38 protein-coding genes and 1 pseudogene are annotated in these 48,066 nt (G+C 56.3%); 36 read left to right on the top strand and 3 right to left on the bottom strand.

Translation table 11 applies throughout. The annotated features are described in order from the left end of the window. From QZL71_RS07845 to glmS, 5 genes and pseudogenes are all read left to right on the top strand, one after another. A pseudogene (locus tag QZL71_RS07845) lies at positions 1-299 on the top strand (RNA-binding protein S1); the annotation flags it as partial. Positions 300-404: 105 nt separating this feature from the next. Continuing rightward, positions 405-1,610 (top strand): THUMP domain-containing class I SAM-dependent RNA methyltransferase, encoded by a 1,206-nt coding sequence (locus QZL71_RS07840; RefSeq protein WP_294648425.1) that lies wholly within the window; start codon positions 405-407, stop codon positions 1,608-1,610. Between the two features lie 269 nt (positions 1,611-1,879). After that, the gene (locus QZL71_RS07835) at positions 1,880-2,749 is read left to right on the top strand and encodes a DUF5685 family protein (RefSeq protein WP_154258704.1); all 870 of its coding nucleotides are present in this window, start codon (positions 1,880-1,882) and stop codon (positions 2,747-2,749) included. Next, positions 2,746-3,303 carry a hypothetical protein gene (locus QZL71_RS07830; protein WP_294648424.1) on the top strand — a complete coding sequence of 186 codons (558 nt, stop codon included), beginning with the start codon at positions 2,746-2,748 and terminating at the stop codon, positions 3,301-3,303. The genes QZL71_RS07835 and QZL71_RS07830 overlap by 4 nt, the downstream gene beginning before the upstream one ends. 301 nt (positions 3,304-3,604) lie before the next feature. Then, positions 3,605-5,425 (top strand): glutamine--fructose-6-phosphate transaminase (isomerizing), encoded by a 1,821-nt coding sequence (glmS, locus tag QZL71_RS07825; protein WP_294648423.1) that lies wholly within the window; start codon positions 3,605-3,607, stop codon positions 5,423-5,425. A 354-nt stretch (positions 5,426-5,779) separates the two neighbouring features. On the opposite strand, the gene QZL71_RS07820 is transcribed toward glmS, so the two are convergent. Next, a complete protein-coding gene (locus QZL71_RS07820; protein WP_294648422.1) occupies positions 5,780-7,045 on the bottom strand; it encodes an AI-2E family transporter in 1,266 nt (421 codons plus the stop codon). 48 nt (positions 7,046-7,093) lie between these two features. Then, on the bottom strand, positions 7,094-8,440 hold the full coding sequence (locus tag QZL71_RS07815) for a butyryl-CoA:acetate CoA-transferase (protein WP_154258712.1): 1,347 nt from the start codon (positions 8,438-8,440) through the stop codon (positions 7,094-7,096). 513 nt (positions 8,441-8,953) lie between these two features. On the opposite strand from QZL71_RS07815, the gene coaD reads away from it, so the two are divergent. The 24 genes from coaD (at position 8,954) to QZL71_RS07695 (ending at position 39,912) form a co-directional block, all read left to right on the top strand. Then, the gene (coaD, locus tag QZL71_RS07810) at positions 8,954-9,460 is read left to right on the top strand and encodes a pantetheine-phosphate adenylyltransferase (protein ID WP_044953444.1); all 507 of its coding nucleotides are present in this window, start codon (positions 8,954-8,956) and stop codon (positions 9,458-9,460) included. An 80-nt stretch (positions 9,461-9,540) separates the two neighbouring features. Continuing rightward, positions 9,541-10,758: an acetyl-CoA C-acetyltransferase gene (locus QZL71_RS07805; RefSeq protein ID WP_005940168.1), complete on the top strand. Its 1,218-nt coding sequence runs from the start codon at positions 9,541-9,543 to the stop codon at positions 10,756-10,758. Positions 10,759-10,880: 122 nt separating this feature from the next. Further along, the gene (locus QZL71_RS07800; RefSeq protein ID WP_005940170.1) at positions 10,881-11,666 is read left to right on the top strand and encodes an enoyl-CoA hydratase-related protein; all 786 of its coding nucleotides are present in this window, start codon (positions 10,881-10,883) and stop codon (positions 11,664-11,666) included. Between the two features lie 42 nt (positions 11,667-11,708). Beyond that, complete coding sequence (locus tag QZL71_RS07795; protein ID WP_005940172.1) at positions 11,709-12,581, top strand: 3-hydroxyacyl-CoA dehydrogenase family protein; 873 nt, start codon at positions 11,709-11,711, stop codon at positions 12,579-12,581. Positions 12,582-12,685: 104 nt separating this feature from the next. After that, entirely contained in the window at positions 12,686-13,861 is a 1,176-nt protein-coding gene (locus QZL71_RS07790; protein ID WP_005940174.1) for an acyl-CoA dehydrogenase family protein, read from the top strand. 17 nt (positions 13,862-13,878) lie between these two features. Beyond that, positions 13,879-14,673, top strand: coding sequence for an acryloyl-CoA reductase electron transfer subunit gamma (acrB, locus tag QZL71_RS07785; RefSeq protein WP_005940175.1), 795 nt, complete (start codon positions 13,879-13,881; stop codon positions 14,671-14,673). Between the two features lie 21 nt (positions 14,674-14,694). Then, on the top strand, positions 14,695-15,789 hold the full coding sequence (gene acrA, locus QZL71_RS07780; protein ID WP_005940176.1) for an acryloyl-CoA reductase electron transfer subunit beta: 1,095 nt from the start codon (positions 14,695-14,697) through the stop codon (positions 15,787-15,789). 615 nt (positions 15,790-16,404) lie between these two features. Then, positions 16,405-17,343: a CAP domain-containing protein gene (locus QZL71_RS07775; RefSeq protein ID WP_294648421.1), complete on the top strand. Its 939-nt coding sequence runs from the start codon at positions 16,405-16,407 to the stop codon at positions 17,341-17,343. Positions 17,344-17,544: 201 nt separating this feature from the next. Beyond that, positions 17,545-18,165 (top strand): IMPACT family protein, encoded by a 621-nt coding sequence (locus QZL71_RS07770; RefSeq protein ID WP_120019711.1) that lies wholly within the window; start codon positions 17,545-17,547, stop codon positions 18,163-18,165. Positions 18,166-18,332: 167 nt separating this feature from the next. Next, positions 18,333-19,331, top strand: coding sequence for a deoxyguanosinetriphosphate triphosphohydrolase (locus QZL71_RS07765; protein ID WP_294648420.1), 999 nt, complete (start codon positions 18,333-18,335; stop codon positions 19,329-19,331). Positions 19,332-19,356: 25 nt separating this feature from the next. Beyond that, positions 19,357-21,132: a DNA primase gene (dnaG, locus tag QZL71_RS07760; RefSeq protein WP_294648419.1), complete on the top strand. Its 1,776-nt coding sequence runs from the start codon at positions 19,357-19,359 to the stop codon at positions 21,130-21,132. A 50-nt stretch (positions 21,133-21,182) separates the two neighbouring features. After that, positions 21,183-22,262, top strand: coding sequence for an RNA polymerase sigma factor RpoD (gene rpoD / locus QZL71_RS07755; protein ID WP_294648418.1), 1,080 nt, complete (start codon positions 21,183-21,185; stop codon positions 22,260-22,262). Positions 22,263-22,537: 275 nt separating this feature from the next. Beyond that, on the top strand, positions 22,538-22,756 hold the full coding sequence (locus QZL71_RS07750) for a hypothetical protein (RefSeq protein ID WP_005940196.1): 219 nt from the start codon (positions 22,538-22,540) through the stop codon (positions 22,754-22,756). Between the two features lie 51 nt (positions 22,757-22,807). Continuing rightward, on the top strand, positions 22,808-26,650 hold the full coding sequence (locus QZL71_RS07745; protein WP_294648417.1) for a DNA-directed RNA polymerase subunit beta: 3,843 nt from the start codon (positions 22,808-22,810) through the stop codon (positions 26,648-26,650). 128 nt (positions 26,651-26,778) lie between these two features. Further along, positions 26,779-30,351 (top strand): DNA-directed RNA polymerase subunit beta', encoded by a 3,573-nt coding sequence (gene rpoC, locus QZL71_RS07740; RefSeq protein WP_005940202.1) that lies wholly within the window; start codon positions 26,779-26,781, stop codon positions 30,349-30,351. Between the two features lie 288 nt (positions 30,352-30,639). Continuing rightward, a complete protein-coding gene (gene rpsL, locus QZL71_RS07735) occupies positions 30,640-31,068 on the top strand; it encodes a 30S ribosomal protein S12 (protein ID WP_005940205.1) in 429 nt (142 codons plus the stop codon). Between the two features lie 161 nt (positions 31,069-31,229). Continuing rightward, positions 31,230-31,700, top strand: a complete 471-nt coding sequence (rpsG, locus tag QZL71_RS07730) for a 30S ribosomal protein S7 (RefSeq protein ID WP_005930552.1) — start codon at positions 31,230-31,232, stop codon at positions 31,698-31,700. Positions 31,701-31,724: 24 nt separating this feature from the next. Continuing rightward, positions 31,725-33,851, top strand: coding sequence for an elongation factor G (gene fusA, locus QZL71_RS07725; RefSeq protein WP_082210838.1), 2,127 nt, complete (start codon positions 31,725-31,727; stop codon positions 33,849-33,851). Between the two features lie 175 nt (positions 33,852-34,026). Then, entirely contained in the window at positions 34,027-35,232 is a 1,206-nt protein-coding gene (gene tuf, locus QZL71_RS07720; protein WP_005940209.1) for an elongation factor Tu, read from the top strand. Positions 35,233-35,499: 267 nt separating this feature from the next. Next, a complete protein-coding gene (locus tag QZL71_RS07715; protein ID WP_120079525.1) occupies positions 35,500-36,132 on the top strand; it encodes a GyrI-like domain-containing protein in 633 nt (210 codons plus the stop codon). 102 nt (positions 36,133-36,234) lie between these two features. Then, the gene (guaA, locus tag QZL71_RS07710) at positions 36,235-37,785 is read left to right on the top strand and encodes a glutamine-hydrolyzing GMP synthase (RefSeq protein ID WP_044953447.1); all 1,551 of its coding nucleotides are present in this window, start codon (positions 36,235-36,237) and stop codon (positions 37,783-37,785) included. A 264-nt stretch (positions 37,786-38,049) separates the two neighbouring features. Beyond that, positions 38,050-38,310 carry a hypothetical protein gene (locus tag QZL71_RS07705; protein WP_294648416.1) on the top strand — a complete coding sequence of 87 codons (261 nt, stop codon included), beginning with the start codon at positions 38,050-38,052 and terminating at the stop codon, positions 38,308-38,310. 113 nt (positions 38,311-38,423) lie between these two features. Further along, positions 38,424-38,981, top strand: a complete 558-nt coding sequence (locus QZL71_RS07700) for a TetR/AcrR family transcriptional regulator (RefSeq protein WP_097781913.1) — start codon at positions 38,424-38,426, stop codon at positions 38,979-38,981. Positions 38,982-39,246: 265 nt separating this feature from the next. Continuing rightward, complete coding sequence (locus QZL71_RS07695; RefSeq protein ID WP_207698236.1) at positions 39,247-39,912, top strand: hypothetical protein; 666 nt, start codon at positions 39,247-39,249, stop codon at positions 39,910-39,912. A 185-nt stretch (positions 39,913-40,097) separates the two neighbouring features. Here the strand turns inward: QZL71_RS07695 and QZL71_RS07690 are convergent, their stop codons facing one another. Then, positions 40,098-42,053, bottom strand: coding sequence for a glycerophosphodiester phosphodiesterase family protein (locus QZL71_RS07690; protein ID WP_294648415.1), 1,956 nt, complete (start codon positions 42,051-42,053; stop codon positions 40,098-40,100). 365 nt (positions 42,054-42,418) lie between these two features. Here QZL71_RS07690 and QZL71_RS07685 point away from each other — a divergent pair, with 365 nt between their 5' ends. The 7 genes from QZL71_RS07685 to gmk form a co-directional block, all read left to right on the top strand. Beyond that, a complete protein-coding gene (locus tag QZL71_RS07685; protein WP_005940230.1) occupies positions 42,419-43,738 on the top strand; it encodes a carboxyl transferase domain-containing protein in 1,320 nt (439 codons plus the stop codon). Between the two features lie 49 nt (positions 43,739-43,787). Beyond that, a complete protein-coding gene (locus QZL71_RS07680) occupies positions 43,788-44,168 on the top strand; it encodes a biotin/lipoyl-containing protein (protein ID WP_005940233.1) in 381 nt (126 codons plus the stop codon). A 16-nt stretch (positions 44,169-44,184) separates the two neighbouring features. After that, positions 44,185-45,588, top strand: coding sequence for an oxaloacetate decarboxylase subunit alpha (locus QZL71_RS07675; protein ID WP_005940236.1), 1,404 nt, complete (start codon positions 44,185-44,187; stop codon positions 45,586-45,588). 185 nt (positions 45,589-45,773) lie between these two features. Then, complete coding sequence (locus QZL71_RS07670; RefSeq protein ID WP_118528073.1) at positions 45,774-46,115, top strand: transposase family protein; 342 nt, start codon at positions 45,774-45,776, stop codon at positions 46,113-46,115. A 231-nt stretch (positions 46,116-46,346) separates the two neighbouring features. Further along, positions 46,347-47,225: a YicC/YloC family endoribonuclease gene (locus QZL71_RS07665; RefSeq protein WP_097774851.1), complete on the top strand. Its 879-nt coding sequence runs from the start codon at positions 46,347-46,349 to the stop codon at positions 47,223-47,225. A gap of 22 nt (positions 47,226-47,247) precedes the next feature. Next, complete coding sequence (locus QZL71_RS07660; RefSeq protein ID WP_097777947.1) at positions 47,248-47,529, top strand: DUF370 domain-containing protein; 282 nt, start codon at positions 47,248-47,250, stop codon at positions 47,527-47,529. Continuing rightward, on the top strand, positions 47,516-48,066 hold a 551-nt coding region (gmk, locus tag QZL71_RS07655; protein WP_294648414.1), incomplete at its 3' end, for a guanylate kinase. The genes QZL71_RS07660 and gmk, both read left to right, overlap by 14 nt.

Below are 48,066 nucleotides of genomic sequence, written 5' to 3'. Positions count from 1 at the left end.
CAGGCGGTCCGCGCTCTGGTGGTCCCCGTCCGGGCGGCCCCCGCGAGGGTGGTCATTTTGGTGCAGGCCGCGGCGGCGCTGGCCGCCCCCCGCGTGAGGGCGGCAGAGGCCCTGCCCGCGACAGCGCACCCCGTGTATGGCAGCCCAAGGCTCCCGTCCGTTCCGATAACATGAGCTTTGAGGACATGATGAGCCGCTTCAAGAGCCAGAGCGAAGAGAAGATGGCCGATCTTGATCACGAGACCAATAACCGCCGCGGCGGTGGTTATGCGCCTCGCGGCCGCGGTGGCCGCCGCTGAGCGGAAAGGCCTGCGCTTTTCAAGCCTGATCAAAATAACGGAAACAGACCTGTCTCATTTGATCGGGCAGGTCTGTTTTTTCCGTAATAAAAGAAAGGAACCACAATGCCTGCAAAATTTGAACTGATCGCGCCCTGCTTTTTTGGGTGTGAATCCACTGCAAAATTTGAGCTGACCCGCATCGGCGCAGAGAATATCCGCGTGGACGATGGCCGTCTGAGCTTTGCCGGCGGCGCAGAGATGATCGCTGCTGCAAACCTTAATCTGCGCACGGTGGAGCGCGTGATGCTGCTGCTGGCCCGCTACAGGGCCGCCACCTTTGATGACCTGTTCGACGGCGTGTACGGTATCCCGTGGGAGGAGCTGCTGCCCGCAGACGCAGCCTTTCCGGTCACCGGCTCTTCGCTGAACAGCCAGCTGTCCAGTGTGCCTGCCTGCCAGAGCATCATCAAAAAAGCTGTGGTCAAGCGCCTGATGGCAAAGCACCACACCTCTGTGCTGCCGGAGACCGGCGCGGAGTACAAGATCCGCTTCATGCTGCGCAAGGATCAGTGTGAGATCATGCTGGACACCACCGGCGACGGCCTGCACAAGCGCGGCTACCGCCGCAACGCCATGGAGGCACCCATCCGCGAGACTTTGGCGGCTACCATTGCAGACCTTGGCCGTGTGCGCCGTGACAGTCTGGTGGAGGACCCCTTCTGCGGCAGCGGCACGCTGCTGATCGAAGCTGCTCAGAAAGCCATGAACATTGCCCCCGGTCTGAAGCGCCGCTTTGCCGCCGAGCGCTATGGCTTTGTGCCGGCAGCCATCTGGGCCGAGCAGCGTCAGAAGGCACTGGCCGAGGCCAAGCTGGATGTGGGCTTTGAAGCCTTTGGCTATGATATCGACCCTGCCGCTGTGGCTCTGGCCAACGCCAATGCAAAGCTGGCCGGTGTGGAAAAGCGCTGCCACTTTGAAGTGGCTGATGTGGCCGACTTTGCCGCAAAGCAGGAGGCCATCGTGCTGACGAATCCCCCGTATGGCGAGCGTATGAGCACCATTGAAGGTGCTGCAAAGCTGGCCCGCACGCTGGGCCGGCAGATGGAAGCACACCCCTGTGCAGGCGTGTATGCGATCACTGCCGATATGGATTTTGAGACCCACTACGGCAAGCGTGCCAACAAGCGCCGCAAGATGTACAACGGCATGATCCCCTGCCAGCTGTATATGTACTACAGCGCGCCCAAGTTTGAGCACACTGCAAAGCCGATGCCGAAGTCCGGCTTTGACGGCAAGCGCACTGCACCGAACCGCTTTAACAAGAAGTAATTGAAAAATGTTACCTGCCGCACCGGAGCTGTCCAGTGCGGCTTTTACATTGCAGCCGGTAATTACCGGAAAAAAACAAAGCAGGGCCTGAATTGGCAGGAGATGGAAATGGACGCAAATACAGGAAGTTTTACGCTGTGTTCCGCGCCATGTGCGGCAAAGATGAGACAAATTCATGCTCTTTTTACAAAGGATGGTTGAACCCGGGCTGAAAATGGATTATACTTACCTTATTATTCTGCGGTTCTTCCGAGGAGGAAAAGGTGCGTATGAAGGGTAGGATGCGGCCATATCTGCCGGAGCTCACCATCCGGGATTACAATATCTACCTGCGCTATCTGCGCGGGGTGCGACGTCAGCTGTACGAGGCGTACGGATTATATTCCTGCCATCTGCTGCGGAGCAACGGCGTGCTGTTTGCCATCCTTTCGGACAGTCTGGCCGGGCGGCAGGCCACTTGCCAGCGCAAGCGGGTCCCGGGCACACTGGCCTGGCGCAGGCTCATGTGCCAGACCCAGGGCATCCGGCTGGCCGCACAGGTGGAGGTGCTGCTGGGCTGGCACAACCTGCAGGACCGCAAATACAGCGAGCTGCGGCCGCTCAAGCGCCTGCGCCGTGCGGTGGACCGTCTGCTGCTGCGCCGCGCCTATGAGCGTGCCGTGCAGGAGAACCCGGCGCTGGAACGGCTGTTCGTGCAGGAGCGGGATCAGGCCGTGGTGCAGATGAACCTGAGCGCCAAGAACTACTCTCTTGCCGCTGAACCCATGAGCAACATTTACGGTGCACTGTATTCCACCCTTGCCACCGACGACCCCAGCCAGCGCAAGAGCATGCGCTACATCGGCAGCAGCATCGGCCGCATTTTTTACCTGCTGGATAAGGCTGAGCGCTTTGAGATGGACAAGAGCAGCGGCCGCTACAACGTGTTCGTAGTCAACGACCTGCGGGGACAGGCTGCGGCGGTGGAGAACGCCCGCCGTCAGGCACTGGCTGCCGCCAACGATCTGATCCGCGTGTACAGTATGCTGGACATCAAATTGAACCGCGGCCTGCTGGATAACATCATGCTGCTTGGTCTGCACCATGCGGTGGATCCGCTGGAAGCCGGTGCTGAGCGCGAAAACTGGGAGATCCCATGAAGCAAAACCATCAAAAAAGCTGGGCCATGGCTTACTGCGGCATTGTGGCGGCGCTGTGCGTCGCACTGATGCTGCTGGGAGCTGTGATCCCCATTGCCATGTTCATTGCGCCTGCAGTGGCAGGCTTCCTTGTTGCCACGGTGTGCGTGGAGTGCGGGATGCAGCTGGCCTTGACGGCCTATGCGGCAGTCAGCCTGCTGGCACTGCTGTTCGTGCCGGATAAGGAAGTAGCGCTGATCTTTGTGTTTTTGCTGGGGTATTACCCGCTGGCAAAGCCGAAGTTTGAGCGCATCCGCCCTGCGGTTCTGCGCATTGTCTGCAAGCTGCTGCTGTGCAACGGCACAGTGCTGGCCATGTACGGGCTGGTATTTCTGCTGGTGCCGGCAGGCAGCATTTCGCAGGAGCTGCGCACCACCGCGCTGGCTGTCTCGCTGGCAACGCTGGTCATGGGCAATGTTGCCTTTGTGCTGTACGACCGGGCAGTGCATAACATGCTCATGATGTACCGGCTGGTCTGGCGGCCGAAACTTCATAAAACTTTGGGCTGGCGCTGAGCCAGCCTTTGTGCTATAATGGGGCATCAGAAAGGGGAGAGCGCAGCACACAGGTAACGCAAAGCGCCGGGCCACGCGGGTGACAGCCGCGAGGGTGACGAGGAGAGGAATCATCGAAAGATTCGGCGGATGTTTCTCCGGCTGAGGGCTAGACCAGCCGCAGAGAAGGGCAAAAAACGGCAGCAATACCGCAACAGATCCCTTCAAAGAAAGCCATACAAGAACATAAACTGTACTAGGAAGCTGACTGGATATCACTGCGCCTTTTTGCGCGGGAACGGTCGGTATGGAGGTATTTTGTATGTGTGGCATTGTTGGTTATGTCGGTAAGCGCAGTGCGCAGGACGTGCTGCTGGATGGTCTGGAAAAGCTGGAGTATCGCGGGTACGACTCCGCCGGTGTGGCGCTTGCGCTGGACGGCGGCATCCGCGTGGTAAAAAGCAAAGGACGGCTCACCGCCCTGCGGGAAAAGCTGGCGGCGCAGCAGCTGGCACAAAGCTTCTGCGGCATCGGCCACACCCGCTGGGCTACCCATGGCGAGCCCAGCGATGTGAACAGCCACCCGCATTCGACCCCGCGTGTGAGCATTGTGCACAATGGCATCATTGAAAATTACGGCCTGCTCAAGGAGCGCTTGGCCGCAAAAGGCTATACCTTCCAGAGTGAGACGGACACCGAAGTGCTGGTAAAGTTGATCGACAGCTGCTATACCGGTGACCCGCTGCGTGCATTGCAGCAGGCGCTTGCCAAGGTGCGCGGCAGCTATGCGCTGGCCGTGCTGTTCCGGGATTACCCGGACACCATTTTTGCAGTCAAGCGGGAAAGCCCGCTGATCGTCGGCTGGGGCGAGGGCGAAAACTTTGTGGCTTCGGATATTCCGGCACTGCTCAAGTATACCCGGAAATACAGCGTGCTGGAAGAAGGGGATATGGCCGTCTGCACCACAGAGGGCATCCGCTTCTACAACGAATTTGGTGAGCCGGTGGAGCGCCAGCAGCTGACGGCGGACTGGGATATGGAAGCTGCCGAAAAGGGCGGCTATCCCCACTTTATGCTCAAGGAGATCAACGAGCAGCCTGCGGCCATTATGGCCACGGTCAGCCCCCGTGTAGAGGACGGACTGCCGGTGCTGCGCATCCCGGAGCTGACCGATGAAGTGCTGCGCGGTATTGGCCGGGTGCATCTGGTGGGCTGCGGTACGGCTATGCATGCCGGTATGGTGGGCAAATCTGCCATCGAAACGTTGGCCCGTGTGCCCGCCGAGGTGGACATTGCCAGCGAGTTCCGTTACCGGGACCCCATTCTGGAAAAAAACGATCTGGTCATCATCATCAGCCAGTCCGGCGAGACCAGCGACACGTTGGCAGCGCTCAAGCTGGCCAAGAGCCGCGGCGTGCCGGTGCTGGCCATCGTGAATGTGGTGGGCAGCTCCATTGCACGTGCCGCAGATTATGTAATGTACACCTACGCCGGGCCGGAGATCGCGGTAGCATCCACCAAGGCGTATATGGTGCAGATGTGCATGTTGTATCTGTTTGCACTGCGGCTGGCCTATGCGCGCGGACGGCTGAGCGAGGCAGAGACCCGCCGCTATACGGCCCAGCTGCTGCGCGCACCGGAGGTCATCAAGCCGCGCCTTGCAGATTGTGAGCAGATCAAGTACCTTGCCAGCCGCTATGTGAACACCCAGAGCTGCTTCTTCATTGGGCGCGGGTTCGACTATGCGCTCTCGCTGGAGGGCAGCCTGAAACTCAAGGAGATCAGCTATGTGCACTCGGATGCCTATGCAGCCGGTGAACTGAAACATGGTACCATCAGCCTGATCACCGATGGCGTGCCGGTGATCGCACTGGCCACCCAGAAACAGGTGTACGAAAAGACCATTTCCAATGCCAAGGAGACCCGCAGCCGCGGCGCAAGGGTGCTGCTGTTTACCACAAAGGATGCCGTGGTGCCGGAAGGCGTGGCAGATGCCGTGATCCGGCTGGATGAGTATGAGGATATCCTGATGCCGCTGCAGCTCATTGTGCCGTTACAGCTGTTTGCCTATTATATGGCTGTTCTGCGCGGCTGTGACGTGGATAAGCCGCGTAATCTGGCCAAGAGCGTGACCGTGGAGTGACGGCACAAAACGCAGCCAGAAAGCCCTGCACGAAACAGAAATAACAAAACAGGACCCGCTCTGAATCACTGAAGTGCATTCTGTCAAGTAGACAAAAAAATAATATAAGGTTTTTGTTCGCCGTTTCCACAAAGAGACGGCGAATTTTTTGTGCAGCTCGGTTCATGGCACCGACATGAGCCTGCATCGACATCTGGATGAACAGACGGTGCTGGTAACGGCGGTTGTTGCAGCAGTCAATCGTGAAGAGTGATTGTTCTTTCTTGACATGAAAATACCCCCAGAGTACGCAGAGTTTTTGTCTCTGTCTACTCTAGGGGTAGCGTATCACATGGAATGCCGGGGCATTGTGATTTATAGATTATTTGTTTCGACAGGAGGTGCTTCCGATGCAGACGTTTCTACCGGAACATCGTCCTCCGGGTCACCGAAGCTGTCGTGGTAAGTCTGCAGCAGGTCGATCTCCTTGTTGTGCTTCAGGCCGTGGATGACCAGCTTTTTGATCACATCATAGATGACTGCAAACAGCGGCACACCCACGATCATGCCCACAAAACCCCACAGACCGCCGAACAGCAGGATGGCGAACAGTACCCAGAAACTGGAAAGACCGGTGGTGTTGCCCAGGATCTTGGGGCCGATCACGTTTCCGTCCAGCTGCTGCAGCACCAGAACGAACAGGACGAACCACAGCGCCTTGATGGGGTTCTGAATGAGGATCAGCAGGGTGGCGGGCACGGCACCGATGAACGGGCCGAAGAAGGGGATCACATTGGTCACGCCGATGATCACGGAAACCAGAAGGGCACTGGGGAACTTGAAGATCAGGCAGCCGATATAGCACAGCACGCCGATGATGGCGGAATCCATGATCTTGCCGTTGATGAAGCCGCCGAACATCTTATCGGCATACTTCACTTCTTCCTTGATCAGCTCTGCCCAGCGGGGCTTGAAGATGCTGTAGAGCACCAGCTTGGCCTGCTGCACAAAGCGCTTGCGGCTGGCCAGCATATACACGGCCACGATGATGCCGATGATCAGGTTCTTGGCCATGGTCACTACGTTCAGCACACCCACTGCGGCACCGCTGACGATGTTCTGCATGGAGGGCAGGAGCCGGGTCTTGATCAGATCATCGATATTGGTGCTGATGGTGGCATAAGCAGAGTTGAGCATGTCCATGATCTGCTGGTTGTTCTCAATGAACTCCACATGATTCGCCCACTGCACGAACTTTGCGAGGTTGCGCTGCGCAGTGTAGTACAGGGTGGTCACGCTGGTAATGAGCTGCGGAATGATCATCATACACAAAGCGTAGATGAGGAGCAGACCGAACAGGATGGTCAGCGTAACGGACAGCACATTGACCAGACCATGCATCTTTTCCGGGATGAACCGGCGCAGAAAGCTCTCGATGGTGTTGCACACAGGCTTGAGCAGGTAGGCGATGACGGCACCGTAGATGAACGGCATCAGAATGCCGGTCAGCGTGGAGATGGCATCGCCAAAACCATCGAAGCGGTAGATCAGGAAAAAGAAGATAATGCTCAGGGAGATCGCTCCAAATCCTGCCAACATTCCGTAGAGATAGGGCTTGACGTGCGGCTTTTTGTCCATCATGTTAGACTCCATTTCAGCCGCGGACAGCAGGAATCTCCGCGGCACTTATCAGATTTTGTTGCTCCTGCGCCAGATGTGCATTTTTTCGGCTTCCTTGATCAGGTCTTCACGGAAGTCGGGATGTGCTACGCTGATCAGAGCTTCGGCCTTTTCCCAGGTGGTCAGGCCCTTCAGGTTCACGCAGCCGTACTCGGTGCACAGGTAGTGGATGTTGGCACGGGTATCGGTGACGATGCTGCCGTTTTCCAGAGTGGGACGGATGCGGCTCTCCAGCTGGCCGGTCTTCTTATTAAAGAAGGTAGAGGACAGGCAGATAAAGCTCTTGCCGCCCTTGGAAAGGTATGCGCCCAGAACGAAGTCCAGCTGACCGCCGGCACCGGAGATGTGCTTGAGGCCTGCAGTCTCGGCGTTCACCTGACCGAACAGGTCGATGTCCACAGCGTTGTTGATGGAAATAAAGTTATCCAGTGCGGAGATGCTGCGGATATCGTTGGTGTAGTCCACGGGTGCAGACATGCACTCCGGGTTATCGTTCAGGTAATCGTACATTTTCTGGGTGCCGGCACCGAAGGCGTAGACCTGACGGCCCTTGTCCAGCTGCTTGCGTGCACCGGTGATCTTGCCGGCCTTGGCGATATCCACAAAGGCATCCACATACATTTCGGTGTGCACGCCCAGATCCTTCAAATCGCTCTGTGCGATCAGGCTGCCGATGGCATTGGGCATACCGCCGATGCCCAGCTGCAGGCAGGCACCGTTGGGGATCTGCGGAACGATCAGGTTGGCAACCTTCAGATCCACTTCGGTAGCAGCACCGGGAGCGGCCATCTGGCCGATGGGCGGGTTCTCGCCTTCCACGATGCCGGTGACCTGAGAAATATGGATGCAGTTCTCCATGCCGCCAAGGCAGCGGGGCATGTTCTTGTTGACCTCAACGATGATCTTCTTGGCTTTTTCGCACACAGCACCCAGATGAGATGCACTGGGGCCGAAGTTGAAGTAGCCGTGCTCGTCCATGGGGGTCACCTGGAACACCGCCACATCCAGCGGATCCGGGCTTTCGCGGTAGTAGCGGGGCAGCTCGGAATAACGGATGGGGGAGTAGAAGGAGAAGCCCTGTGCAATGGCCTTGCGCTCAATGCCGCCCATATGCCAGCTGTTCCATGTCATGTGTGCAGCGGGATCGTCGATCTGGAAGATCGCGGGCACCCACATCAGGATGCCGCCGCGGAAGTTGACACCTTCCAGCTCAGGCAGACGCTTTGCGATCTCGGCATCCACCGCCACAGGGGTGTTCACAGCCCAGCCGTAATCCACCCAGTCACCGCTTTTGACCAGTGCGGCAGCCTGAGCGGCGGTCATTTTCTTCTGAGCATACAGTTCCGTAAAATCCATTATAAACCATCCTCTCCTATAATAACATAAAGGAATTGTAAATTTATCATTTACTCTTCCTGCACGGACAAATCTTTGCAGGATGTTTACCACCTGTTGGCAATTTGAACACAGCTCTGACACAGGCGGATGATATCCTGATAACCAGCAGAAGGCAGCTGTCGGACAGGGCAGCAGATCTGCACAACTTAGTTATAACATTAACAATGTGTAGAATCAATAGTTTATCGAGAAAATTTTGACCGACTGGCAATATGGACAAAATTCGAGGAGTTTTTGGACGATTGTTTGGTACTGGAAAACCAAAATCTTTGCAAAAGGACTTGATAAAATTTTGACGATATGGTTTACTTATAGCGTAGCAGGCAGCTGCGATGCAGCACGACATTGATTGTTTAAATTTTAACGATAAAACGTACAGCTTGCACAAAAATCTTGCACCCAAGACTGGAAAGTGCTATCATGGCAGAACCAAAACGCGCTTTTCACAGCGCTCAAGGAGGACACCAGACGATGGCAACAGCAGTTTATCCCGGTTCGTTCGATCCGGTCACAAAAGGGCATCTCGATATCATCAAGCGCGCAGCAAAGATCAACGATCATCTGATCGTGGCGGTGCTCAACAACAGCGCAAAGAATCCGCTGTTCACCGTGGAGGAACGCGTGGAGCTTCTAAAGGAATGCTGCAAAGGCATCCAGAATGTTTCGGTGGAGAGCTTCGACGGCCTGACCGTGGAGTTCGCCAAGAAACGGCACGCTTCGGTGATGGTGCGGGGCCTGCGGGCGGTGACGGATTTTGAAAACGAGATCCAGCTTGCGCAGACCAATCACGCACTGATGCCCGGCATCGAGACCATGTTTCTGGCAACGAGCATCAAGTGGAGCTACCTTTCTTCCACCATTGTAAAAGAGGCAGCTTACTACGGCAGCGACATCGGTAAGTTCGTCACACCCAATGTGGAAAAGGCGGTCAACGAAAAGTATGCGCTGATCCGGCAGAAAAAAGACCCCGAGACCTAATTTGTAAAAGCGCTTACGGGCGTTTTTGATAAAAATGGCTTACGAAAAGTAACACATACACAATTCAGGAGGCTATTCACATGAAAAAGATCGTTATCGCATCTGCATGCCGTACCGCTATTGGCAAATTCGGCGGCACTCTGGCAAACGTTCCCGCAGTTGAGCTTGGCTCCATCGTCATCAAGGAAGCTCTGAACCGTGCAAACGTCGCTCCCGAGCAGGTCGATCATGTCTACATGGGCTGCGTCATTCAGGCCGGTCTGGGCCAGAACGTCGCTCGTCAGGCTGCTCTGAAGGCTGGCCTGCCCATCGAGACCCCGGCTGTCACCGTCAACGTGGTGTGCGGCTCCGGTCTGAACTGCGTCAACATGGCTGCTCAGATGATCGAGGCTGGCGATGCTGACATCGTGGTCGCAGGCGGCATGGAGAACATGGACATGGCTCCCTTCGCACTGCAGAAGGCTCGTTACGGCTACCGCATGGGCGCACCCATGGGCAAGAGCGAGATCGTGGATACCATGGTCAACGATGCTCTGTGGGATGCCTGCGGCTTCAACAAGCACATGGGCATGACCGCTGAGAATGTCTGCACCAACGAGACTTATCAGAAGAAGTACGGCTACAGCCCCATCACCCGTGAGATGCTGGACGAGTTCTCATACAACAGCCAGCTGAAGGCTGACAAGGCTATCAAGGACGGCGCTTTCAAGGACGAGATCGTTCCCGTTGTGATCAAGGGCAAGAAGGGCGACACCGTGTTCGATACTGATGAAGGCCCCCGTCTGAGCGCTCCTGAAGTGCTGGCAAAGCTGAAGCCCGCTTTCACCAAGGACGGCATCGTGACCGCCGGCAACTCTTCCGCCATCAATGACGGCGCTGCTGCTCTGGTCATCATGAGCGAGGAGAAGGCCAAGGAGCTGGGCGTGAAGCCTCTGGCTACCTGGGTCGCCGGTGCTCTGGCAGGCGTTGAGCCCGAAGTCATGGGCCTGGGCCCCATCGCCGCTACCAAGAAGGTCATGGCAAAGACCGGCCTGACTGTTGCTGACATGGATCTGATCGAGGCCAACGAGGCATTTGCTGCTCAGTCTGTGGCTGTCAGTCAGGCTCTGAACTTTGATATGAGCAAGGTGAACGTCAACGGCGGCGCAATTGCTCTGGGCCACCCGGTCGGCGCTTCCGGCGCTCGTATCCTGGTCACCCTGCTGTATGCTATGAAGCATCGCGGTGCACACAAGGGCCTGGCTACCCTGTGCATCGGCGGCGGCATGGGCTGCGCTACCATCGTTGAGATGGACTAAGCTTCACCTCTTGGAATCCTGACTGAATGACAGACCCGGACAGGGAAGGGAACCGGAGAGCCTTTCCTCCGTCCGGGGGCTGTTTGTGATAATTGATAAGATTTGAATAGGAGGTTTTCACAATGGCATTTGTAAAAACCGAGGTGCAGGGCGCAGTTGAGATCATTACCATCGACCGCCCCAAGGCACTGAATGCCCTGAACCCCGAAGTTCTGGCAGACCTGAAGGCAGCTTTTGAGGCTGTGGATCAGGAGAATGTCCGCTGCATCGTTCTGACCGGCGAAGGCGACAAGAGCTTCGTGGCAGGCGCAGATATCGGTTCCATGAGCACCATGACCAAGGCAGAGGGCGAGGCCTTCGGCAAGCTGGGCAATGATGTGTTCCTGATGATCGAGAGCTTCCCCATCCCCGTTATTGCAGCCGTGAACGGCTTTGCACTGGGCGGCGGCAACGAGCTGGCTATGAGCTGCGACATCCGCATCTGCTCTGACAACGCTGTGTTTGGCCAGCCGGAAGTGGGTCTGGGCATCACCCCGGGCTTTGGCGGTACCCAGCGTCTGGCACGTCTGGTCGGCATGGGTATGGCAAAGCAGCTGGTCTACTCTGCACTGAACATCAAGGCAGATGAGGCTCTGCGCATTGGTCTGGTGAACGCTGTGTATCCTCAGGCTGAACTGATGGAGAACGTGCTGAAGCTGGCCGGCAAGATCGCAAAGAATGCACCCATCGCTGTACGCAACTGCAAGAAGGCAATCAACGGCGGCATCAGCCTGCCCATCGAGAAGGCTGTTGAGGTCGAGGAAAAGCTGTTCGGCAGCTGCTTCGAGACCCACGACCAGAAGGAAGGCATGGCCTGCTTCCTGAGCCGTGAGAAGCCGAAGCCCAAGGCAGTGTTCACCAACAACTAATCCATTACTACATAATTTTTGATATTAAAGGAGAGGTTTCCTATGAAGATCGGTGTTATCGGCGCTGGCACCATGGGCCAGGGCATCGCAAAGGCATTTGCACAGGTTGAGGGCAACACCGTTGCTCTGTGCGACATCAAGCAGGAGTGGGCCGAGAATGGTCTGGCAAAGATCAAGAAGGGCTACGAGAAGCTGGTTGCCAAGGGAAAGATGACGCAGGAAAAGGCAGACGCTATCGTTGCTGCCATCACCCCGGGCCTGAAGGAAGACCTGTGCGCTGACTGCGATCTGGTCGTTGAGGCTGCTTTTGAGGATATGAAGGTCAAGCAGACCACCTTCGGCGAACTGGATAAGATCTGCAAGCCCGAGTGCATCTTCGCTTCCAACACTTCTTCTCTGTCCATTACCGAGATCGGCAAGGGCGTTAGCCGTCCGCTGGTCGGCATGCACTTCTTCAACCCCGCAGACCGCATGAAGCTGATCGAGGTCATCGCAGGCTGCAACACTCCCGCTGAGACCGTTGAGAAGATCAAGGAGATCTCTGTTGCCATCGGCAAGCAGCCGGTTCAGGTCAACGAGGCTGCAGGCTTCGTCGTCAACCGCATCCTGATCCCCATGATCAACGAAGCTGCTTTCATCAAGATGGAAGGCGTTTCCGATATCGCCGGCATCGACACCGCTATGAAGCTGGGTGCCAACCACCCCATGGGTCCCCTGGAGCTGGGCGACTTCATCGGCCTGGATATCTGCCTGGCCATCATGGATGTGCTGTACAAGGAGACCGGCGACAGCAAGTATCGTGCCTGCCCGCTGATCCGTAAGATGGTCCGTGGCGGCAACCTGGGCTGCAAGAGCGGCAAGGGCTTCTACGTTTACAACGCAGACCGCACCAAGACCCCTGTTGACCAGCTGTAAATTCTGATAAACGTTTCTCCCGACCGTGGAAAAGCGGCCGGGAGGAATTTGTTTGCACCGGGCAATTCCGGTAAATGAAAAAGACCCGTTAGGAGGATATAGCGATGGATTTTACTCTGTCCAAGCAGCAGCAGATGGTACAGAAAATGTACCGCGAGTTTGCTGAGAACGAAGTCAAGCCCCTGGCAAAGAAGGTTGATGCGGAAGAGTACTTCCCCAAAGAGACCGTCGAAAAGATGGGCAAGCTCGGCATGATGGGCATTTATTTCCCGACTGAGGTCGGCGGTGCAGGCGGCGATGTGCTGTCCTACGTCATGGCAGTGGAAGAGCTGAGCAAGGTCTGCGGCACCACCGGTGTCATCGTCTCTGCTCACACCAGCCTGTGTGCTGCTCCTATTTATGAAAATGGTACTCCCGAGCAGAAGGCAAAGTATCTGCCGAAGCTGTGCAGCGGCGAGTGGCTGGGTGCTTTCGGCCTGACCGAGCCGGGTGCCGGCACCGATGCACAGGGTCAGCAGACCTTTGCAAAGCAGGACCCCGAGACCGGTGATTGGATCCTGAACGGTTCCAAGATCTTCATCACCAACGCCGGCTACGCAAACGTCTTTATCGTTATTGCTGTCACCGATATCGTGCCTGACAAGAAGGGCCGTCCCACCAAGCAGTGCTCCGCCTTTATCGTGGAGCGCACCGACCCGGGCTTCTCCGTCGGTAAGGCTGAGGACAAGATGGGCATCCGCGGTTCTTCCACCTGCGAGCTGATCTTTGAGGACTGCCGCATCCCTGCTGACCGTATGCTGGGTGTGCGTGGCCGCGGCTTCCAGCTGGCTATGGCTACTCTGGACGGTGGCCGTATCGGCATTGCTTCTCAGGCTCTGGGCATCGCCGAGGGCGCTCTGGAGGAGACCGTTGCTTACGTCAAGGAGCGCAAGCAGTTCGGCCGCAGCATTTCCGCATTCCAGAACACCCAGTTCGAGCTGGCTGAGATGAAGGCACGCGTTGAGGCTGCAAAGTATCTGGTCTACGCTGCTGCTCTGAAGAAGCAGGAAGCAATGGATGGCAAGAAGGTCCGTTACAGCGTTGAGGCTGCTCAGGCAAAGCTGATCGCAGCCCGCACCGCAAGCGATGTGACCCGCCGCTGCCTGCAGCTGTTCGGCGGTTACGGCTACACCCGTGACTATCCCATCGAGCGCATGATGCGTGATGCCAAGATCACTGAGATCTACGAGGGCACCAGCGAAGTGCAGATGATGGTCATTTCCGGCGCGCTGCTGAAGTAAGGGAGGCAAGAGTTACAATGAAAGCAATTGTTTGTGTAAAGCAGGTTCCTGATACCTCCGGCAAGGTGTCCGTCAAGCCCGATGGCACTCTGGACCGTGCTTCGATGGCTACCATCACCAACCCTGATGACCTGAACGCTCTGGAGGCTGCTCTGAAGCTCAAGGACGCTACCGGCTGCGAAGTCGTTGTTGTTACCATGGGTCCCCCGCCGGCAGAAGGCATGCTGCGTGAGCTGCTGGCCCGCGGTGCAGATAAGGCTGTTCTGGTTTCTGGCCGTGAGTTCGGCGGTTCCGATACCTTCGCAACCAGCCAGATCCTGGCTGCTGCCGTCAACAAGATCGGTGTTGGCCCCGAGGACGTTGTGTTCTGCGGCCGTCAGGCAATCGATGGCGATACCGCACAGGTCGGCCCGCAGATCGCTGAAAAGCTGCATCTGCCTCAGGTCACCTACGTGGCAGACATCCAGAAGGATGGCAACACCCTGACCGTGAAGCGTATGCTGGAAGACGGCTACATGATGGTCAAGGTGCAGACTCCCTGCCTGCTGACCTGCATCAAGGAGCTGAACCAGCCCCGTTACATGAGCGTGAACGGCATCTTCACCTGCTACGACAAGCCGATGGAAGTGTTTGATTACAACGCACTGAAGGACGATCCGCTGATCGAGGTTGATACCATCGGTCTGAAGGGTTCTCCGACGAACGTCTTTAAGTCCTTCACTCCTCCGCAGAAGGGCGCAGGCACCATGCTCAAGGGCGACGATACTGCCGCACAGCTGGCTGGTATCCTGGCCAAGAAGCACCTGATCTGATGAAAGGAGCATAGGATTACAATGGCTGATTTTAACGAATACAAGGGCGTATGGGTCTTCTGCGAGCAGCGCCAGGGCGCATTGATGCCCACTGATTTCGAGCTGGTGAGCGAGGCCCGCAAGCTGGCTGATGAGCTGGGCTGCGAGGTCACCGGTCTGCTGCTGGGCGACAACGTGGAAGGCATTGCCAAGGAGCTGGGCGGCTATGGTGCCGATAAGGTCATGGTCTGCGACAGCCCCCTGCTGAAGGATTACACCACCGATGCATACGCTAAGGTCGTGTGCGACATGGTCAACGAGTATAAGCCCGAAGTCCTGCTGATCGGTGCAACCAACATCGGCCGCGATCTGGGCCCCCGCTGCGCAGCTCGTCTGCACACCGGCCTGACCGCTGATGCTACCCATCTGGACATCGACACTGCAAAGTACATCGATTTCCTGAAGGAGAGCTCCACCATCGACCTGTCCAAGCAGAAGTTCGATATGGAAGACCGCAACCTGAAGATGACCCGTCCTGCATTCGGCGGCCATCTGATGGCTACCATCATCTGCCCCCGCTTCCGTCCGCAGATGTCCACCGTGCGTCCCGGCGTTATGAAGAAGGCTCCCTTCGATCAGGCCAAGGCTGATGCCTGCCAGATCGTGAAGCCCGCATTCGCTCTGGCTGCTGAGGACATCAAGACCGAGGTCCTGAGCGTTGAGAAGGCCGCTGAGAAGCTGGTCGATCTGATCGGCGCAGACGTGATCGTCTCTGTTGGCCGCGGCATCAGCAAGGATGTCAACAAGGGTATTGAGCTGGCTGAGCAGCTGGCTGCCGCTTTGGGCGGCGGCGTTGTGGGCGCTTCCCGTGCCGTCACCGATGCAGGCTGGATGACTGCTGACCATCAGGTTGGCCAGACCGGCAAGACCGTGCACCCCAAGATCTATGTTGCTCTGGGCATTTCCGGCGCTATCCAGCACACTGCTGGTATGCAGGACTCCGAGTGCATCATCGCTGTCAACAAGAACGAGGGTGCTCCCATCTTCGGCGTGGCTGACTACGGCATCGTGGGCGATCTGTTCAAGGTCGTGCCCGAGCTGATCAAGCAGATCGAGGCAGCAAAGGCTGCTCAGTGATCGACTGACGCGAGATCTTTTTATAGCATAGCCTGAATTGTGGGAGGGCGGCTCTTCGGAGCCGCTCTTCTTTTTATGTAAGGAATATGGCACAGCACAGATGGCCCTGAAAAGGCTGCCTGTGCTGTTTTTTGTTGCAGAAAGTACAGCCAAAGGCCGGCTGCAGCCCAGAAAAGGGCTGCGGGATGGGAGGGAAGTGGAACGGAAAAGCGCACACAAAAGTCTGTTACACTTTGAAATATGCATATAAGCGAATAAACATACAAAAAATGCATGAAAAGCACTGCAGAAAAGGTGTAGAAAAATAAAATGCAACACGTTAAGTGTGACGAAACAATCCTGAAAACGGTGAAGCGCAACACAGACGTAACAAATTTACGGTATCTTGGATGAACTTGTTGCACTTGTGAAACGATTTCAGAACGGGAAATTTTGACTTTTTTGCATTTTCTCTCAAAAAATCGACAGAAACCCCTTGACGATGAGATGTTCTTGTGATACTCTTGTTGCACAATAGTAACACATTTGAAACGGAAGAGTTGCAAACGTGTTGCAGTACGCGTTCGCATGAATGCAAAAAAGCTTTTATATACAAAAGCTTGCGGAGGATGTCTTATGAAACTCGAGATGCGTGCCCTGAAGAATATCGCAGCAGCAGCTATGACTCTGGCTGTGGTTTTTGGTGCTGCATCTCTCAAGCCCGTTACTGCAAACGCAGCTGAGGCTTCGGTTTCTGCCTCCATCGAAGAAGAAAATTCCTACATCAGCTTTCAGGACGAAGCTTATCAGAACGAGTTCCTGCGCCGCGTAAACAACGAGCGCGCAAAGGCTGGCCTGAAGCCCGTTCAGCTGGGCGACAGCAACCACAATAGTGCCGCTCAGGAGCGCGCTAAGGAACTGGCCTCTTCTTATTCCTACGTTCGTCCCAATGGCCAGCGCGATTTCACCATCTTCGCCGAGAATGGCATCGAAGATGTGTCGATTGGCGAGGACTACATGGCGGGCGTTTCCACCCCCGATGCAGCGGTAGATCAGTGGATGAACATTGATTTTACCCGTGAGCGCATCCTGAACGCAGACGCGACCACCATGAGCGTGGGCCACTACGAAGGTGGCGTTTACAACAACTACTGGGTGCTGATCTTCTCTTGCCCCGAAAACTCTTACACCAGCAACTACCGTCAGGAAGTTCTGAATCTGGTCAATGCCGAGCGTGCAAAGTACGGCCTGCAGCCCCTGGTCATGGGCGATGCAAAGCTCACCGCAGCTGCTCAGCAGCGCGCCGAAGAGATCGCAACCGTCAATTCTCACGTTCGTCCCAATGGTACCAAGTGGTACACTGTTCTCAGCGAGTACGGCGTGACGGATGCCGCTGCTGGCGAGAATGCCGCATGGGGCAGCGTTTCTCCTGAAGAAGTCGTGAATGCCTGGATGAACTCCGAAGGCCATCGCGCAAACATTCTGGATCCCGAAGCTCGTGCAATGGGTGTTGGCTACTACTACAACAGCTCCAGCACTTGGGGCCATCAGTGGATCCAGTTCTTTACCAAGTAATCATCGTAATCATATGCTTTCTTCAGAAAAATCGGCTGGGCCGCAGGGCTCAGCCGATTTTTTGCTGTGCTTTTTTCTGGCAGAGGACATGCGGGCAGCGGTACCGGGAGCTGGCCTTGACACAAAAACGTATGCGGCAGTGGTTGCACAACGGACGATTTATGTTATACTTGATTTGAATAACATGCAGGAGGAACCACAGTGGAGGATTACCGCACCATCCATGGCACGGCCACAGGAGAATACGAAGAAAAGAAGAGCCGCTTCATTGCGGCGTTGTCATTTGCGGACAGCGAGGAAGCTGCCGTTGCATTTCTGGAACAGGTGCGTGCGGCCAACCGCACCGCCCGCCACAATGTGTATGCCTACCGCCTGAGGGAAGGCAACCGGGAACGCTATTCAGATGATGGTGAACCGGCCAAGACGGCGGGCACACCAGCGCTGGAGGTGCTGCAGCACAGCGGCCTGACGGATCTGATCGTGGTGGTGACCCGTTACTTTGGCGGCGTGCTGCTGGGCACCGGCGGCTTGGTGCGTGCATACACCACGGCTACGGCCCGTGCACTGGAAAATGCCGAGGTGGTCACGGTGCGCAGCGTGGTGGAGCTGAGCGTGACGGTGGATTACTCCCTTTATGAGCGTGCATCGCTGCTGATCGATGCGGCGGGAGCAAAACAGGCCGCGCCGCAGTTCACGGATCGCGTGACCCTGTGCTGGCAGATGCCGGAACACACCGAAGGCCCGCTGCTGGAACAGCTGCGGGAGCTGACGCGCGGCAGCGCGCAGGTGACGGTATCCGACCCGTTCTACGCACCGTTCTGAACCCGGCAGCAGCAAAAATAAAAAAGCAAGCATTATTTTGCGAACCGACAGGCTTTTTCCCCCTTCGACAAAGCGGGTGTGCTACAATTGCCGCAGACGCAGCAATTGGAATCGGCTGTGCCGAAACAGAGAGGGGGAATGGCGACAAAAAGGGAGGGCGACTTTGTATGGATGTACGTCAGCGCACAGAAGAGATCGAACATATGACCTTCGCGCCGTGGGCTACCTTCAGCGACCAAAGCCGCGGCCGCATGCTGCCGGAAGAGCAGGACCCGATCCGGCCGGTGTTCCAGCGTGACCGTGACCGGGTGCTGCACTGCAAGGCGTTCCGACGGCTCAAACAAAAGACGCAGGTGTTCCTCTCGCCGGAGGGAGACCTGTACCGCACCCGACTGACCCATACGCTGGAGGTCTCGCAGATCGCGCGGACCATTGCCCGCGCCCTGCGGCTGAACGAAGATCTGACCGAAGCGATCAGCCTTGCCCATGATCTGGGCCACACGCCGTTTGGCCATGCCGGGGAGCGCGCGCTGAATGAGCTGTGCCCGGACGGCTTCAAGCACTACATGCAGAGCCTGCGTGTGGTGGACAAGCTGGAAAAGGACGGCCGGGGCCTGAACCTGACGTGGGAGGTGCGCAACGGCATCGTGACCCACACAAAGGGCACCTGGGCGGCAACGCCGGAAGGGCGCATCGTGCGCATGGCGGATCAAATCGCCTATGTGAACCACGACATTGAGGACGCGGTGCGCGCCGGTGTGCTGGACCCAGCCACCCTGCCGAAGGACTGCACCGCCGTGCTGGGCCAGACAAAATCTGCCCGCATCACCACCATGATCAACAGTATCCTTGCCAACAGCGATGGGGATGTGAAGGTGGGCGCAGAGGAAAACGAAGCCTTCCTTGCGCTGCGGGATTTCATGTACGCCACCGTGTACGTGGACAAGACCGCCAAGCGGGAAGAGCAGAAGGTGGACAAGGTGATCGGGGAACTGTACGATTACTACCTGAACCATGTGGACCGGATGTCCAATTTTTACATCCAGCTGGCTTATCAGGAGGGCAGAGAACGCGCAGTGACTGATTACATCAGTGGCATGAGCGATGAATTTGCCATCCGCACTTTTGAGGAATTGTTTGTGCCCCGGAAGTGGCATGTCCTATAAATCCGAAAGGTCGTTTGAAAGATCCATGATCCCACACGAATACATTGAAGAACTGACCCGCCGCACCGACATTGTGGAGCTGGTGGGCAGCTATGTGCAGCTCAAGCGCAAGGGACGTTTGTATGGCGGCCTGTGCCCCTTTCACAGCGAAAAAACGCCCTCATTCTACGTCTACCCGGACACCCAGAGCTTTTACTGCTTTGGCTGCGGCGCAGGCGGCGATGCCATTACCTTTACGAAAAAGATCAACAGCATCGATTACCCGGAGGCCGTTAAGCTGCTGGCAGCGCGGGCCGGTATGCCGGAGCCCCAGGAGGACGACAAAACAGGCCGGATGCGCAGCCGCATCCTCTCCATGAACAAGGAGGCGGCACGGTTTTTCCACGCCTGCCTGAACTCCACCGTGGAGGAAGCCCGGCAGGCCCGTGCCTACTGGCGGCGGCGCGGTCTGGACGACAAGACTATCGTCAGGTTCGGGCTGGGCTATGCGCCCAACGACGGACAGGCGCTGTATCAGTTCCTGCGCGATAAGGGCTACAATCAGCAGGAGCTGGATGCCAGCGGCCTGTTCAAGCGCAGTGCGTCCGGCCGCATCTACTGCCTGTTCTGGAAGCGGGTGATGACCCCCATCTTTGACCTGCGCGGCAACATCATTGCGTTTGGTGGGCGCGTGCTGGACGATTCCAAACCGAAATATGTCAACAGCCCGGAAACGCTGGTGTACCACAAATCAGAGACGGTGTTTGCGCTGCAGATCGCAAAGCGCAGCGCGGTGCGCCGGTTCGTGCTGTGCGAGGGCTACATGGACGTGATCAGTATGCATCAGGCAGGCATCGACACAGCAGTGTGCGCCTGCGGCACGGCCCTGACCCCGGAGCAGGTGCGGCTCATCAGCGAGTATGCTGACGAGGTGATCCTGAGCTACGATTCGGACGAAGCGGGCCAGAAGGCCACGCTGCGCTCGCTGGAACTGTTCCGCAACAGCCCGGTAAAGGTGGGCGTGCTGCAGATCCCCGGTGCAAAGGACCCGGACGAGTACATCAAAAAGTATGGCGCAGAGCGATTCAAAGCCCTGCTGGATGGTGTGGGCAATGCACTGGACTTCCGGCTGGGCCGTCTGCGCAGCCAGTACGATCTGGCACAGGATGCCCAGCGGCTGGAATACGTGAAGGAAGCTGTGAATATGCTGGCAGAGCGCTCCAACCCTACCGAGCAGGAAGTGTATGCGGGGCGTCTGGCTGAGGAAACCAACATCTCCAAAAAAGCTATCATGACCCAGCTGGAGACCGCCGTGAAGAGGGTGGGCAGCAAGCACCGCTGGGAGAAAAAGCAGCAGGCGCTCAAGTCCGGTGAGATGAATCAGATCAACGTGCCGTACAGTGCGGGCGGCAGTCAGGCGCTGGGCATTGCCAGCGCACAGCAGCGGCTGCTGGCGGCCATGCTGCGGGAGCCGCACTATATCGATCTGGTGCAGGGGCAGCTGACCGCAGAGCAGTTCGTGCTGCCGCAGCAGAAGGAGCTGTTTGAAGCCATGCTGCGCTGCCGACAGGAGGGCATTGAGATCAGCCTGACCACGCTGCGCGCTTTTGTAAGCGAAGAAGCGCTGAATGAACTGAGCCATCTTGCGGCACAATACAGCGATGTGAATTGTACGCCGGATGATATCCGGCTGTATCTGGACCGCATTGCCCGGGGGATGCCCATGGCAGGCAAGGCGGCGCATATGTCCAATGAGGAACTGAGTGATTACCTCCAGTCGATGCGCGAAAAGAAGCAGGGAAATGTGCCTGTAGAAGAATGATCCCCCGCTTTCCCCTCCGGCTGGAGCAGGAGAGGAAAGGAGCAGGAACCATGCAGAAATTGTCGCAAACGGAGGAATTGGCCAGAACATTGGCTGCGCGGGCACGCCACCATGCCCTGACACCGGAGCAGATCAGCCGTGCCATGGACGAACAGGATTACGATGTGGCGCAGCTGGACGAGCTGTATACGGCACTGGAGGACCGCGGCGTGCACCTGACCGAAGAGGAAGCGGACCTGCCTGCGTTGGATGAAACGCAGATCGGCAGGCTGGAACATGAGCTTTCGGCAGAGGGGGTGGCGCTGGACGACCCGGTAAAGGCCTATTTGAAGGAGATCGGCCGGGTGCCGCTGCTGACGGCAGAGCAGGAGGCGGCGCTTGCCCGTGCCGCGCAGGCCGGGGACGAGGATGCCCGGCGGAAGCTCAGCGAAGCGAACCTGCGGCTGGTGGTGTCGGTGGCAAAGCGCTATGCAGGGCGGGGCCTGCCGTTTCTGGATCTCATTCAGGAAGGCAATCTCGGTCTGATGAAGGCGGCGGAAAAGTTTGAGCCGGAGCGCGGCTTCAAATTTTCCACCTATGCCACGTGGTGGATCCGTCAGTCCATCACCCGCGCCATTGCGGATCAGGGGAGGACCATCCGCATCCCGGTGCACCTTGTGGAGAGCATCAACCGGGTCAAAAAGACGACGGGCGACCTGCTGCGGAAAAATGGCCGGGAGCCTACCGCGGAAGAGATCGCTGTTCAGCTGGACATGGAGCCGGACCGTGTGCGGGAATTGCTGCAGCTGGCGCAGGACCCCATCAGCCTGGAAACGCCGGTGGGCGAGGAAGAGGATGCCCACCTTGAAGATTTTATTCAGGACGAGGATGCAGGCGTCCCGGTGGATGAAGCCGGGCGGCAGCTGCTGCGGCGGGAACTGTTCAGCGTGCTCAAAAGCCTGACACCGAGGGAAGAACGGGTGATCGCACTGCGCTTCGGGCTGGAGGATGGCCGGGCGCATACGCTGGAAGAGCTGGGGAAGGAGTTCAATGTGACCCGGGAGCGGGTGCGGCAGATCGAAGCCAAGGCCCTGCGCAAGCTGCGGCATCCCAGCCGTGCAAAACGCCTGCGGGATTATCTGGATGAGTGAACGATTATAATTGCCGCCGCTTGCGCTCTGGCAATATTAGAGGAAACATTATTTTTATATTTGCAGCTCAGAAAAGCCTGCGAGCTTTTCTGAGCTGCTTTTTCACAAAAAAAGGCCGCAAGGGAAAACGGGCATATCCGACTGTAAAAGTAATACGCCAAAACACAAGGGCAAAGATAGACAAATTGCACAAGGAGATTATGAACAGGAACGTGCAAAATAAAAAAATCAAGCCCTAAAACAGCAAAACACAACACGCTGCCGGGCGTGCGAAAATGAAAGAAAAAATAAATTTGTTTTGGCAAAAATCTGAAAAATGGCTTGACAGCAAGGCTTTTAGGGTGTATACTGCATTAGTATCACATAATGGACTAGTGCGCCAAAAAGAGGAATACGCAGGCGGTGACTGGACGGGTCAAACCGAAAAGTTTGTGAAAAACGCCGAAAGGTTCCCTTCGACGCGGGTCGAATTATGTGTGTCTGCTCAAATTTGACCCGTGTATACGACATCCCGTAGAGTATAAAAGTAAGGAGTGGTTGATTTTATGATGAAAGTCAAGCCCGTAAAGCTCGGCAAAACCGAGCGCATGAGCTTCTCCCACATCGACGAAGTCATCAGTATGCCGAACCTGATCGAGGTCCAGAAGAACTCTTATCAGTGGTTCCTGGACGAGGGCCTGAAAGAGGTCTTCCACGATATCGGCACCATTGAGGACTACACCGGCAATCTGGCACTGAGCTTTGTGGACTTCCGCCTGGATAAGGAGCCGAAGTACAGCATCAAGGAGTGCAAGGAGCGCGACGTGACCTATGCAGCACCCCTGCGCGTCACCGCCCGTCTGCTGAACAAGGAGACAGGCGAAGTGAAGGATCAGGAGATCTTCATGGGCGATTTCCCGCTGATGACCGATGCCGGCACCTTTGTGATCAACGGTGCAGAGCGTGCGATCGTCAGCCAGCTGGTGCGTTCTCCCGGCGTGTTCTACGGCGATGCCAAGGATAAGGTGGGCAACGACCTGTACAGCGCCACCATGAACCCCAACCGCGGTGCATGGCTGGAGTACGAGACCGATGCTTCCGATGTGTTCTATGTCCGTATCGATAAGAACCGCAAGCTGCCTGTCACCGTGCTGTGCCGTGCACTGGGCCTGTCCACCAACGAGGACATCCTGAACTTCTTTGGCGACGATGAGCGCATCCTCGCTACTCTGGAAAAGGATACCACCAAGAATCAGGAAGAGGGCCTGCTGGAAGTCTACCGCAAGCTGCGCCCCGGCGAGCCTCCCACGGTGGAGTCTGCTACCAGCCAGATCAACATGCTGTTCTTCGACCCGCGCCGTTATGACCTGTCTCGTTTCGGCCGTTATAAGATGAACAAGAAGCTGTCTCTGGCACGCCGCATCACCGGTCAGGTGGCTGCTGAGAATGTGGTCGCTCCGCTGACCGGCGAGATCCTGATCGAGGCTGGTGCCAAGATCACCCGCGAGCTGGCTGAGAAGGCTGACAATGCCGGTGTGAATCTGGTCGTGCTGAAGCTCGACGATCCCATGAAGGAAGAGAGCCGGAAGGTCAAGGTCATCACCAACGGCTGTGTGGATGCACAGGGCTTCTTCTCCTTCGACGTGAAGGAGTGCGGCATCAACGAGCGCTGCTCCTTCGATGAGATCAAGAAGATCCTCGACACCACCTCTGATGTGGAAGAGCAGAAGGAGATGTTGCGCCGCAACCACGACCAGCTGATCGGCCGCACCGTTACGGTCGCCGATATTCTGGCTTCCATCAACTACCTGAACGGTCTGGGCCACAATATTGGCACCACCGATGATATCGACCATCTGGGCAACCGCCGCATCCGCAGCGTGGGCGAGCTGCTGCAGAACCAGTTCCGCATCGGCTTCTCCCGCATGGAGCGCGTCATCCGTGAGCGCATGACCCTGCAGAGCCAGGATCAGAGCGTCATCACCCCGCAGGCCCTCATCAACATCCGTCCGGTGGTGGCAGCCATCAAGGAGTTCTTCGGTTCTTCTCCGCTGTCCCAGTTCATGGATCAGAACAACCCGCTGGCTGAGCTGACCCACAAGCGCCGCCTGTCTGCTCTGGGCCCCGGCGGTCTGAGCCGTGACCGCGCAGGTTTCGAGGTCCGTGACGTTCACTACAGCCACTACGGCCGTATGTGCCCCATCGAGACTCCTGAAGGCCCCAACATCGGTCTGATCTCCTATCTGGCATCTTACGCCAAGATCAACGAGTACGGCTTTGTGGAAGCTCCGTACCGCAAGGTCAAGAAGATCTATGACGAGAACGGCAACCTGAAGGAACAGGTCGTCACCGACGAGGTCGAGTATATGACCGCTGACGTCGAGGACGAGTACGTTGTGGCACAGGCCAACGAGCCGCTGGATGAGGGCAAGCACTTCGTGCGTCCCCGCGTGTCTGCCCGCCGCCGCGACGAGATCCTTGAAATTGATGCAGAGAAAGTCGATTACATGGACGTTTCTCCGCGAATGATGGTCTCTGTTGCTACCGCCTGCATCCCCTTCCTGGAGAACGATGACTGTAACCGTGCTCTGATGGGTTCCAACATGCAGCGTCAGGCAGTGCCTCTGATGGTCACCCAGCAGCCCATCGTTGCTACCGGTATGGAGTACAAGGCTGCTACCGACTCCGGCACCGCTGTTCTGGCAAAGAATGACGGTATCGTTGAGAAGATGGATGCCGACCATGTTGTTGTGCGCAACAACAAGGGCGAGCTGGAGGATTATCCTCTGGTCAAGTTCGCACGCTCCAACGCAGGCACCTGCATCAACCAGCGTCCCATCGTGGAGGTCGGCGAGAGTGTCAAGGCCGGTCAGGTGCTGGCCGACGGCCCTGCAATGCGCAACGGCGAAATTTCTCTGGGTAAGAACGCTCTGATCGGCTTCATGACCTGGGAAGGCTACAACTACGAGGATGCCGTTCTGCTGAACGAGAAGATCGTGCGCGAGGACGTGTACACCTCCATTCATATTGAAGAGTACGAGACCGAGAGCCGCGACACCAAGCTGGGACCCGAAGAGATCACCCGTGATATCCCCAACGTTTCTGAGGATGCACTGAAGGATCTGGACGAGCGCGGCATCATCCGCATCGGTGCCGAGGTCAAGAGCGGCGACATTCTGGTCGGTAAGGTCACCCCGAAGGGCGAGACCGAGCTGACCGCTGAAGAGCGCCTGCTGCGCGCCATCTTCGGCGAGAAGGCACGCGAAGTGCGTGATACTTCTCTGCGCGTGCCCCATGGTGCATACGGCATCATCGTGGATGTCAAGGTGTTCACCCCGGAGAACAGCGACGAACTGCAGCCCGGCGTGCGCGAGGTCGTCCGCTGCTATATTGCCCAGAAGCGCAAGATCAGCGTTGGCGATAAGATGGCAGGCCGTCACGGCAACAAGGGTGTCGTTTCCCGCATTCTGCCGCAGGAGGACATGCCCTACCTGCCCGACGGCACCCCGCTGGACATCGTGCTGAACCCTCTGGGCGTGCCTTCCCGTATGAACATCGGTCAGGTGCTGGAAGTCAACCTGGGCTACGCTGCCAAGGCATGCGGCATCAAGGTCATGACTCCCGTCTTCGACTCTGCTCGTGAGAACGACATCGGCGATACCTTTGATACCGCCCGCGAGATGTGGCATGGCGAGAATGCTCCTGCATATCCCACGAAGCTCCCCAAGATCATGGGCGAGAAGGGACACATCATCGACTTCTCCAAGATCGAGCTGGACCGCGATGGCAAAACCACCGTTTACGACGGCCGCACCGGCGAAAAGTTCGATAACCGCGTTACCGTCGGTTATATGTACTACCTGAAGCTGCATCACCTGGTCGATGATAAGATCCATGCACGTTCTACCGGCCCCTACTCTCTGGTCACTCAGCAGCCTCTGGGCGGCAAGGCCCAGTTCGGCGGCCAGCGCTTTGGCGAAATGGAAGTCTGGGCACTGGAAGCTTACGGCGCTGCTTACACTCTGCAGGAGATCCTGACCGTCAAGTCCGACGACGTGGAGGGCCGTGTGAAGACCTACGAGGCCATCGTTAAGGGTGAGCCGATCCCGCAGCCCGGCATTCCCGAGTCCTTCCGTGTTATGCTGAAGGAACTGCAGTCTCTGGGTCTGGACGTTGTTGTTCAGGACAAGGACGGCAACGAGATCGACATGCGTCAGAACTTCGACGACGAAGAGACCGGTTTTGATATGCGCGATGTTGCCGGCACTGAGAACGTCGTGCAGGAGAGCGAACTGCTCAACGATTATAATATTAAGGATGCCGATGCCGGTTTCGATGATCCTTCTGTGCTGGAGGACAATAACTCCGGTGCCGAAGCTCCCGCTTCTTCTGACGAAGTAGATTTCTGATCAGACAAAGAACACAAGCCTCAAGCCCCCTGTTCCGCGTGCTGCGGCAGGGGAGAGGATCCTGTGGTCTGAACAAGAAAGCCGCCTGTATCATCGAGACAACTAGAGATTAAGAAAGGGTTCGTTTCATGGAAAACAACGTTTTCGATTCCATCAAGATCGGCCTTGCCTCCCCGGAGCAGATCCGCAACTGGAGCTACGGCGAGGTCAAAAAGCCTGAGACCATCAACTACCGTACCCTGAAGCCGGAGCGCGACGGCTTGTACTGTGAGCGCATTTTTGGACCTACCAAGGACTGGGAGTGCCACTGCGGTAAGTATAAGCGCATCCGCTACAAGGGCAAGATCTGCGACCGCTGCGGCGTTGAAGTGACCAAGGCTAAGGTCCGCCGTGAGCGCATGGGCCACATTGAGCTGGCCGCTCCCGTCAGCCACATCTGGTACTTCAAGGGCATCCCCAGCCGCATCGGCCTGATGCTGGACATCAGCCCCCGCCTGCTGGAGAAGGTGCTGTACTTTGCAAGCTATATCGTCACTGATCCGGGCGCTACCCGTCTGGAAAAGAAGCAGCTGCTCACCGAGAGCGAGTATCGTGAGATGCGCGACCACTACGGTGATGAGTTCGAGGCTGCTATGGGCGCTGAGGCCATTCAGGATCTGCTGAAGGAGATCGATCTGGATCAGCTGAGTGAAGAGCTGACTGCCGAGGTGGAAAAGTCCTCCGGCCAGAAGCGCGTGCGCATCCTCAAGCGTCTGGAAGTAGTTGAGGCATTCCGCATTTCCGGCAACCGTCCTGAATGGATGGTCATGGATGTGCTGCCTGTTCTGCCGCCTGACCTGCGCCCCATGGTCCAGCTGGACGGCGGCCGTTTTGCCACCTCCGACCTGAACGACCTGTACCGCCGCGTGATCAACCGCAACAACCGTCTGCGCCGTCTGCTGGAGCTGGGCGCTCCCGACATCATCGTGCGCAACGAGAAGCGTATGCTGCAGGAAGCAGTGGACAGCCTGATCGACAACGGCCGCCGCGGCCGTCCGGTCACCGGCCCCAACAACCGCGCACTGAAGAGCCTTTCCGATATGCTGAAGGGCAAGCAGGGCCGTTTCCGTCAGAACCTGCTGGGCAAGCGTGTTGACTACTCCGGTCGTTCTGTTATCGTCGTCGGCCCTGAGCTGAAGATGGATCAGTGCGGTCTGCCCAAGGAAATGGCTCTGGAGCTGTTCAAGCCCTTTGTCATGAAGGATCTGGTGGAGAAGGGTATTGCCAACAACATCAAGTCCGCCCGCAAGATGGTGGAGCGCGCTAAGCCCGAAGTGTGGGACAGCCTGGAGACCGTGATCAAGGGCCACCCCGTTCTGCTGAACCGTGCACCTACCCTGCACCGTCTGGGCATTCAGGCTTTCAACCCGGTGCTGGTGGAGGGCCGCGCAATCAAGCTGCACCCGCTGGCATGTACCGCATTCAACGCCGACTTCGACGGTGACCAGATGGCAGTGCATCTGCCTCTGGGCGAGGATGCCTGCCGTGAGGCCAAGATGCTGATGCTGGCTTCCGGCAACCTGCTGAAGCCCTCTGACGGCGCACCTGTTACCGTGCCTACGCAGGATATGATCCTGGGCAGCTACTACCTGACCACCGTTCGTGAAAATGACGAGGGCGCAGGCAAGGTGTTCCGCGATGAGAACGAAGCCCTGATGGCTTATGCAGAGCACATCGTTACCCTGCACGCACCCATCAAGGTGCGCCGCACCATGACCATTGACGGCGTGGAGCGCACCGGTCTGGTGGAAGCCACCGTCGGCCGCATCATCTTCAATAACCCTGTTCCTCAGAATCTGGGTTATATCGACCGTACTGATCCCGAGCACTGGCTGGAGTACGAGGTCAGCTTCCGCGTGACCAAGAAGACTCTGCCCGACATCATTTCCCGCTGCATGACCCGCAACGGCACCCGCAAGTGCGCAAAGATGCTGGATGCCATCAAGGCACAGGGCTACAAGTACTCCACTCTGTCTGCAATCTCCGTTGCTGTGTGCGACGCTGTGATCCCGCCGCAGAAGCAGGAACTGATCGCTGAGGCTGACCAGCAGATCGCAAAGGTCGGCAGGCTGTTCAACCGCGGCCTGATCTCCGACAACGAGCGTTACAACCAGACCATCGCTATCTGGCAGGCTACCACCGATAAGGTCTCCAAGGCTCTGGCAGACAACCTGCCCAAGGATAATGAGATCTATATGATGGCTGACTCCGGTGCTCGTGGTTCTATGAACCAGATCAAGCAGCTGGCCGGCATGCGCGGCCTGCTGGCAAACACCGCCGGTCACACCATCGAGATGCCCATTCGTGCCAACTACCGTGAAGGTCTGAATATTCTGGAATATTTCGTTTCTGCCCGTGGTGCCCGTAAGGGTCTGGCCGATACCGCTCTGCGTACCGCTGACTCCGGTTACCTGACCCGCCGCATGGTCGATGTCTCTCAGGATGTCATCGTGCGCGAGATCGACTGCGGCACCACCGACGGCCTGTGGGTGTCTGAGATCCACGAGGGCAAGGAGAAGATCGAGAGCTTCCGTGAGCGTTTGATCGGCCGCTTTGCTGTGGGCGATGTGGTCAACCCCGTCACCGGCGAGGTGATCGTGCCGGAAGGCAAGATGATCGACCTGTACGATGCAAACGAGATCGAGGCTGCTGGCATTACCAAGCTGAAGATCCGCAGCCTGCTGACCTGCCGTGCAAAGACCGGTGTCTGCGCACGCTGCTACGGTTCCGATATGGCAAACGGCGAGCCGGTCCGTCTGGGCGAGTCTGTCGGCGTTATCGCCGCAGAGTCCATCGGCGAGCCTGGTACTCAGCTGACCATGCGTACCTTCCATACCGGCGGTATCGCATCTGCTGAAGATATCACGCAGGGTCTTCCCCGTGTTGAAGAGCTGTTCGAGAGCCGCCGTCCCAAGAGCATGGCCATCATGAGCGAGATCTCTGGTGTCGTTTCTCAGGACGATACCAAGAAGAATGTCGTTATCAAGGTGACCGGCAAGGACGAGAACGGTGCCGAGGTCGTAAAGAGCTACTCCATCCCGTTCACCCAGCATTCCCGCGTGATGCCGGGTGACCGTGTGGAGAAGGGCGACATCATCACCCGTGAAGGTGTTCTGTATCCGCAGGATATTCTGGCAATCAAGGGTCTGGAGGATGTCCAGAACTACCTGATCAACGAAGTTCAGAAGGTCTACCGTCTGCAGGGCGTTGAGATCAACGATAAGCATATCGAAGTCATCGTCCGTCAGATGTGCCGCAAGGTGCGCGTGACTGATTCCGGTTCTTCCAACCTGATCGGCGGTGCGCTGGCAAGCCGTCTGGAAGTGGAGAGCATCAACGCTGATCTGCAGCAGCGCATCGACGCTGGTGAAGAGGGCCTGAAGCTGGTCGAGTACCAGCAGGTGCTGCTGGGCATCACCAAGGCTGCTCTGGCAAACGACTCCTTCCTGTCCGCTGCATCCTTCCAGGAGACCACCCGCGTGCTGACCGAGGCTGCCATCAAGGGCAAGGTCGACCCGCTGGCCGGCCTGAAGGAGAACGTCATCATTGGTAAGCTGATCCCCGCAGGTACCGGTCTGCCGGAAGTCCGTGAGGATCTGAAGAACCGTGAGGCTGAGCGCGATGCTGAGGTCGCTGCTGAACTGGCAGCTGCTGTACAGTAAGCAAAGCTCCTTCTTCTGAAATAAAACAATGGACCGCTCTGTGGGCATCCGCCTGCAGGGCGGTTTTTATATGCCCGGAAAAGCGGAAACAGGGGAGAAAACCGTGCGTTTTGCGTCGAAAAAATGCTGAAAGAAAAAATCTGGAATAAATGCAAAAAACTTTGCAAAAACTGTTGACATCCGCCTGTAAAGCGAGTATTATATAACTGTTGCGCATCCCTCATGGGGATAGTGCGGCAAAAAAGTCGGAAAAAGTCCGATGTGCATTATTAAGAAAGGAGAAACAAAATGCCTACTTTTAACCAGCTTGTACGCAAGGGCCGTCAGGTTCTGGCTACCAAGAGCACCGCTCCCGCACTGCTGAAGAGCTACAATTCTCAGAAGAAACAGTATTCTGATCTGAACAGCCCCCAGAAGCGTGGTGTCTGCACTGCTGTTCGTACCATGACCCCCAAGAAGCCCAACTCTGCTCTGCGTAAGGTTGCTCGTGTCCGCCTCACGAATGGTATCGAGGTCACCTCTTACATTCCCGGTATCGGCCATAACCTGCAGGAGCACTCCGTCGTGCTGATCCGTGGCGGTCGTGTTAAGGACCTGCCCGGTGTGCGTTACCACATCATCCGTGGTACCCTGGATACTCAGGGTGTGGCAGGCCGTAATCAGGCCCGCTCCAAGTACGGCGCAAAGCGTCCTAAGGCCGGTGCTGCAAAGAAGTAATTGAGGACAACCGCCATAAACGGCTTTCCATTATATAAATAACAAGTCCGCTTGCAAAGCGGAGGGCAACAGTTTATGTAAAGGTCAGCTCTTTGTGACACAACGGGAGTTTTATTACTTTCGAGTACCGATGATATCATTCTGTGAAGGAGGGAAGAAAGATGCCTAGAAGAGGTAACATTGCTAAGCGCGATGTCTTAGCTGATCCTATTTACAATTCCAAGATGGTCACTCGTCTGGTCAACAGCGTTATGCTGGATGGCAAGAAGGGCGTCGCTCAGAAGATCGTTTACGAGGCTTTCTCCATGATTCAGGAGAAGACCGGCAACGATCCTCTGGAGACTTTCGAGAAGGCGATGGAGAACATCATGCCCAGCCTCGAGTGCAAGACCCGCCGCGTTGGCGGTGCTAACTACCAGGTTCCTCTGGAAGTCAGCCCGGCTCGCCGCGAGACCCTGGGTCTGCGCTGGCTGACTGCCTACAGCCGCAGCCGTGGTGAGAAGACCATGGCTCAGCGTCTGGCTGCTGAAATCATGGATGCTGCCAACAACACTGGTAACGCCGTGAAGAAGCGTGAGGATACTCACAAGATGGCAGAGGCTAACAAGGCTTTCGCTCATTTCCGTTATTGATCTGTTCTGTAGGAGGTTAATTTCATGGCTACACCCAGAGAAGTTTCTCTTCAGATGACGAGAAATATCGGCATTATGGCCCACATTGATGCTGGTAAGACTACTACTACCGAGCGTATTCTGTACTACACCGGTATCAACCACAAGATCGGCGAAGTTCATGATGGCGGCGCTACCATGGACTGGATGGTTCAGGAGCAGGAGCGTGGTATCACCATCACTTCCGCTGCTACCACCTGCTACTGGAGCCACTCTGAGACCCAGAAGGACCCGGTTGCATTCAAGAAGAACCGTCACCGCATCAACATCATCGACACCCCGGGCCACGTGGACTTCACTGTTGAGGTCCAGCGTTCCCTGCGCGTGCTGGACGGTTCTGTGACCGTTCTGGCTGCAAAGGGCGGTGTTGAGCCGCAGTCTGAGACCGTTTGGCGTCAGGCTGACGAGTACAAGGTTCCCCGTATGGTGTACGTTAACAAGATGGACACCATGGGTGCTGACTTCTTCCGCTGCATCAAGATGCTGCACGATCGTCTGCACGCAAACGGCGTGGCGATCCAGCTTCCTATCGGTCAGGAGGATACCTTCCGCGGTATCGTTGACCTGGTCGATATGAACGCTGAGGTCTACTACGACGATATGGGCAACGACATGCGTACCGAGCCCATTCCTGAGGATATGCGTGAGCAGGCTGAGGAGTATCACAACATCCTGATCGAGGCTGTTGCTGAGAACGACGAAGAGCTCATGGAAAAGTACCTCGAGGGCGAGGAAATCACCCGTGCCGAGCTGAAGGCTGCGATCCGCAAGGAGACCATCGCCAACACTCTGGTGCCTGTGACCTGCGGCTCTTCCTATAAGAACCGCGGCGTGCAGAAGCTGCTGGACGCTATCGTTGACTATATGCCCGCTCCTACCGATGTCCCTGACATCAAGGGCGTGAATCCCGAGACTGAGGAAGAGGAGACCCGTCCGTCTTCCGACGACGCTCCCTTCGCAGCTCTGGCCTTCAAGATCGCTACCGACCCGTTCGTTGGTAAGCTGGCATACTTCCGTGTTTACTCCGGTAAGGTTGAGGCAGGTACCACTGTCTACAACTCCGTGAAGGACAGCAAGGAGCGTATGGGCCGCATCCTGCAGATGCATTCTAACCACCGCAAGGATATCGACTGCTGCTACGCAGGTGATATCGCTGCTGTTGTCGGTCTGAAGAACACCACTACCGGTGACACTCTGTGTGATGAGAATCATCCCATCATTCTGGAGTCCATGAAGTTCCCTGAGCCTGTTATCCGCGTTGCCATCGAGCCTAAGACCAAGGCCGGCAACGAGAAGATGGGCATCGCGCTGGCAAAGCTGGCCGAAGAGGATCCGACCTTCAAGACCTACACTGACGAAGAGACCGGTCAGACCATCATCGCCGGTATGGGCGAGCTGCACCTGGAGATCATCGTTGACCGTCTGCTGCGTGAGTTCAAGGTTGAAGCAAACGTGGGTGCACCTCAGGTTGCTTACCGTGAGACCATCCGCAAAGAGGCCAACCAGGAGACCAAGTACGCACGTCAGTCCGGTGGTAAGGGCCAGTACGGTCATGTTAAGATCAAGATCGAGCCCAACGAGCCCGGCAAGGGTTACGAGTTCGTCAACGCCATCGTTGGCGGTGCTATCCCGAAGGAATACATCCCGGCTATCGACAACGGTATCCAGGGTGCTATGAAGTCCGGTGTTCTGGCTGGCTATCCTGTCGTTGATGTCAAGGTTACCCTGTGGGATGGTTCTTATCATGAGGTCGACTCCTCTGAAATGGCCTTCTCCATTGCTGGTTCTATGGCGTTCAAGGATGCTATGCGCAAGGCTGATCCTATCATCACTGAGCCTATCATGAAGGTTGCAGTTATCGTTCCCGATGAGTATCTGGGCGATGTTATCGGCGACCTGAATGCACGCCGTGGTCAGATCCAGGGCATGGAAGCTATGGCTGGTACTCAGCGCGTCAATGCATTTGTGCCTCTGGCTCAGATGTTCGGCTACGCTACCGACCTGCGTTCCAAGACTCAGGGCCGTGGCCAGTATGTCATGGAGCCGTCTCACTACGAGCCGGTGCCCAAGAACATTGCTGACCAGATCATCGCTGGCCGCACCAAGGGCTGATTCCTGAAAAATGGATAAAGATTTTGCCGGGGTAGTGTAACCTCGGCAAAATTTCCTGTAAAAGCACTTGATTTTACAGGGCAAATTTAGTAGAATAGCCTTGCAATGCAATGTCTGCATCTTGCAGGGTTGTTGTAACCAAATATCAAAACCTAAATTAAGGGAGGATATTCCAATGGCTGAAAAGGCAAAGTTCGACCGTTCTAAGCCGCATGTGAACATCGGCACCATCGGTCACGTTGACCACGGCAAGACCACTCTGACCGCCGCTATCACCAAGTACCTGGCTCTGAAGGGCGACGCAGACTTCATGGATTATGCCAACATCGATAAGGCTCCTGAGGAGCGTGCTCGTGGTATCACGATCAACTCCGCTCACGTTGAGTATCAGACCGACGCTCGTCACTATGCTCACGTTGACTGCCCGGGCCATGCTGACTACGTCAAGAACATGATCACTGGTGCTGCTCAGATGGACGGCGCTATCCTGGTCGTTGCTGCTACCGATGGTCCCATGCCCCAGACCCGTGAGCACATCCTGCTGGCTCGTCAGGTCGGCGTGCCCTATATCGTCGTGTTCATGAACAAGTGCGATATGGTCGACGACGAAGAGCTGCTGGATCTGGTTGAGATGGAGATCCGTGAGCTGCTGACCGAGTACGACTTCCCCGGCGACGACACCCCGATCATTCGTGGTTCCGCTCTGAAGGCTCTGGAGTCTACCTCCACTGATCCCAATGCTCCCGAGTATGCTTGCATCAAGGAGCTGATGGACGCTGTTGACACCTATATCCCCAACCCCGATCGTGAGGAAGACAAGCCCTTCCTGATGCCCATCGAGGATGTCATGACCATTTCTGGCCGTGGTACTGTTGCAACCGGTCGTGTTGAGCGTGGTATTGCTAAGGTTGGCGATGCTATGGAGATCGTCGGCATCAAGCCCGATCGTCTGAGCACCACCATTACCGGTCTGGAAATGTTCCGTAAGTCTCTGGACTTCGCTGAGGCTGGCGATAACATCGGCGCTCTGCTGCGTGGTGTTGATCGTACTCAGATCGAGCGTGGTCAGGTTCTGGCTAAGCCCGGTTCCGTGCACCCCCACAAGACCTTCGAGTCTCAGGTGTACGTTCTGACCAAGGACGAAGGCGGCCGTCACACCCCGTTCTTCTCCAACTATCGTCCTCAGTTCTACTTCCGCACCACCGACGTGACCGGTATCATCACTCTGCCCGAAGGCACTGAGATGTGCATGCCCGGCGATAACGTCATGATGCACGTTGAGCTGCTGACCCCTGTTGCTATGGAAGAGGGCCTGCGTTTCGCTATCCGTGAGGGTGGCCGTACCGTTGGTTCTGGCGTTGTTGGCAAGATCATTGAGTGATTATGACCCTTCGCGCCTTTCCTAAGGCTAAAGGTTAAACTTACGAGAGACCTTCCCATTCCGGAGAGTGGGAAGGTCTCTTTTTGCTTTAGATCTTCTGTCCGTAAGGGCAGGGGATTTTTTTTGCAGCATGTCACAACTCTTTGTTTACAAAACAAGGTTGTTCTGGTATACTGAAAAAGGAAATGCTGGAAAAGTCCTATCGGCTGGTGCTGAGGGAATTCAGCAAAAAGAAGCAGCGAGAACTTCTGGAAGGTGTGAAGAGTAATGCCGTTTGATTATAAGAAAGAGTACAGGGAATTTTATCTCCCGCCGAAAAAACCGCATCTGATTACGATACCGCGTATGAATTTTGTGGCAGTGCACGGCAAGGGCGACCCGAATGCTCCGGGTGGAGCCTATCAGGAGGCTATGGGAGTGCTGTACGGCATTGCTTTCACCATCAAAATGAGCTATAAGGGCAGCCACAAGATGGACGGCTATTTTGAATATGTGGTTCCACCGTTGGAGGGCTTGTGGCATCAGAAGGGCGTGGATGGCGTTGACTATGCACATAAAGAAACATTTGAGTGGACATCCATGATCCGACTGCCAGAATTCGTGACGCCGGAAGCGTTTGATTGGGCCGTACAGGAAGCAACGGCCAAAAAGAAAAAGGATTTTTCCAAGGCGGAATTTCTGACCTATGACGAGGGACTTTGCGTTCAGTGCCTGCATATCGGCCCTTATGATGAAGAACCGAAAACGCTGGCGCAGATGGATGCCTTTGCCGTAGAGCAGGGGTATAGGCTTGATTTTTCAGAGACACGCTTCCACCACGAAATTTATCTGAGTGATCCTCGCCGCGCTGCACCGGGAACACTGAAAACAGTTCTGCGGCATCCCATACGTGAAAAATAAAAACAGGAAAATTCACAAATGATGTCGCTTTTATTTGGCAGATGTGCTATACTGATTCTATCTGTAGAAACACATTGAATGGATAAGGGAGGAGAGAACTTCATGCAGCATGAAACTGTCATCGTGCTGGACTTTGGCGGCCAGTACAATCAGCTGATCGCGCGCCGCGTCCGCGAGAACAATGTCTACTGTGAAATCTATTCCTATAAAACCGATCTGTCGGTTATCAAGGCAAAGAACCCCAAGGGTATCATCTTTACCGGTGGCCCCAACAGCGTTTATCTGGAAGATTCCCCCACGATCGACCCTGAGATCTTCAACTGGGGTGTGCCTGTGCTGGGCATCTGCTACGGCAGCCAGCTGATGATGCATCTGCTGGGCGGCCATGTCTGCCGCGCACCGGAGCGCGAGTACGGCAAGACTGAGGTGTTCGTGGACACGAACAGCAAGATGTTCACCGATGTGCAGCCCTCCACCATTTGCTGGATGAGCCACAACGACTATATTGAGCAGGCAGCGCCCGGCTTTAAGATCACTGCTCACACGGTCAACTGCCCGGTAGCTGCGGCAGAGAACGCTGAGAAGGGCCTGTACGCGGTCCAGTTCCATCCGGAAGTGCTGCACACTGCGGAAGGCAAGAAGATGCTGCGCAACTTCGTGTACAACGTCTGCGGCTGCACCGGCGACTGGAAGATGGACTCCTTTGTGGAAAACAACGTCAAGGCCCTGCGTGAGCGCATCGGCGATGGCAAGGTGCTGTGCGCCTTGTCCGGCGGCGTGGATTCCTCCGTTCTGGCAGCTATGCTGGCTAAGGCCATCGGCAAGCAGCTGACCTGCGTGTTCGTGGATCACGGTCTGCTGCGTAAGAACGAGAAGGAAGAGGTCTGCTCTGTATTCGGCCCGGGCAATGCCAACGGCTTTGATATCAACTTTATCTGTGTGGATGCCCGCGAACGTTACTTTGCAAAGCTGGCTGGTGTCACCGAGCCGGAGCGCAAGCGCAAGATCATCGGCGAAGAGTTCATCCGTGTGTTTGAAGAGCAGGCCAAGAAGATCGGCAAGGTGGATTTTCTGGCACAGGGTACCATTTACCCGGATGTCGTTGAGAGCGGTCTGGGCGGTGAGTCCACTGTTATCAAGAGCCACCACAACGTCGGCGGTCTGCCCGACACCGTGGACTTCAAGGAGTTGGTGGAGCCGCTGCGCAACCTGTTCAAAGACGAGGTGCGTCAGGCTGGCCGTGAGCTGGGCCTGCCCGAATATCTGGTCAGCCGTCAGCCGTTCCCCGGCCCGGGTCTTGGCATCCGCATCATCGGTGAGGTGACCCCGGAGAAGGTGGCTATTGTGCAGGATGCCGATGCGATCTGGCGTGAGGAGATCGCAAAGGCGGGTCTGGATAAGGAGATCAGCCAGTACTATGCAGCCTTGACCAACATGCACAGTGTGGGCGTCATGGGCGACGAGCGCACCTATGATTACGCTGTGGCGCTGCGTGCTGTGACCACCACCGACTTCATGACTGCAGAGAGCTATAATATGCCCTGGGATGTTCTGGGCACTGTCACCAGCCGCATCGTCAATGAGGTCAAGCATGTGAACCGCGTGTTCTATGATTGCACCGGTAAGCCGCCGGCAACCATTGAGCTCGAATAATGGAATTACGCGAACTTTCAACGTTGCTATGAGCAAAATCGAAAGAAAAATCGCGCTGTGACATTAGTTTGACATTAAGCTGCGAAAAAGCACACAGAATTATAATTCAACGAGCCTTCGCGGTTTAACATTTGAGAATAATTTGAAAGCCCCGGAAAGTTACGAGTTTACGTTTCTTTCCGGGGCTTTTTGACATTATTGACATTAAGAAATGACCGTGACATTATCGAAAATAAGGCGCTGTTGCCTGACAGTGGGGTGATAATGGATCTTGAATCCGGCGGCACGGGCAGAGCATCAATGTGTAGCACGATTGCACAGATGAATGAGGAATTTTCCTTCAACGGAAAGCTGGAAGAGCACCTGCGAATCGGCTTTAATTTGGAATTTTTGAGCGAGGTTTTGAAGTCGATGGAAGGAGACGAGGTCAGCGCATGGGTGGTCGGCCATCTGTCCCCCGTAGCCAATGCAGAAACCTGTGTTTGGTTTGTAAACTTTCAGCTGATTCATATTTTCCATTCGTGAACATGGCTCAAAGGGATAACCACAAAAATATAAACCTTTTATGAAATCCTCTTGACAAAGTGGGAACGGGCAGTATAATAAAAATGAACATTGTTCATATTGAGGGTGACCACATGAATACAATCGTAACCTCCAAGGAAGATATCTTAAAAAACAGCCGTGAGCTTATCCGGGAAAAGGGCTGGGCGGCGGTCAGTATCCGTTCTGTCGCCTCGGCATGCGGGGTCTCGGTCGGCTCGATCTACAACTATTATGACTCCAAGGCTGAGCTTATCAGCGCCACGGTCGAGAGCGTCTGGTGCGAAATTTTCCACCGCCCGCAGGACGAGGCCGTATTTCAGGATGTGCAGACCTGTGTCAAATGGATGTATGAGCGCATGGCCTACGGCTGTGAGCAGTATCCTGGATTCTTCACACTGCACTCTCTCGGCTTTATGCAGGAGGACAAGGCCGATGGCAAACGGCACATGCAGCAAATCTGGCACCATATCTTAAATGGTCTGTGTACGGTGCTGCAACAGGATACCAAAATCCGTCCGGACGCTTTTAACGCGCAATTCACCGTTGAAAAATTTGCCGATGTTCTATTTTCGCTGATGCTGTCTGCCTTGCTGCGGCAGGACTACGACCCCGCCGCTGTGCTGGAAATCGTGCGCAGAACCTTATATTGACTGCATTTTTTTCCCACACTGCTGTGGGAATTTTATAATGTCCAAAATGAACAGTGTTCACTCAAGGGAGACACTCATAGGAAAGTTCATCGCAATATCCTGTTGCTGCTCGCCTGTCTTGTGTGGAGGAATGCAAGCTTCAACATCCTGCGCTTTGAATGCAACTTTGCCGAGCAAGCCCTTGATGACCGTAAAAACTAAGTCGGCCCTGCAAAAAAATGCAGTGTTACAATCAATTTAATCTATCAACAAGGAGCAATCAACTATGCAAGCAATCGTAGAAACTGTTTTTGATGCGGTGTATCTGGTATCCGTCATCACCATCGGTATCCTGATGATTTGTGGCTGCAAGGGCAACCACCAGTTCAAGCTGTTCGGCCTGATGGCTGTCGTTCTGGGTGCCGGCGACTCGTTCCATCTGATTCCCCGTGCTCTGGCTCTATGCACCACGGGCTTTGAAAACTTTACCGTTCCTCTGGGTCTGGGTAAGTGGATCACCTCTGTGACAATGACTGTCTTTTATGTGCTACTGTACTATGTCTGGCGTGAGCGCTACCGGGTCAAGGGCAACAATGGCCTGACTGCCGCCATCTACGGTCTGGCTGCCGTGCGTGTTATCCTGTGCATGATGCCGCAGAACCAGTGGCTGAGCGCCGAATCCCCGCTGTCCTGGGGCATTTACCGTAACATTCCTTTTGCACTGATGGGCCTGCTGATCATCGTGTTGTTCTACCGCAGTGCCAAGGAGCATGACGACTCGGCTTTTCGCTGGATGTGGATGACCATCGTGCTGAGCTTCGGGTTCTACATTCCCGTTGTTCTTTGGGCCAATACCGTCCCCATGATCGGTATGCTGATGATCCCCAAGACCTGCGCCTATGTGTGGACCGTTCTCATCGGTTATTCTGCTATGAAGAAGGAATGTAAGTGATTTGTTCACAGTACCGATTTATGAAATAAATTGCTTCGTAAAGATCCAAGCTTACCGAATTGGAATGATCTTACTTGATAAAATTGGATCAGGTAAACTTGTAAGCCCCCTGCCGGTGATGAACCGACAGGGGGCTTTTTATGTGTGTACGGGTAGTTTAACAGAATACTTGATGTTTGCCGCGATTACGACGCATCCAGCAATTCGTCCGGGTCCTCAATGGCTTCTTCGATGGTCTCTTCCTCAGGAGTGGGTTCATCGACATCGGACGGAGCGAACAGGTCACGGATGAAGTCGCGCAGGAGGACGAGGCTGTTGTCAAGGTCGGCATCCTCGCTCAGCAGCTGCTGGATCATATCCGGCTTATCGGTGATCAAGTCGTCCACGCCGATGCTCAGCAGTTCGCTGGCATCCTCTTCGCGGTTGACGGTCCATGCGGAGATCGTCTTGCTGCGCTTATGGATCTGCTGCACCATACCGGAGGTGATAAAGGTGGACTGTACGCTGAAGAAATCTGCGGCAGGCAGATCGTAATAACTGCCCACGCCCAGTGCAAGGATATAGCCGGTCCGGATCTCCGGTGCCAGCTCCTTGACCTTGCAGAGGGTTTCATAACTCTGCGAGGTGATGGTGCAGTCCTGCGCAAAGCCTTTTTCGCGGATGATGCGGATGGTTTCCGCTTCCAGCTCCGGGGTGGCGGCATTGGGCTTGATCTCAATGTTCAGCTGGATCTTACCTTTGCACAGGTCCAGCACTTCTTCCAGTGTGGGAACTTTGGCACCAGTGTACTTCTGGCCGAACCAGCGCCCGGCATCCAGCTTGCGAACCTCGTGATAGGTCAGGTCGTAGATGTTCTCGTTGCGGCCGGTGCAGCGGCGCAGGCTGGTATCGTGGGTCACCATGACCACGCCGTCCCTGGTCATCTGCACATCCAGCTCGGCCCACTCGCAGCCTTGATCGATGGCCAGCTGGAAAGCGGGCAGGGTGTTTTCCGGTGCGGCAGCGGAGTAGCCGCGGTGCGCGGTGACTACCGGCGCAACGCCGCCCAGCATGGAGAGCAGCTCGTCGTCTCTGGGCAGGGCAAGGTAACAGAATGCCAGCGCAAAGGTGAGCAGAGTAGCACCCGCAACCGATGCACCCAAAAGCAGCCTGCCGGTGGAACGGTGATGCTTTCCGCTCTGGACCGGCTCCGGCTCAGAGGGGAGAGACTCCCGCAGGCGGCAGTGCAGCATGGCGAGGATCGTGCACTGCGCCATGGTGATGGCGCAGTCGATCAGGAACTGGAAGAAAGGCATCTCAATGGCCAGCGCCGCGCGGGACAGTGCAAACATGGCCTGTGTGCTCTGCAGCCCGACCGCGATGATGATGCCGTACAGCGGCACGGCAACCGCTGCCGTCAGCAGCAGGGAACGCAGGACGACCGAGAGGTTCCAGCGCAGCAGCAAAAGAAAAGCACGGAAGACGCGCCTGCGGATGCAGCAAAAGCTTTCCTTTACCGACTGCCACAGGCTTTTGCGCTCCAGCACGAACAGCGGCAGCACCAGCACCCAGCTGACACAGAGGAACAGCAAGGCGGCACCGGCAGCCAGATAGAGCAGGTAATACCGGCTGTTTGCCCGGATGACACCCATGATGTATTCCGGCACGGCAAGCTGCGTGATATAGTTATAGGCGAGGAAAAAATTGGTGAACGGGATCAGCACGGCACTGTAGACCAGAACGAGCCAGTTCTGCGGCAGGAATGCGTGGCGGATATCTGCAAGAGAGGTGCGCAGCAGGGCAGGCAGGCGGATCGTTTCGCCCTTGCGGGCAAGATCCAGCCCATGCAGCAGGACGGAAAACTCATACAGCGCCCAGAACGCGGTCAGGATGGCAATGAGCGTGATGCACAGGATGATCGCGGGGGAGGAAAAGATATCGGAAGCATTGTTGTTGCTCAGGTAGTGCATGGGTGCGAACCGCAGCGTGAGCGACCAGAGCTGCTGCATCAGGGGGACGAACAGCAGGTTCGTTGCAGCCTTATACAGGACGATGACCGCGAGCAGGGGAATCTCGGCGCGGCGGATGATAGCCCGGGCGGAGTGCTTCATGGAGTTGTAGGTTTCGTTGGAGGCGCGGAGTGAAGTGAGCAGATCTTTCAATTTGACATGGCCTTCCTTTTATATTCTGCAAAATGACCCGCCCCGAAGCTTCCCGGCGGGCTGTTCTGCGAAAAAAATTTACATATTAAATATAGTGTAACATAACTTCTTATAAAATAAAATGCAGCAGGGGCAGACAGAATCCACAAAATTGAAAGAGAATTTTTGGCAGCTGAGTGTGCGGCGCAAAATGCCCGCAAAAAGGCGAGAAAGCGGAGGAACGATGAATCGTTAAAAAATTGTAGAACTTTGCCGACAGATGTTGATTCGCATGGACTTTTATAGAATCTCTTGCATTTTTATGGAAAATTCAGTATAATAAAACTAATTTTGAAAGCTCACACAGACAACCAGGAGGTCTTACCATGGCTTCAAAGATCAATAAGGGAGAAATCCTCGCCAAGTTTTTTGATGACGGGGAATACACTGCACTGTTTGCTGACGGTGCAGTGAGCGCTGCCTGCGGCTATGCGGCAGGTCAGCAGGCTTACGCTGTTTACCAGAACGGCGAAGCTGTTACCGTAAAGGATGTTGAAAAGAACATCAAGGTTCTGGAGATGGCAGCTCAGACTGGCTGCCCGGTCGTCACCTTCTACAACTCCGTTGGCGCAAAGCTGGCTGAGGGTCTGGACGTGCTGACCGCCAGCGCAAAGCTGAATGCGCAGATCGCAAAGGTTTCCGGCGTGATCCCGCAGGTGGCTGTTGTTCTGGGTGTCTGCGGCGGCACCAGCGCACTGAGCGCTGCCAATGCAGATGTCTGCATCATGGCTGAGGGCGCAGAGCTGTTCTTCACCGCTCCGTTCACCTCTGCTGCCAAGGGCGACAAGGTGGCCGATGCCGGCACCGCAGCCGCCGCTGCAAAGGCTGGCGTGGCTGCCATTGTGGCACCCACTGCTGAGGAAGCTGCCGAGAAAGCTGCTCACATCGTGGGCCTGCTGCCGGCCAACAACCTGACCGGCCCTGCGATCTTTGAGTTCGAGCAGCCCACTGCTGCTCTGGCTGCCGGTGCAGAGCCTGCAAAGGCTGCTGCTGCCGTGGTCGATAAGGACAGCGCTGTGGAGCTGTATGCAGGCTTTGGCAAGTCTGTTTACACCGCATTTGCCACCGTGGGCGGCAACGCCGTGGGCGTTGTGGCCACCGGCAAGACCCTGTGCCACAACTGCGTGGCCAAGGCTTCCCGCTTTGTGCGCCTGTGCGATGCCTTCAGCGTGCCGGTGATCACCATTGTGGATACCGAGGGCTTTGTGCCCAGCGCGACCGATGACATTGCAGGCGGCATCCGTGAGGCTGCCCGTCTGGCTGCTACCTATGCCGACGCTACCACCGCAAAGGTGGCTGTGCTGGCTGGCAAGGCCGTCGGCCCTGTTTACACCGCTCTGGCTGCTGCCGATCTGCGCATTGCCGTGGCTGGCTGCACCGTCAGCGCACTGGAACCCAGCGCAGCGGTCAGCGTCCTGTACAAGGAAGAGATCGATGCTTCCGACAACATCATTGCAGCCACCAACGCAAAGGCTGCTGCTTACACCGCCGAGGTGTGCAGCGCAGCAAATGCAGTTGCCTGCGGCGCTGCTGACCTGACCTGCGATGCAGCCAATGTGCGTGCAAGCGTTGTTGCCGCACTGGAACTGCTGAGCACCAAGCGTGCTGCCCGCCTGCCCAAGAAGCACGGCAACATGGCTCTGTAATCGTCTGTATAAATCTTTTTGATACGATTTTGATTTGGAGGATCCTTCCATGAAGTACTACAATATTACCGTCAATGGCGTTGCTTACAGCGTCTCCGTGGAGGAGACTGCCGCTGGTGCTGCTCCGGTTGCTGCTGCAGCTCCTGCCGCACCCGCTGCTCCTAAGGCTGCTCCGGCTCCCGCTGCTGCTCCCAAGGCTGCTGCAGGCGCTGCTGGTGCCGTTGCCGTCAAGGCTCCCATGCCCGGCAACATTCTGGATGTCAAGGTCAAGGCCGGTGCATCCGTGAAGGCTGGCGACGTGCTGGTGATCCTGGAGGCCATGAAGATGGAGAACGAGATCGTTGCTCCGCAGGATGGCACTGTGGCTTCCATCAACGTCAACAAGGGCGACACCGTCAACTCCGGTGACGTTCTGGTTTCCATGAACTAAGGGAGAGGTGACAATCATGGCCAAAAAGCCGATCAAGGTTACTGAGGTCGTCCTGCGCGATGCCCACCAGTCTCTGCTGGCCACCCGCATGACCATGGATGAGATGCGTCCCATCCTGCCGGAAATGGATAAGATCAACTACTTCTCCGTGGAGTGCTGGGGCGGCGCTACGTTCGACAGCTGCATCCGCTTTCTGGACGAAGACCCGTGGGAGCGCCTGCGCATCCTGCGCAAGGAACTGCCCCACCAGAAGCTGCAGATGCTGTTCCGCGGCCAGAACATGCTGGGCTACCGCCCCTACGCAGACGATGCCGTTGAGTACTTTGTGCAGAAGTCTGTTGCAAACGGCATCGACGTGATCCGTATTTTCGATGCACTGAACGATCCGCGCAACCTGCAGACCGCCATCAAGGCAGCCAACAAGGAAGGCGCTCATGTGCAGGGCTGCATCAGCTACACCCTCAGCCCCGTGCACAACAACGAGTACTTTGCAGCCTACGCCAAGACCCTGGAGGAGATGGGCGCAAACTCCATCTGCATCAAGGATATGGCCGGTCTGCTGACCCCCTATACCTGCTACGATCTGGTGAAAAAGCTGAAGGAGACCGTCAGCATCCCTGTTGACATCCACAGCCACTACACCGCAGGTCTGGCTTCCATGTCCATCCTGAAGGGCATCGAGGCAGGTGCCGACATCATCGATACCGCCATGAGCCCCCTGAGCCTGGGCACCAGCCACATGCCCACCGAGAGTCTGGTCGCTGCCCTGCAGGGCACCGATTACGACACCGGTCTGGATCTGAAGCAGCTGAACGTTGTGCGCGCATACTTTGCAAAGCTGCGCGAGAAGTACATTGCCAACGGCCAGATCAGCCCGAAGAGCCTCGGCGTGGATGCAAACACCCTGCTGTATCAGGTGCCGGGCGGCATGTTCTCCAACATGCTCAAGCAGCTGAAGGATGCCGGCAAGGAAGATAAGCTGGACGAAGTGCTGGCAGAAATCCCCCGCGTCCGCGAGGATGCAGGCTATCCGCCGCTGGTCACCCCCACCAGCCAGATCGTTGGTACGCAGGCTGTGTTCAACGTGATCCTGGGCGAGCGCTACAAGATGGTCACCAAGGAGTTCAAGGGTCTGGTCCACGGTGATTACGGCAAGACTCCCGCTCCCATCAAGCCTGAGTTCACCAAGAAGATCCTGGGCGACGAGCAGCCCATTACCTGCCGCTTTGCTGATACTCTGGCTCCTGAGATGGACAAGCTGAAGGCAGAAGCTGCCAAGTGGGCAACGCAGGAAGAGGATGTGCTGACCTACGCAATGTTCCCGCAGGTGGCACCCAAGTTCTTTGAAAAGCGCAATGCCAAGAAGCAGGGCGTGGACGGCGACCATGTGGACTACACCAATCAGTCTCATCCCGTCTGATCTTTCATAACGGATTCAGGAGCTTCCCGCTTTTGCGGCGGGAGGCTCCTTTTTGTGTTTTGCACCGGATCTGGCCCCAAAAATGGGCGGCGGCTCATTGACATGAAAATCCATCCATTTTATAATGAATCAAAATGGATGCAGCCGACACCCGGGCATCCCCGGAAAAAGAAGAGGTGATCTGCATGAGAAGCATCACGGTACAGCGCCTTGCGGAATTTACAGAGCAGGATTATGAATTTACCTTCGGCATCACCCGGAAGGAATTTGCCCAGATGCTGGAAGCACTGAATGCGGCTTATTGCAAGGAGCACCGGCGCAGGCCGCATTTTACCAAGATCACAATGCAGGATAAGCTGGTGCTGACTTTGCTCTACCGCCGCGAGTACCGCAGCATGGAGAACATTGCGGCAGAATACGGTGTCTCCCGCGATACCATTGCGGACAATATCCACTGGGTGGAGCGCGCACTGCTGAACGCAAATCTGCTGCAGAACAGCGTGACCTGCGTATATAAAACCAACTGAAACAGGCTCTGATACAGGATCGGAAGATTTTGTATCAGAGCTTTTTTGCTTTGCACCGTGTATTGCGGCCGGTTTTGGCGGCGGCACGCAACAGTGCACCTTGAATTTTGGGCCGAAGAATAGTAAAATGAAACTATATGTATCGTAACATGGGTTTGTGTACCCAAAGGCGGATACGTATACCGAAACTTGTAAGCTGAAACACTGAAAATGTAAGAACAGGAGAGCGTTATGATCTTAAGCATGACCGGCTTTGGCCGGGGGACTGCTGTGCGCAATGGCCGTGAGATCACGGTGGAGCTGCGCAGCGTGAATTCCCGCTACTTTGAGTATTCTTCGCGCATCCCGCGCACCTGCAGCTATCTGGACAGCCGCCTGAAAAAGCAGCTCAACGAGCGCATTTCCCGCGGCAAGGTGGAGCTGAGCATGACCGTGCAGAATGTGGACGCTGCCGATACGGTGGTGGCCGTCAACATGGAGCTGGCACGCAGCTACCAGCAGGCCATGCGGGATATTTCGGAACAGCTGGGTGTCAAGAACGATATCTCTGCGGGCGTGCTGACCCGCTTCCCGGATGTGCTCACCACCCGCCACGCGGATGTGGACGAGGAACAGCTGTGGGAAGATGTTTCTGCCGTTACCGCACAGGCGCTGGACCGCTTTGTGGAGATGCGCGCCGCCGAGGGTGCCAAGATGAAGGCAGACGTGGAAAACCGCCTGAACTTCCTCGAGGAGTGCGTGGGCAGGGTGGAGACTTTGAGCGCAGGCCGCGTGGAAGCCTACACCAACCGCCTGTACGAGAAACTCAAGGTCATTCTGGAGGACCGCGATATCGACGATGCCCGCGTGCTGACCGAGGCCGCTATTTTTGGCGATAAGACCGCTGTGGATGAAGAGACGGTGCGCCTGCGCAGCCACATTGCGCAGTACCGCGATATCCTCAAGCTGGACGAGCCGGTGGGCCGCAAGCTGGACTTTTTGACGCAGGAGCTGAACCGCGAGACCAATACCATCGGCTCCAAGTGTCAGGATCTGGATATCACCCGCATCGTGGTGGATATGAAGGCGGAGATCGAAAAGATCCGCGAACAGATCCAGAATCTGGAGTGATACAGAAAATTCGGAGGGGTTTATGAAGCTCATCAACATCGGGTTTGGCAATATGGTCAGTGCAGGCCGTGTGGTGGCAGTGGTCAGCCCGGACTCCGCCCCGGTCAAGCGCCTTGTAAAGGAAGCGCGGGAGCGCGGAATGCTGATCGATGCATCCTATGGCCGCAGCACCCGTGCAGTGCTTATCATGGACTCCGATCATGTGGTGCTCTCGGCGCTTCAGCCGGAAACGGTGGCCAACCGTGCGGCAGGGCAGGAGGGCAAAACACCAACAGAGGAGGAACAGACCCATGGCGAACGATAAATATTTGTTTGTGGTCTCCGGCGCGGCCGGTACCGGCAAGGACAGCGTGGTGAAGGCACTGCGCGAAGCACACCCGGAGATCGAAAAGACTGTTTCCGCCACCACCCGCGCACCGCGTCCCGGTGAGCAGGAGGGCGTGGATTATTATTACCGCACCCGGGAGCAGTTCCAGCAGCTGATCGAGAACGATCAGGTGGTGGAGCACAACTTCTACAACGGCAACTACTACGGTACCCTGCGCGAGGAAGTGGACAAGCGCCTTGCAGCCCGGAAGGTGGTCGTTCTGGTCATCGATGTGCACGGCGCAGCGAACATCCGCCGCATGTTCCCGGGCGCGACCACCGTGTTCCTGCTGCCGCCGTCGGTGGAGGAGCTGGAGCGCCGTCTGCGCGGCCGCGGCACCGAGACCGAGGACAGCATTCAGGAGCGTCTTGCCACCGCCCGGCAGGAGCTGGCCCAGCAGGATAAATTCACCCTGAAGCTGGTTAACGACCAGGTCGATACCTGCGCCGATGCACTGTATCAGGCCATCTGCCA

It is taken from the genome of uncultured Faecalibacterium sp., from assembly GCF_900066275.1.
GTDB lineage: Bacteria > Bacillota > Clostridia > Oscillospirales > Ruminococcaceae > Faecalibacterium > Faecalibacterium taiwanense.
Note: the sequence above shows the minus strand (reverse complement) of the source record. Positions and strands in the feature narration are given on the sequence as shown.

Bases quoted from the DNA above. Each gene is read 5' to 3' on its own strand.
- QZL71_RS07665 (WP_097774851.1), top strand. From the start codon at position 46,347: ATGATCTTAAGCATGACCGGCTTTGGCCGGGGGACTGCTGTGCGCAAT.
- QZL71_RS07700 (WP_097781913.1), top strand. From the start codon at position 38,424: ATGAATACAATCGTAACCTCCAAGGAAGATATCTTAAAAAACAGCCGT.
- acrB (WP_005940175.1), top strand. From the start codon at position 13,879: ATGAAAGCAATTGTTTGTGTAAAGCAGGTTCCTGATACCTCCGGCAAG.
- QZL71_RS07765 (WP_294648420.1), top strand. From the start codon at position 18,333: ATGGATGTACGTCAGCGCACAGAAGAGATCGAACATATGACCTTCGCG.
- QZL71_RS07830 (WP_294648424.1), top strand. From the start codon at position 2,746: ATGAAGCAAAACCATCAAAAAAGCTGGGCCATGGCTTACTGCGGCATT.
- QZL71_RS07800 (WP_005940170.1), top strand. From the start codon at position 10,881: ATGGCATTTGTAAAAACCGAGGTGCAGGGCGCAGTTGAGATCATTACC.
- QZL71_RS07745 (WP_294648417.1), top strand. From the start codon at position 22,808: ATGATGAAAGTCAAGCCCGTAAAGCTCGGCAAAACCGAGCGCATGAGC.
- rpoC (WP_005940202.1), top strand. From the start codon at position 26,779: ATGGAAAACAACGTTTTCGATTCCATCAAGATCGGCCTTGCCTCCCCG.
- rpsG (WP_005930552.1), top strand. From the start codon at position 31,230: ATGCCTAGAAGAGGTAACATTGCTAAGCGCGATGTCTTAGCTGATCCT.
- glmS (WP_294648423.1), top strand. From the start codon at position 3,605: ATGTGTGGCATTGTTGGTTATGTCGGTAAGCGCAGTGCGCAGGACGTG.
- acrA (WP_005940176.1), top strand. From the start codon at position 14,695: ATGGCTGATTTTAACGAATACAAGGGCGTATGGGTCTTCTGCGAGCAG.
- QZL71_RS07750 (WP_005940196.1), top strand. From the start codon at position 22,538: ATGAAAGAAAAAATAAATTTGTTTTGGCAAAAATCTGAAAAATGGCTT.
- QZL71_RS07695 (WP_207698236.1), top strand. From the start codon at position 39,247: ATGCAAGCAATCGTAGAAACTGTTTTTGATGCGGTGTATCTGGTATCC.
- QZL71_RS07790 (WP_005940174.1), top strand. From the start codon at position 12,686: ATGGATTTTACTCTGTCCAAGCAGCAGCAGATGGTACAGAAAATGTAC.
- QZL71_RS07815 (WP_154258712.1), bottom strand. From the start codon at position 8,440: ATGGATTTTACGGAACTGTATGCTCAGAAGAAAATGACCGCCGCTCAG.
- guaA (WP_044953447.1), top strand. From the start codon at position 36,235: ATGCAGCATGAAACTGTCATCGTGCTGGACTTTGGCGGCCAGTACAAT.
- rpsL (WP_005940205.1), top strand. From the start codon at position 30,640: ATGCCTACTTTTAACCAGCTTGTACGCAAGGGCCGTCAGGTTCTGGCT.
- QZL71_RS07705 (WP_294648416.1), top strand. From the start codon at position 38,050: ATGGATCTTGAATCCGGCGGCACGGGCAGAGCATCAATGTGTAGCACG.
- QZL71_RS07680 (WP_005940233.1), top strand. From the start codon at position 43,788: ATGAAGTACTACAATATTACCGTCAATGGCGTTGCTTACAGCGTCTCC.
- coaD (WP_044953444.1), top strand. From the start codon at position 8,954: ATGGCAACAGCAGTTTATCCCGGTTCGTTCGATCCGGTCACAAAAGGG.
- QZL71_RS07820 (WP_294648422.1), bottom strand. From the start codon at position 7,045: ATGATGGACAAAAAGCCGCACGTCAAGCCCTATCTCTACGGAATGTTG.
- QZL71_RS07715 (WP_120079525.1), top strand. From the start codon at position 35,500: ATGCCGTTTGATTATAAGAAAGAGTACAGGGAATTTTATCTCCCGCCG.
- QZL71_RS07685 (WP_005940230.1), top strand. From the start codon at position 42,419: ATGGCTTCAAAGATCAATAAGGGAGAAATCCTCGCCAAGTTTTTTGAT.
- QZL71_RS07795 (WP_005940172.1), top strand. From the start codon at position 11,709: ATGAAGATCGGTGTTATCGGCGCTGGCACCATGGGCCAGGGCATCGCA.
- QZL71_RS07805 (WP_005940168.1), top strand. From the start codon at position 9,541: ATGAAAAAGATCGTTATCGCATCTGCATGCCGTACCGCTATTGGCAAA.
- QZL71_RS07840 (WP_294648425.1), top strand. From the start codon at position 405: ATGCCTGCAAAATTTGAACTGATCGCGCCCTGCTTTTTTGGGTGTGAA.
- dnaG (WP_294648419.1), top strand. From the start codon at position 19,357: ATGATCCCACACGAATACATTGAAGAACTGACCCGCCGCACCGACATT.
- QZL71_RS07775 (WP_294648421.1), top strand. From the start codon at position 16,405: ATGAAACTCGAGATGCGTGCCCTGAAGAATATCGCAGCAGCAGCTATG.
- fusA (WP_082210838.1), top strand. From the start codon at position 31,725: ATGGCTACACCCAGAGAAGTTTCTCTTCAGATGACGAGAAATATCGGC.
- QZL71_RS07670 (WP_118528073.1), top strand. From the start codon at position 45,774: ATGAGAAGCATCACGGTACAGCGCCTTGCGGAATTTACAGAGCAGGAT.
- QZL71_RS07675 (WP_005940236.1), top strand. From the start codon at position 44,185: ATGGCCAAAAAGCCGATCAAGGTTACTGAGGTCGTCCTGCGCGATGCC.
- QZL71_RS07660 (WP_097777947.1), top strand. From the start codon at position 47,248: ATGAAGCTCATCAACATCGGGTTTGGCAATATGGTCAGTGCAGGCCGT.
- rpoD (WP_294648418.1), top strand. From the start codon at position 21,183: ATGCAGAAATTGTCGCAAACGGAGGAATTGGCCAGAACATTGGCTGCG.
- QZL71_RS07835 (WP_154258704.1), top strand. From the start codon at position 1,880: ATGAAGGGTAGGATGCGGCCATATCTGCCGGAGCTCACCATCCGGGAT.
- tuf (WP_005940209.1), top strand. From the start codon at position 34,027: ATGGCTGAAAAGGCAAAGTTCGACCGTTCTAAGCCGCATGTGAACATC.